We start from the raw sequence: 57,671 nt of genomic DNA on the forward strand, positions 1-57,671 counted from the left end.
TCTTTGTCATTCCAGCGCTATAAGCTACAAAACTATGGAAATTACTTCCTATTTGACAATGGTACAGCCTATAACATCAACTTGACACAGGAATTTAGCCGTAATTCTATCGATGCTCCTATCTATCCTACTTCGGGCTCTAACATCAAATTTTCGGTGCAATTGACCCCTCCATATTCATTGTTCAATAACATTGACTATAAAAATGGTTCGGCGCAAGAACGTTACCGTTGGACAGAATATCACAAATGGAAATTTGATTCGCAGTGGTATGCAAAAATTGTTGGTAAACTTGTTTTCAAAGCGCAAGCTCAATTTGGTTTCTTGGGTAAATATTCCAGCAAAACTGAAATTTCCACATTCGAGCGTTTCAAAGTTGGGGGCGATGGTATGCAAGGGTTTGATTACTTACAAGGTTCGGAAATCATCGCAATGCGTGGCTATGCAAATGGCGTAATCATTCCTGAAGGGACACAAAATGTGAATGTGGCAAGAAATTCAGGTAGCCCGATTTACACAAAATATCAAATGGAGTTGCGTCATCCGGTTATGTTAAATGACCAGGCCACTGTTTACGTCTTGGCATTTGCCGAAGCCGCAAACACATGGAATAAGTTCACCGAATACAACCCATTTAAAGTACGCCGCTCTGCGGGTGTAGGTGCTCGTATCTTCTTACCGATCTTTGGTATGTTGGGAATAGACTATGGACATGCATTCGATCCTATTCCTGGTTTGCCGAGCAGTACATGGAAACAAAACTTTACATTTAGTATCATGCAAAATATGGGCGGTTTCTAGTCCTTGCTAATTCCAAGTTATTTGGACATAAAGTTAAAAAGAGCTATCGCAAGAAATTGGGGATAGCTTTTTTGATTTAAAGTGTTCTCGTCAAAATCATTTCTTACGCTAGCACTAAAAGCAAAACATGCCAACATTAGAAGATTAATGGTTTGTTGATTGGCCAACAAGTTAAATAGTGTTAAACCTGATAAATATCTATTAGATTGCTTCTTTTTTCTTATTTTTGAGCGTTAAATTTACTTAGAACGATTTTACCGAATTAAACTTTTGGAATTATCAAAAGTCATAAGGTAAATTAGTGTTAAACAATTAAACGTATAGTCTATAAAAACTTACAGGAAATATGAAAAAATTATTGTTAGTTATAGCTTTTGTAGTCGTTAGTGCTACAGCGACATTTGCCCAACAAATTGCATATGCTGATTCAGAATATATCTTAAAGCATATTCCTGAATATACAACTGCGCAAAAGCAGCTGGATGATCTCTCTAAACAATGGCAAGAGGAAGTTGATCAGAAGTATGCGGAAATCGAAAAGCTCTATCAGGCGTATCAAAAAGATCAAGTATTACTCAATGAAGACATGCGCCGCCGTCGTGAGGATGAAATCGTAACAAGAGAAAAAGAAGTAAAGGACTATCAAAAACAAAAGTTTGGATTTGAAGGCGACCTCTTTAAAAGAAGGACACAATTAATGAAGCCTATTCAAGATCGTGTAGCAAAAGCTATCCAAGAAGTTGCTACTGCACAGGGTATAGATTTTGTGATGGATAAAGGTAATGAATCAACTTTTCTTTATGCTAATCCCAAATTGAATAAAAGTAATGATGTCATTACAAAATTAGGGTATAAACCTAACCCTAGTCTTGCAAACTAAGCTGGAGTTTATTATCATTGTGAACACAAATAATATTAATAGTAATTAATTAAAAAACTAAAAGATTGCCATAGTGATGGCTCATTAGATTAAAATGAAAAGCATGAAAAATTTATTAAAGGGTGCGGTTGCTTTAGTGGCAGTATTTTTCTCAACTCAATTTGCAAAAGCGCAACAAAAGATTGGTCATATCAATTTTGCAGAAATTATTCAATCTACATCTGAATTTAAAGCAGCTGAAGGGCAATTGAAAACATTGAGTGATGGTAAAACGAAAGAAATTCAAGATATGGTTACCATTTATCAAACAAAACAAAAAGATGCAAACGATAAATTGCGTAACAGAAGCGAAGCAAATAAAGATACAGTTGATCCAGAAATCAACAAGATAGGTCAAGAATTGCAAGATATTCAAGCTCGTATTCAAACAGCTCAACAAGCTGCTCAGGAAGACTTAAATAAAAAGGAGGAAGAATTAATTGCGCCAATCCATAGAAAAGTTGGCGAAGCTGTAAATGCTGTGTCTAAAGAAAAAGGTATGGCTTATGTATTTGATATTTCAAGTACAAATATTCCTTACTTCCAAGGTGGAGAAGATTTAACTGCTGCTGTAAAAACTAAATTAGGTATTTCAGCAACGGCAGCGCCTGCTGCTGCTCCAGCAAGAAAATAAGTTAGTATATAACTTAATACATAAAAGAAAGGGTCATCTGTATGGATGATCCTTTTTTTTATATTAACTCCATTTCAATAAATCAAACCCAATTTTATTCGTAATAGATCGTACAATTCCTCCAAAAAAGCTTTCCCTTGAGCCTAAAGAATGCGATAAACTAAAAATCTCATACTTGATTTTCTTGCATTTACCAGCTAAATTTTGGATATTGCTCTAGAAAAACAAACATATCTACCCTAATGAAAACTTCGTGGTCCCAAATTTGTTCTTTAACAGACAAATGAGAGGTGCCCAAGAATGCTTCTTCGTTAATTTGATTTTATTCGCATGAAAAAAAAGGTAATTGAGGATAATCCTAAAAAAGAAAGAAAGGTGACTTCCGGTCCTATTCGTGACAAGGAACGCACTAAGGCTCGAATGATCGCAGCTGTCGGAAAGGTAATTCAGAAAAAAGGATATCACGCATTGAATGGCCCTAATATTGCTTTGGAATGTGGGCTGAACAAAGCATTAATATGGAATTATTTTGGTGGTCTTGATCAGCTAGTGGAGGCTTACATGGCACAAAAAGACTTTTGGCAAATCGGAGATAAGGGAGTCTTAGAACAAATGGTGTCGAATCCGAGCTCCATAAGTATCTCGTCGCTAGAAGAATTACTTAAATCTCAGTTTAACACCTTTTTAAAGGATAAAACGAAACAAAAAGTCATTCATTGGGGATTAGGTGAGAAGACAAAAGCGTTAAAAAACATCGCTGAAAAAAGAGAAATGCTTGGCGAAGAATTGTTTAAACACATAGACGCGAGGTTCGAAAATTCGGAAAACGACCTCCGAGCGACATTTGCTATTCTGTTGAGTTCCATTAACTATATGAGCCTACAGGCGAAATCTACAGGCAGTACTTTTTTTGGTATCGATATCAATACCGAAGCAGGGAAACAAAGGATTGAAAAAACCGTGCGCAAAATTTTAGAGCAGACTTTCGCTGATGTCCACCGATAGACTAATGGGCTATAAATAAAGAAAACGTCCAAAGAGAATAATCATTTTTGGACGTTTTTCATTAGCACCCATTATCCTCATTTAAAATTTCAATAAAATATTGCGATATCTCCATTTTTGATTTATTTTTACTATGTTAGCATAACAAAATAATATAGTATATTTGTTTATAACCAAGATTCAAACATATGATAGGTCAACTGATATTTGCAGTTTGTTTCGCTGTAGCATTATTCCTTTTTAGCAAAAATGCTCGACAGATTTATCGGAATATCAAGCTGGGCCGTCCAGCGGATCGTTCGGATAATCCTGCAGAGCGTTGGAAGATGATGCTCCTTGTCGCCTTTGGACAAAAAAAAATGTTCAAGCGAATCTTTCCTGCAGTCTTGCATTTATTCGTATACCTCGGCTTTGTTATCATCAACATTGAAATGTTGGAAATTATCATAGACGGGCTATTCGGCACACATCGGATCTTTTCATTTTTAGGAAGCTTTTATAATTTTTTAATCGGAGCATTTGAATGGCTCGCACTCGGCGTGCTGCTATCGTGTATAATTTTCTTAATCCGGAGAAATATCGTTAAAGTAGCTCGTTTAAATAGCTTGGAATTGAAACATTGGCCCAAGGCGGATGCAAATATTATTTTAATCACAGAGATTCTTTTAATGTCGGCTTTTTTACTCATGAACGCTTCTGATCTTAAATTGCAGCTGTATGGCTATGCACATTTTACCTCAGTAGGTTCGTTTCCAATAAGCCATTATCTCCTTCCCTACCTTCCTGCTTCGACAGATACACTATTTTTGATAGAACGGTTTTGCTGGTGGTTTCATATTCTAGGCGTACTTGCCTTCTTGAATTACCTACCCTATTCTAAACATCTTCATATTATTCTAGCTTTTCCAAACACTTATTTTTCGAATCTGAATGCCAAAGGTAAGCTATCTAATATGCCTGCTGTCACCAATGAGGTAAAAGCGATGCTTGATCCTAATTTCAATCCGCCTTCCACAGATGCAAATGCACGTTTTGGGGCAAAAGATGTACAGGATTTGACCTGGAAGAATTTGTTGGATGCGTATACATGTACTGAATGTGGGCGTTGTACATCCTCTTGCCCTGCAAATATGACAGGGAAGCGGCTATCGCCACGAAAAATAATGATGGATACACGGGATCGACTAACTGAAGTCGGCGCTAATATCAGAACAAACGGGAGCTTTCAAGATGACGGGAAATCTTTAATTGATACGCATATCAGCCGAGAAGAATTATGGGCCTGTACGAGCTGCAATGCTTGTGTAGAACAGTGCCCCGTCAATATTAATCCCCTTGAAATTATAATTGAACTTCGTCGCTTTGCTATTATGGAAGAATCACAAGCTCCTTCGAGTATTAATAATATGTTTGGAAATATTGAGAATAACGGCGCACCATGGAAATATCCACAACTGGACCGCACTAATTGGACTCAACAAAAATAGTTTTATGGTGGACAATGAATTAAAAGTTCCGACAGTCGCAGAACTGTTGAATAAAGGAGAAACTCCGGATATACTATTTTGGGTTGGCTGTGCTGGCAGTTTTGATGAACGTGCACAAAAAATTACACGCGATATCTGCAAAATATTAGCACATGTTGGTTTAAAATATGCCATTTTAGGTACAGAAGAAACGTGTACCGGAGATCCAGCTAAAAGAAGTGGAAACGAATTTCTATTTCAAATGCAGGCCATGATGAACATCGAAGTACTAAATGGTTATGAAATTAAGAAAATAGTTACTGCCTGCCCCCACTGTTTCAATACATTGAAGAATGAATATCCCTCGCTAGGTGGAAACTATGAGGTCATTCATCATACACAATTGATCCAAAGTCTGATTGATGAAGGAAAATTGAAACCAGCTGACAACAATGTATTCAAAGGAAAGAAAATAACCTACCATGACCCGTGCTACCTTGGCCGTGCAAATGAAGTGTATGAAGCACCAAGAAAGGTATTGGAAAGCCTGGATGCCCAGTTGATTGAACTAAAACGCTGTAAGAGCAACGGGCTCTGTTGTGGAGCAGGGGGCGGTCAGATGTTTAAAGAACCAGAACCAGGAGTAAAAGACATTAATATAGAACGCATTGAAGAAGTCATTGATGCACGGCCTGATGTTCTTGCGGCAGCATGTCCTTTCTGTATGACGATGTTAAAAGATGGCGTAAAGATCAAAGAAAAAGAATCAGCGATTGAAGTCTTAGATATAGCAGAAATCACTGCACGAGCAAATCACTTGTAAATATATTGCCATAAGAATTAAAAGAGGCCCGATCATACGATCGGGCCTTTTGTGTAGGGAGAAGAATATCTCCTTTTCACGAGTAAATTAGGGGAATCCCAAAGCCGGTTAAAATATAGGGGATTCCCCCGAATCGAAGATCAGCGCTGTATTTTTGCTGACCAAACGACTCTAACATCTAGCCATAACAAAGATACACCCAATCGGTCGATCAATTGTTGTTCATTTCGTTAAAAATGTTGTTCAAAACTTGCCATTTATAAAAAAATGATCTGGATTAATAGCTATCCAACTTATTATTGGGCATTAAAGCTCTTTAATCTGGTCATAATTTCTATAGGGCTATCTGAAACAAAATTCAATTAGACCACATTTTTCGGATGTTTTATACCTAAGGAACGCCCGTTCTGAATGTGGGAACACAACAGCATACTTACTGTGCTGGATTAAGCAAAGCGCTTTTATACGACTTTTAAAGTTTGGTTTTAAGGTCTTTGAACTAAAAATGCCCGAATCAAGCGATCGGGCATTTTATCAAGGATAGAATCGATGCGCCTCTACAATGATTTACAAGGAGCTGTTCAGCATATAATTAACAAATGATTCAATCTAATCTGCTTTTTTCTAATAGGCTATTGAAAAAAAGATCTATTTTAGTAATGATTGTTGTCTAAGTATAGCTAAAAAACTAACGGATCAACTTTATTTTTCATAGGGTCTTACACAATATTAAAACACCCAAATTCCACTCAACTTTGAAATTACGCCTCATGATGATCACCTTATTCGCAAAAAATGATCTTCTATTTTAGAACAAAGAATTATAAATGTAAAAAAAACATTTAAAATAAGTAACACATTTAATATCTTTGATTTACCGTTCCTCTTATATAATTGCTAACCAGACAAGCTCATCAGATCTTGTTAAAAACACACGATAATTTCATTCGATATGATTTTAAAAAACAAATTTTTCCACAGCGTTCTTGCATGTTTATTTAGTTTGGCGCTTGACGCCCAAACAACACCCCGGTTAAATTATTTCGATTTAAGAGAGGTAAGGTTGTTGCCTGGTTTTTTTAAACATGCAGAAGATCTGGATATTAATTATTTATTGGAAATGGATCCAGACCGACTGCTGGCTCCCTTTTTGCGTGAAGCCAGTTTGCCACTGAAAAAAGAATCTTATACCAATTGGGAAAATACGGGATTAGATGGACATATCGGCGGGCACTATTTATCCGCTCTAGCATATATGTATGCTGCTACAGGAGATCGTCGTATCAAGGAACGCCTCGATTATATGCTCGACAACTTGAAACAATGCCAGGATGCAAACGGAAATGGGTATATTGGTGGTGTACCTGGGGGTCAAGTTATTTGGACGGAAGTTCAACAAGGCAAGATCAATGCAGGTAGCTTCAATCTGAATGGGAAATGGGTGCCACTATACAATATACACAAAACCTATGCGGGTCTACGGGATGCCTATGTTTTGACCGGAAATGAATCTGCTAAAAATATGCTTATTAAAATGACCGATTGGGCACTAAAGCTGATTAGTCAGCTTTCAGAAGCCCAAATACAGGATATGCTAAGGAGTGAACATGGTGGCCTAAATGAAACCTTCGCAGATGTCGCAGCTATTACCCAAAATAGCGCTTATCTCGAACTTGCCCGCAAGTTCAGCCATAAATCCATTCTCGATCCCCTTTTGCAGCGTGAAGACCATTTAACAGGACTTCATGCGAATACACAGATTCCAAAAGTTCTGGGTTTCAAACGTATTGCTGACCTTTCTCATGACGAAAAATCGGCGGAAGCCGTTAAGTATTTTTGGGACAACGTTGTTGAACAGCGCTCCATTTCCATTGGTGGAAATAGTGTGAGTGAACATTTTAATCCGACAGATGATTTTTCAAAGATGATCCACAGCATCGAGGGCCCCGAAACCTGTAATACATACAATATGTTACGCCTCACAAAAATGCTATACCAAACTGATCCGCAGGGCAAATATCTCGACTTTTATGAACGCGCTCTTTACAATCATATTCTATCGACACAACACCCCGAACATGGTGGATTAGTGTACTTCACACAGATCCGTCCGGGACATTATCGCGTTTATTCACAGACACAGACGAGTATGTGGTGCTGTGTTGGGTCAGGTATGGAAAATCACGCCAAATATGGTGAAATGATCTATGCCCATCGTAACAATGATTTATATGTCAATCTCTATATTCCTTCACGCCTAGACTGGAAGGAGCAAAATATGGAAGTTATTCAAGAAACAAAATTTCCGACAGAAGCAAACACAAACATACGAATCAATCCCAAAAAACCGACTTCATTCAGCCTGTTTATTCGTAAACCGGGCTGGTTAAACACTAATCCGAAGGTGTCTGTCAATGGTAAGCGCTACGAAAATTTCCAGTTGACGAATGAGCATATCGAAATCAAACGAACATGGCGAAAAGGTGATAGTGTTAGCGTAGAACTGCCTATGGAGATACATACTGAACAATTGCCCGATAAGAGTAACTATTACAGTATTTTATATGGACCTATTGTTTTGGGAGCTCGCACAGGACAGGAAAGCCTCACCGGACTGCAGGCAGATGATAGCCGAATGGGACACATCGCATCAGGAAAACAAATCCCTTTACGTGATCTTCCAGTCCTTAAGGCTGAGCCTAATAATATTCCAGCTCTTATAAAACCTATAGCATCCAAACCTTTGCATTTTACACTCTCGGATCTCTATATCGGAAAAGAAAGTCTTCAAATGGAACTCGAACCTTTTTTTGGTATTCATGATTCTCGTTATATGATCTATTGGCCTCAAGCTACAGCGAAAGAATTACAGGAATTACAGGATAAAATGAGTAGAGATGAAATAGAAAGTTTGGCTCTTAATGCCAAAACGGTCGATAAAGTAGTGGCTGGTGAACAGCAGCCAGAATCAGATCACTTTTTTCTCGAGGAAGGTAGCAATGCAGGAGCATTCGGCGATACGCGATGGAGAGATACAAAAAGCTGGTTTAGTTATACGATGAAAATAACACCAGAGACTAAACTGGTAGCAATCAAATTGCTGGCAGATAGCTCGCCACGGGTAACTGAAGTTATGATCAATGGTAAAACCATAAGTACATTGGAAGACAAGGATGAGAAGACACTTATTAAGACAATACGAATACCGCTTCCACAAGATGCTATAGATAAGACGAAAATAGAACTGAAAATTATGGCCGGGACAGCATCAACAAGTCACAAGATCTTAGAAGTCCGGACCCTTCTGCCGGATTAAAGGAAGCTTCCTAAAAGCTTCCTTTAATTAGCAGAGACGTGCTTGTGGCTATTTCCCTATTAAAACAGCAGCACCTTCGGGCTGTAATGTCAATTTGATTGTTTTAGCCTTAGAAAGTTGGATTTGTTTTTGTTCAGATGCACGCGCTGTATTGTCTTCGATCAGCTGTACCGTATCTGTGCTCAACATAGGTAATGTTACCGAAATAGTTTTTTCCTTACCCGCTGCGTTGATAGCAGCTACATACCATGTATCCGCCTTCCTCCGGGCAAGTACAACGTATTTACCGGGATAACCATCGATAAAAGTTGTCTCATCCCAGAGTGTTGGAACCTGCTTCATAAAATCAATTACATGGATTGGCATATCCTGTAAGTTATTCGGTGTCAAACCAAAATTTTGAACCGGATTCTGAAATAAGACAGCGGTTGCTATTTGGAAAGTTTCCGTTGTCTTGCGGATAGTACCGCCATTATTTTCGCGGTTATGGCGCTTGTTCAACAAAACCGGGCCAAAGTCCATGGCGGCAACTGAGTTGCGAATAAAAGGATGCAACGTCGCGTTAAAAGCTTCCATATCGTTTGCCTGTTGTGTAAAAATTAAGTTTTCAGAAGCTAATACGGCTTCGCTACCCGCAAAATTCGGGTACATTCGCTCCCACCCTCTAGGTAAAGTACATCCGTGAAATATAACGGTTAATCCATAATCATTAGCATCCGAAAGAATATCCTCGTATAGCTTAAGTGTTTCCTGTTTATCACCTCCAAAAAAGTCGACTTTAATGCCTTTAATACCGATTTGCTGCATCCATTGCATCTCCGCCTTACGTGCGATGGATGTATTCATTTTATTTTTAGGTGTTTGTGGCGCATCGTTCCAGTATCCATTTGAGTTGTACCATAAGCAAATACCGACTCCACGCTCTTTTCCATAAGCAACCAGTTGTTTAATTTTGGCAGGACCAATCTTTGTATCCCACCAATTGTCTATTAAAACAAATTCATAACCCATTGCGGATGAAAGATCTATAAACTTCTTTTGGTCTTCAAAATTTATACTACCGTCTTGCCATTCCAACCAGCTCCATGTTGCCCGTCCGAATTCGTATTGCTTCGAAGGCTTATACTGAGGCTCGACGACATCGAAGGGAATGGTGGTTTCGACAATGGGTTTTAAATTACTTCCAACAGTTAGCGTTCGCCAAGGTGTATAACCAGGTAATGAAATCGTAGGAGCCGCCCGTCCAATACCATTATTCTCCCCATCTGCTGGAAAAGCTATCTTATAAAGCCCATCCTTCGTACCCTCACTTAATTTAGATCCACAATACGCACTTGATACGCCAGTTTCTGAAACAAGTACCCATCCGCGATCTCCGACATGAAAGAGTGCTGGGAAAGTGAAGCCCACACCATATTTTGAAGGCAGTCCCAAACGCTGATCTGTTTGATACCCCTCTTCATAACTTGGTTTTGTCTTCATCCAACCGATCATTGGAGGAGCCTGAGCTGTCAAAAATGTCGTTGTAAATATTGGAAATTTAAATCCACTCTCTTCTTTTATCAAGGCAAAGTTGGCCGGCTCCCCCATCTGAGGAACATAGTATCTGAACGCAATATTGTTATTGCTTACTCTAAAAGTAACCTCTATCTGCTGCTTTGAAGGATTCTCTAAGCGGTAATGCAGCTCATTTGCCTGATACGTGACCTGACTGCGCTTTATTTTTAATTCGTTATAATTAGTGGAGATTTCTGACCTCTTTTCCGCTATTGGCCGCAGACTATCAATTAAATTAATCGTACTGCTTTGGAGTCCAAGCGGTGAAGCTTCCAACATAGTCTTTCCACCTAATTCAACTTCATAAAAGAGATTGCCATTTCTGAGATTCACTTTAACGGTTAAAGCGCCATCCGGACTAGATACCGATGTCTGTTGTGCTAAAGCAACTGTGCTGGTTAATGACACCACACACAATAAAATGTACCGCTTCATTGTTGATCGTCTAAAAAGGTGCCTATAAATATTATTAAACATAGATTTATTAAATTGTAGGTCTGTTATTATGCTAAAGATAAGCTTTTTATTTATAAATGTACAACCAACACTTATTATCGAATAGTTCCTTTTCATACTAACTTGTACCACTACGACCGACAAATCATTGTTATGGATAGAAATGTGGTAATAATGGCTTTTTCTTATCCTATGGCAAGTTATAAAAAACAAAAATGCATTATAATTGTAAAGAAGTAGTGACATTTATTTTTAATCCTAAAATGTGTTAACTTATGAATCTAATTATGAACATGATAGCAATTGCCAGTGTAGCAACGGCTTCCTTAGCGCCCCCAATAGCTGAACTCTCCTCATTGGTCATTCAGAACCATCAAAGCATTGCTTTTTTGCAAGAAAGACAGACATTAAAAGCTGAGTACGTCGGAACTGACTCGCTACTGCAATACTTTAATCAAACAAGTGCAGAACTTGAAAGACAAGTTGCTGGACTAAGCGAGGCCCAACTCCAGTTTAAGCCCACATCCGACAAATGGTCTATCAGCCAATGTCTTGAGCATATTATCCGCTCGGAACGGATGATATTTGACATGGCGAAGAAGGGCCTAAATCAAGATCCCCAACCTGAAAGAAGGAATGAAATCAAATTGACAGATGAAAATCTTAAGAATGCCCTCACGGACCGGAGCCAAAAATATCAAGCGCCCAAGGAACTTCAGCCCGAAGGGATTTATAAAAATGTAAGAACTGCACTCACTGATTTCAATGCAACTCGCCAACCCGTGCTTGATTATATTAAAAAGGCTGATGTAGAAGATCTCAGAAATCATGTCAGCGATTCTCCGACTGGTCCCATTGACGGTTACCAAGCTTTGATGTTTATTGCAGGACACTGTGCACGTCATACCAAACAGATCGCAGAAATAAAAGCAAATCCAAACTTTCCTAAAAAATAGAAAATGAAGAAACTGACTTATCAAATTAAGATTAACGCTCCTGTCGCACGTGTTTTTAAAACAATGCTCGATAAAGCAACCTATAAACAGTGGACAAGCGCATTCAATCCAAGCTCTGATTTCGAAGGTATTTGGGAGCAGGGCCAAAAAATTAATTTCATCGGAATCAATGAACATGGTGAGAAAGAAGGGATGATCGCGGAGATTGCAGAATATATTCCCAATACATTTGTATCGATCAGGCATTTGGGCATCTTGAATAAGGGTCAAGAAATATTATCGGGTCCTGCTGTCGAGGATTGGGCCGGCGCACTGGAAAATTATTCTTTTACCGCTATCGAAGGAAACACGGAATTGAAAGTAGAAGTAGATACGAACAACGACTTCATCGACTACTTTAATGAGGTTTGGCCGAATGCATTAAAACGCTTGAAAAATCTGAGTGAAATGGAATAAAATAGTATCGCTACTTATTTCCTTTCTATTTTTGTCTCGTTTACTTTTGTTTTTTAACCCTTATGTCAAATATATTGTAATACCGCAACGTGCTATAATCCTGAAGACTCATAAAGTCATAGGTAAGAGGATAATTAAAACTATTTTCCGTTTGCTTTATATAGAAAAGCATATCAATCAGTGCCGTTTCGATGGCTTTTGCTCCTGTTGGATATTGAATAAAGCTGCTCTTTCCGCCACCACGGTAGTAGAGCAGTAGCTTACTGCAATCAAGTACCTTAATATCTAATTCATCCAGTGGTTTGTTATCCAATATTTTATCTATAGCTGTATTTAAGCTTAACCGTGTTGAATCCGTTTCTCCCATCAGAATCGTATGCGTACCGTAAGTTACTGAGGAGAGTACGTAAGGAGAATAACCAGCCTTGGTAAAAACAGCCACTTCAGCGTCTGGATAAGCATCATGATATTCCGTATAATCGATAAATAGGGTGAGTTTATTGATATTGCTTACCCGCAGTGTACTATTTGTTTTGTTAATTGTCGTTGAGTCGCCCCTCTTTACCAGCGACAATATTTTTTTTACATCTTTTGAGTTACCGAGATATCCTTGTATTTGGGCATAATCTTCAAATGTACTGGAACTGAATATTATGCTGCTCACCTGTTTCGATTTTTCGAACTTATTTGCATAATTAAGAACATTATTATAACTAGGTTCAAAAAATCCCAAATCGACAGATGCGTCGTTATGAGATAAAAAATGGAATTTTACTTTTTTTCCCTTAGATTCCAGACTTTCCAAACGGGGACCTTCTATCGTATCCTTGAGGTCCCATATACCACCTAAGTAAATCTGCTCATCAATGTTGTCATCGGCAAAAAGTTCACTCATCTGTAACTGTACTTTCCGAATTTCGTACTTATCGTTTGGAAAAGTAGGTTCATTTTTCGTGGTATCTGTAGGTACCACCACAGGTGGTTCTACTTTCGGGTCGATGGGATCTTTGGTACAGCTGAGCCATACAAGTGAGCTGATAAGAAGCAAAAGATTTCTAGTAAGCATAATAGCGTTTTAATGGGCTAGTTCTACTATCGGTATTAAATAAACGACATGTATCTATTATCAGAAAAATTAAATTTAATAACCTAATATAACGTTTATTTTATACAAATCCAACATATACCCAAACATTATTAAATTGTTGTCAAAATAACAACCTCTTAAATTTTGGATATTGGATAAAGTACTGTGATGCTGTTAGCACAGCTGAACATTGAAAATATAGAAGATGTAACGGATTTTTACGCATAAAAAAAGCAGACAAACTCAATTTATAGAGTTGTCTGCTTAAGTGCCCAGGAGCAGATTCGAACTGCCACGCCCATACGAGCGCCACCCCCTCAAGATGGTGCGTCTACCAATTTCGCCACCTGGGCTTATGTTCACCTTTGATATCACAAAAATAAAGAATTTTAAGTCTTTTCCAAGTCGAAAATAGCTTTTTAAAGCATTATTTTACTAAATTCCTATTGATCAAGGTTCTAATTACACCGTCAACAAGCCCAACTCTCGGTACGATGATTTGTTTAAGACGCCCGTGCTTCATAATCGTCAGGAAAATTTCACTCGCGGGTATGATGACATCTGCACGGTCTTCGTTTAAACCCAATAACATTATACGTTCTTTTAGAGAAAATGACGATAAATGGTCATACACAGCTTTTAATTTGGCATAGGATAACGGCTTATCCAATTTTTCATTGGAAAGACGCGCAAGCTTATTAATATTACCGCCCGTACCAATGCCAATCACCTGCTTATACATATGTGTATTACTTCGCACCCATTCTTTCAATTCATCCCAGGTTTCGGCCTTGTCCTGATTATCCAGAATTCGAATTGTTCCTAAATTAAAAGACCTCGAGTTGACCAAAATACCGTTAGCAAACAACGACAATTCTGTACTACCACCGCCTACATCGATGTAAAGGTAAACTTTATCCTTTTCCATCTTATTATCCCAGTGGCTATTGTAAATAATCTCTGCTTCCTTTGCACCTTCTATAATATCGATGTTTATACCATTTTTTTTCACCTCAGCAACAATGTCAGCTCCATTCCTCGCATCACGCATAGCGGAAGTGGCGCAGGCTATATAATCTTCCACGTTATATACGTCCATCAGTTCACGGAATGCCTTCATTGTTTTTACCAAACTTTCTGCCTTACGTGGCGATATTTCCTGATGAATAAAAGCATCATCCCCCAAACGAAGCGGAACACGTAGCAGTGTAGTTTTCTTAAAATTATATTGGTCTTTTTGTCCTATAATGTCAGCTATCAAAAGTCGAACTGCATTGGAGCCTATATCTATTGCGGCGTATCTCACTTTATATAAAATTTCATTAAATTATGCTAAAATAAACACAGTAATTAAAAACTATGTTATACGAATGTTAAGTTATCATTAATTTAACAAACAACAAACGATTATTGGAAAGAGTTTACTCAGAAAAAGCCATAAAAAAAGAGTATCCACGTACATGAATACTCCTTTTTCATTTCTTTAGCCTATTGCTTAGTGATGATGTTCTTGAACTTTACCACCGGCTAACGTATAGATTTCTTCTACTTTTTTCAAAGATTCTTCCGAAACATGAATCACATCCTTATTCGTGTTATGCTCTTCATGCGATAATCTTGTATTAATTTCTCCTTGTTTTTCAACCACAAGTGCTAAAAATGCTTTATCATTGAATGCGGACGTACTATCTGAACCTATTGACGCTGGGATCTGAAATGCAGGAACACCGCGTTGTGCGTCGCCAACATGCAATTCCTTCGCTAGATTGTCTAATTCTGGTAACACGGCTGCGTATGCTTCTTTAATCTTAGCAGCTACATTTTTCACCTCAGCTGAAGTAGATTGCTTTGCTGCTACATCGGCAAGATTTACCAGGTAGTTTCCATTTTCGCCAACGAATTTAATCATTGCAAATGCATCACCATCTGCTAACGAAGCATTCGCATATTGACGCTGTCTATCTTCAGCAGTTTGTCCACAAGATGCAAATAATGTACTTGCACAAGCCGCAACAATAAATAACTTATTAATCTTCATATCAATTTTGTTAACTATACAAAAGTAGATAAAATATATGTTCTCCGAAACCCTATCATTGAAAAGAAAGAAAAATTACGCAACATTTCTTCCCGCATTCACTACCCCAAAGATTGTGCGTGCAATTAATTTCGAATAATCTTCACGTTGTGCGTCCGTCAGCTGATCCGAATTCAATGCACGTATAGCAAAATGCTGTATAACCAATAACGGCAGCACAATTCCTTCCCGCGCTAAAATAGACTCACGATCTACTGGATAATTCTCCATCAGTTTTGACGTTCCACTAAGTTTCAACAGGTATTCTTTGGTGATCTGATATTCGGCGTACAGTGATTTCCAAAAATCACCATAAATAGGATCGTCTTTCATGTAAGCGGTAATGTCAAAATTGGATTTTGTCATCGACATCATACAGTTATCGATCAATGTCTGGAAAAATCCCGAAGAAACATACAATTGCTGTACATCCTTCCAAAGGTTATTTTTTTCCGCCCATTGCAGTGCAGTTCCTACCCCATAAAATCCAGGAATATTTTGTTTCAGCTGGCTCCATGAGGTCACAAAACTAATCGCGCGCAGATCTTCCAACCGCAACTCACGTCCTGAATTACGTTTAACAGGTCTACTTGAAATATTGATCGATGATAACGCTTTCAATGGCGACATGGTTTCCAAATAAGGCAAAAATAATTCATTCGTGCGGAGATCCATAAACTTATGGTGACTTAGCTCAGCCAGTTTATCAATGATTTCCTGTTGATGTTTCGTTAATGTGTCGCCCACACGTTGTTTCAAGTCAGAAATAATTCCGGCATGTAACAATTGCTCGATATTAAATCGCGCTGTATCTAAAGAACCGTACTGACTACTGATGGTTTGTCCCTGAATCGTCAACTGAATATGATCATTTGCAATTTCTTTTCCCATAGATGCATAAAAACGTTGTGTTTTTCCTCCACCACGGGCTGGCGGGCCACCACGACCGTCAAAAAATACCAGATCTACTTCATACTCGCGTGATATCGCCGTAAGTTCGATTTTAGCACGATAAATCGACCAATTCGCCATCAGATACCCACCGTCTTTCGTGCTATCGGAATAGCCCAACATGATCGTCTGCTTATTTCCTCTTCGTTTTAAATGTGCTTTATACTCCTTATTACTGTACAAGGTTTTCATTACATCTGCGGCCCTAGTCAAGTCATCAACAGTTTCGAACAAAGGCACAAAATCTATCGTCAAAGCCTCTTTTTTCCATCCTGACCATAAAAATAGTTGACGGAGTCCCAAGATGTCACTGGCCTGTTGGCAATTACTAATGATAAAGCGTTGCGCTGCTCGCTCAGAACCCGAACGCTGGATATCTTTCAATAATTTTATCACTCCTGAAGTATCCTTCGTCAACGCATCAGCATCCTCTCCTACCGTCAAGTCAAGTTCTTTGAATTTTAACGCCTTTTGCTTATCACTTTCGCTCAGTGTTAGGTAATCCAATGGCATCCCGGTCTTCTCTTCGTTGTGCTGGATCAGATAATTGGTAGCCTCACGCAATATGCGGCTATCTTGTCGGATATCCAATGTAGTGAAAAAACAACCAAAAGTCATCACTTTGCGGAGTAAATCATCAACAATCTCAACGAAAAGACCATTGTGGTATTCCTCTAAAACATTTTTTATTGCTTTTAGATTAGCGATAATATTGTCGGTTTCGTCCACAGGATGATCAACTGGATTAAAGCTATTTTCGTAGAACAATGTTTGCAGATTCTCCATATATTCTTCAACTCCACGAAAGGTGATCCGGCGCCTAACAATACGAAAATCCCTATAATAACATCTAAATAAAATAGTACGTAATAGGGCTGCAACTTTCTTGGTACTCTCCACACTTACGTTTGGATTACCATCACGGTCTCCTCCCGGCCAAAAGCCCAATTCGATCAATTGCTTTACTTCCTCTGTCTCCACATTCAGTTCATCATCAATGAACGACTGAATCTCCGAAGCGACTTTATAAAACACATTTTCCAAAAACCAAGCTAAACTCGCAGCCTCATCTACTGGAGTGGGTTTATTTTTGTTAATGAATGGCGTCTTACCCAATTGCTGGAGCAACAAGTGAATACTGTGGATGTCATTGGTTTTGATTGCATCAATTAGGTCGTTTATAATCCCCAATACTGGTCCGGGATAAAACTGGGTAGGATGTGCAGTCAACACGAGACGCACAGAAAAATCCTTCAATTTAGAAACGATCTTACGGCGCATATCATCACTGCCTTCGGCATTCTTAATCAATGCTCCCAAAACGTTTTCATCATCGCCACGGCCGACCATCTGAAATGAAGAATCTTCGATCGCGTCAAATAAGACGACCTGACGCTCTATGTATTGAACAAATCGAAACAACAAATCGATACGTTGCTCTTCCGAAGAAAATTCCTCATGCTGATCGAAGAAACTTTTTATGATCTCATCAGGAGTTAAATGCTGATCGACACCCTTTTCACATTGCTTTGCAAAAAATGGCAATAAAGTTCCGGTATCTTTAACACGTTGAAAAGGCAATGTTAAAAACAAACTTTTGAAAAGCTCAAAGCGTGTCAATACCTCGTCCTGAAAGACGGCTTCATTTTTACTTTGCTTCATATTTAAATCTTTGAAAGTGGTCAAGAGAGTTTAGGTGACTCTTGAAATTCTGTAATATCTCTGAAATTACCCTATGCCTCCAAATATAATAATATTATATTTAAACAAATAAAAAAATATAAATTGATCAAAAAAACAATTATATAATTATAAACATACTAAAAAACACTACTGATATTGCTATCCTTAGCTCACCATAAACACTAAAAATTAAGCTTATTCATCTGCTACACGGATACAAATGAACCTGCAATTTACAGCACTTATGGAGTATTATCGAAGAACAATTGTTTTTAATATGAAACGCAATTTATCTAAGTTTGTACTATACATTATGAAACAGACACAAGAAATAAAAAGTTTTTTCTACAGCCAATATTTTGCTGATGGACTCCGAATCACTATCGGATGTATCGTGCCTGTCCTTATATTTGCTACTTTCGGACAGTTTACCAATGGAACAATCGTTTCCTTGGGTGCCCTTCTAGTGGGCCTTTCCGATACACCGGGAGCCCCCACCCACAGAAGGAAAGGGATGATTGCAGGAGCAATTTTAACTACGTTAACGTTTATTCTGACCAATTTAGTTAATCAAAATGTATATCTACTAGCAGTATTCATCGGCATGGCCTGCTTTATATTCGCCATGTTTGCGGTATTCAATAGCAGAGCTGCCAATGTCGGTCTCATGTGTATTCTGATGATGTTGATTCATGTACAGATTCACTACCCCATCGCCGAAGCCATCAACTATTTAGGCTTTTATACATTAGGAGGATTATGGTATATCGCCATCAGTCTTTCCATCACGCAGGTTCGCCCTTACCGGTTGGCTGAACAGGAACTATCGGAAACGATCCGTTATGTCGCAGATTATATCCGGTTGAAAGCTAATTTTTACGATGCCAAAATCGATAATGACAAAAATTACCTGAAGCTTATTGAAAAACAAGTTGAAGTCAATCAGCATCAGGAAAACTTACGGGATGTATTGTTTCAGAGTAAACGATCGATTAAAGATACCACTAAAGTAGGACGTTACCTAACACTCGTTTTCAACGATATCGTTGACCTCTTTGAGCAAAGTATGGCAGCGCATTATGATTATAACGCCATCAGTGAGCGCTTCGGCCCCACGGGAATCTTAGAGGATTTCAAAAATGTTATCTTAAAGTACACCAACGAACTTGACAATTTAGCGTATCAGCTCAATACAAATACTCAACCTAAACCATTATATGATTTCGACGCTGATCTCAGCCGTCTTCATGCTAAAATCGATCAGCTGGATAGAAGCCAGCAGTACAGCACGTTCGCTTTACGCAAAGTATTAATCAATTTGCGCGATCTCGTCCGCCGAATCAGAAATATATACGGCTACTCACATCTACAGCCGGATGATGTCAAACGAAAAGAAATTGATGATGCAAAACGCTTTGTCCAGAGCTCCGCGATCGATTTAAAAAAGTTTCGTGAAAACCTTACTTTAAAATCGACTATATTTCGACATGCCTGCCGGATGGCAATTGTCATGTCGATCACTTATTATGTGTTTGAAGTAACCAATATCACCAACAATGTATACTGGATCCTGCTCACGATTATGGTGATCTTAAAACCTGGCTTTGGACTCACAAAAGAGCGAAATATTCAACGGCTTATCGGAACCACAATAGGTGGGCTCATAGGAGCTCTTATCCTCTTAACCATTCATGACCCCACTGTGCTATTCGTACTGTTGGTATTCTTTTTTCTAACGGCATACAGCTTGTTCCGAGTCAATTATGTTATTGCCGTACTTTTTATGACACCATATGTATTAATTATGCTGAGCTTTGTCAGTGCCAATACCTTGGATGTCACAAAAGAACGAATATTGGATACTTTTATAGGCGGTATGATCGCGTTCCTATCCAGCTATGTTATTTTCCCTAATTGGGAAAGCATGCAAGTCAAAGAATCCATGCGTAAGCTACTGATCGCCAACTACAATTACATCGTTCAGGCGTTGAAAGAAATTGCAGGCCAAGCACCTTCTGTCACCGATTATAAATTGACCCGCAAGGCTGTCTATGTAGAAACGGCCAATATGGGTTCTACATTCCAACGGATGCTGACGGAACCAAAAAAACGTCAAAAATATACGAAGGAAGTCAATAAATTCGTCATATTCAATCATATTTTAGCTTCATTCTCGGTGACTCTAATGAACCATCTTGACGAAATGGACAATAATTATATCAATAAAGATCATGTTCGGGCAATTCGAAAAATCTTAAGCTCACTTGAACAATCCATTCAGCTCCTACATTCTGAGGATAGCGCAAAGGAATTCGTTCCTTTGACCATCGAGATTCCCAATGATCGATTTGCCCATGCAGACACCAGTTCAGTAGATGGACAGCTCCTGACCGAACAGTTAGAGTTTTTAGGTAAAATTGCTCAAGATCTACATAAAATTGTTCAGGATCTTCACGCCAAAAGCACAGCAATGTCAGAAAATGATCTGCAAAAGGCATTAAGCTGATTTATTCTATAAAATTATCGACATTTACATCATGAGTGATAGCATGACACAGTACGACCTGATTATAGTTGGCGGCGGGCCAATTGGCTTAGCTTGTGCCCTCGAAGCGAAAGAATCAAATTTAAATTATCTTATCCTTGAAAAAGGCTGTTTGGTTAATTCTCTTTATAATTATCCCCAGAATATGACTTTTTTCTCTTCATCCGAAAGATTAGAAATTGGAGATATTCCTTTTGTAACAACCAATCCTAAGCCCAAACGGATGGAGGCTTTGGAGTATTACAGACGTATACAGCAAAAGTTCGCCCTAGACACCCACCTCTTCGAAGAAGTACTTGATATCAAGCAGGAAGGATCCGGATTTTTAGTTACCAGCAGCAAAAGGATGTATTTGAGCAAAAAAATCATTATTGCAACCGGCTTTTATGACATTCCGATGTTGCTCAATATTCCGGGCGAAGAACTTCCCAAAGTCAGGCATTATTACGATGACCCGCATTATTATAGCAGTCAAAAAGTAATTGTTGTGGGGGCTAGTAATTCATCTATTGATGCTGCGCTGGAAACTTTTCGAAAAGGAGCTCAAGTTTCTTTGGTCATCCGTAGTAGCGCAATTAGCCATCGGGTAAAATACTGGGTAAGACCTGATATTGAAAATCGAATTGCTGCGGGGGAAATTGATGTCTATTATAATAGCTGCTTGACCGAAGTAACACCGACTTCTGCGCATATAAAAACCCCAAAGGGTACTATCGAACTCGAAAATGACTTTGTGCTGGCTTTAACGGGATATCGACCCAATTTTGATTTTTTGAAAAAGATCGGGATTGACATTCCATTAGAAGCGCCTTGTATTCCAAGTCATAATGAAAATACGATGGAAACAAATGTAGCGGGAATCTATCTAGCAGGTGTAGTTTGTGGTGGCTTAAATACTCACCTATGGTTTATCGAAAATTCACGAATCCATGCCAAACAGATTATCGGACACATTCTTCAATCAACACTCACTTAACCTGAAATCGTAAGCCATTTAAGAAGATTTTCATCATTTTCTTTTGCAAACTGAGGATATGATCGAATTCCTCTTTTGTGGGAAATAACATGTTTTTCATATCTTTCAGTATGCCCATACGCATCCCGAACAGCGAGTATAAAAGAATTCTCGCCGTTTCATTGATATCTTCAACCTGTATTTCTCCAGCATCGATACCGATCTTCAGAATCTTCTCAATAATTTCAACTTCCCGAAGATAAGACTCCTTAAACACCTGCTCCAATTCATCGGGGAGTTCTTTCACCATCTTCATGGTATATTCAAACAAATTATAATATTGATTGATAATTTTGACACGCATATCAATGGAGTACATCATGATTTCCTCGAAATCGCCACCTTTCCCTATGACATCCTCCAGATCCTCGATCATTTTATCAATTACATATTCGAAGACAGCAGAATATAAGCTATTTTTGTCTGGAAAATAGTAATACAGCAATGCTTTTGAAAAATTGAGATCTTTGGCTATTTCCGACATCGTTGTCTTAGCCATTCCGAAGTGTGCAAAGCGCCTTGTCGCAGCCTCTAGAATTTTGATTCTTTTTACATCAGCATTACCCATTAAACTTATATTTTTTATCGTTAAATAAACGGTTTATACTATCTTTACCGATTATCATGCTAAAGATAGCTGATTTATTTGAATTTCTGAAAATTAAAGTCAATATGGAGTTAAACGTTCAATCGAATATTTCTTTAAAACCTTTCAATACGTTTGGAATAGAGGAAAAGGCAAATTTCCTCATTGAAGTGAATGATAATGAAACATTGACCGAAATTTTTAAAAACAACATTTTTAAAGACAATTTTTTTGTTTTGGGAGCTGGAAGCAATGTTTTGTTCACCAAAGCTTTCGAGGGATATATCATCCACATGACAAGCAAAGGCATACAGTCAAGAACTGATGGCAACGATGTCTATGTAACAGCGCAAGCGGGAGAAATCTGGAACGACTTCGTCTGGTATTGCATTGAGCATAATTACGCTGGCGTCGAAAACATGGCGCTGATTCCTGGAACTGTAGGCGCCTCTCCTGTTCAAAATATAGGTGCTTATGGAACAGAATTAATGTATATCTTCCACGAATGTCAGGCTTTTGATACACGTACAGGTAGCTTTATACTATTCCAGAAAGAAGATTGCTGCTTTTCATACAGGGATAGTATCTTTAAAACAGCACATAAGGGCCGGTTTATTATTACTCAAGTAACCTATAAACTCAGCCTAACCCCTCATCTCAATACGAGTTATGGCGCAATAGAAGCGGAGCTTGATAAAGAAAACATAACCAATCCAAGTATTGCCGATATTGCAACCGTTGTCTCTAAAATACGTGTGGAAAAGCTGCCCGACCCGAGTACAGTCGGAAATGCAGGAAGTTTTTTTAAAAATCCCATAGTAACTGAATCATTCTTCGCCACGCTCCAAAAGGAATACCCAACTATTCCGCACTATCCCATGCCCAATAATGAAACAAAATTAGCTGCAGGATGGTTAATAGAACAATGCGGTTGGAAAGGAAAAACGTATGGACAAGCGGGTGTATGGAAAAATCAGGCACTTGTACTAATAAATAGACAAAACGCTAGTGGACAGGAAATTTACCAGCTGTCGGAACATATTATAAGCGACGTAGCCGATAAATTTGGGGTTACGCTAGAGCGTGAGGTTAATTTGTTATAAAACCCCTAATTAATTTGTGTTAACCTTTCACAAGTTAAAGTGGATAAGAAAAGCGCTCCCACGGGCTATAGAATCACTTTTAGCTAATTTTATTTACTTAAAGTTAGTCTTAAAACAGTCTTATCAGCCTTAAAATAACCTTAAATTTATATTACCAAATCCTATTTTATCATTTTTGGCGCATTATTTGCCTCATACTTAATGAACCTGATTTTATAAACTTACTGTTTTGTAAAAAGAACAGTTATAATTCATTAAGCTATGACTAAGAATGAATTTGACACCATGGTGATTGAGCAATCTGACTCATTAAAACTGTACGCCAGAAATTTTACCAGTGATTACGAAGATGCAAACGATCTCGTTCAGGATACAATTCTGAAGGCTGTAACCTATTTTAAAAATTTTAGAGAAGGTACAAATTTAAAAGGTTGGCTCTATACCATCATGAAAAACACGTTTATTAATAATTATAGACGTATTGTAAAAACAAACTCCTTCATCACAAAAGATGAGGATATTTCTAATGCAAACCTCCTCTTGTCTGCTTCCGCCAATCAAGGAGAAAGTAAATTTGTGATGCAGGACATTCACGAAGCATTATCAAGTCTTTCCGAAGAGTATTACATCCCCTTCACACTTTACTTTGAAGGCTTTAAATATCATGAGATATCTGAGCACCTGAATATCCCCATCGGAACAGTAAAGACACGAATACATGTAGCCAGAAAATTAATGAAAAAATCGCTATCGGCGTATAAAGTAGCCTAGTTTTTATATCTTCGCCAACTTAACATGACTAATGGCAGAGGGATTATTAGAATATAGCAAAAGTCAATTAGCTTTACGGAACGGTTGCGACAAACCGCAGATCTGGATTGCCTACCGTGGATACATTTATGATGTCGGCGAAAGTAGACTGTGGAAAAATGGAATGCATTACGAGCACTGGGCTGGGCAAGATCTAACTGAGGAGCTTCAAGACGCTCCTCATTCAGAAACTGTATTTTTAAAATTTCAAATTATTGGAAAATTGAAAGATAAGTGATTATAAATTAAATTGAGATAGGGCTACAAACGCGTTCAATCGCTTTTGTATGTCCTCTTGAGTGAGACTAACCAAGCGATCTGTTCCGAATCTCTCTACACAAAATGAAGCCAGCGCAGAACCGAAAATCAAGGCGTTCTTCATATTTGTAAAGTTTACGCTTTTTACTTTCGCTAGATATCCAATAAAACCTCCTGCAAAGGAATCACCTGCACCGGTTGGATCGAAAACATCTGCTAAGGGAAGTGCCGGGGCAGAAAAAATCTGATTCTCACCGAAAAGAAGTGCACCGTGCTCACCCTTTTTAATAATTAAATAGCGTGGCCCCATTTTCAAAATAACTTTTGCTGCCTTAACAAGGGAATACTCGCCAGATAGTTGTCTGGCTTCTGAATCATTTATAGCTAAGACATCAACCTTCAGAAGAACCTTTCTTAAGTCATCCATGGCAACATTCATCCAGTAGTTCATAGTATCCAGAACAACCAGCTTCGGCTTATGTTTTAAGCGCCCCAAGGTTGTCAACTGTATTTGAGGAGTAAGGTTACCTAACAGCAGATATTCACAATCTTGGTAGCCCTCTGGAATAATTGGGTCAAATTCAGCCAATACATTTAAGTCTGTAGCTAAAGTATCGCGGCTATTCATGTCATTATGATATCTGCCCGACCAGTAAAAAGTTTTCCCACCATTTATCACCTGAATGCCCGTTACATCTATACCCCGGTTCTTGATAATATTAAGATGGTCGTTTCCAAAATCTTCTCCAACAACGCTGACCAACTTGATTTGATCACACAGATAGGATGCCGCCAGGCTCGCGAATGTGCCGGCACCACCTAGAATTTTGTCAGTTTTACCGAACGGCGTCTCTATAGTATCGAAAGCCACCGTACCAATAATTACTAAACTCATAGTTTTTTTATAAGCATGGTAAACAAAAAAACCGGCATAAAGCCGGTTTAAATATTGCTCCTGAAGCTGGGCTCGAACCAGCGACCCTCTGATTAACAGTCAGATGCTCTAACCTGCTGAGCTATTCAGGAATTTAATCCCGAGAAATTTCTTTCCCATTGAGTGTACAAAAATAGTACATTTTAATTTGTTATGCAAATAAAATTATTGCATTGCTGCTCCTGAAGCTGGGCTCGAACCAGCGACCCTCTGATTAACAGTCAGATGCTCTAACCGGCTGAGCTATTCAGGAATGAAAAATTGAATAGTATAGATAACTCCGGTTATGTAAGTTACTAAATTGCTCCTGAAGCTGGGCTCGAACCAGCGACCCTCTGATTAACAGTCAGATGCTCTAACCTGCTGAGCTATTCAGGAGTGTTTTTCAATTTTTCCGGAGACCCTATTGCGTTTCCGTGATGCAATTATCGGAAGATTATTAGAATACTACAAATTTTTTGAGCACATTTTTTACAACTTCCTAAATTCCAATTAGAATAATTTATTTTTATTTTTCAAACAGCTCCACAAAATCCCCTTTTCAGCACTTAAACCAACATTATCCTTCTTTTACCTTCAATCGCCATCAGCGGATGAACGACCAGTATCGGCAATTGCGTACGATTAAAGCAACACACCTTTCAAAATTAGCGTTGCCACACTAAAATAAATCAGCAAACCTGTTACATCGACTAATGTCGATACAAAGGGCGCTGAAGAACTCGCTGGGTCGGCCCCAAGTCGTTTCATCACAAAAGGCAACATAGACCCCATCAACGACCCCCAAAGGACCACACCAACCAAGGACAAAGAGATAACTAATGCAACCAACACCCAATACTCACCATAGCTATGCGCAAAAGACTGCCAGGCCATAATCCGCACAAAACCTAATGTACCCAAAATAAGTCCCAGGAGCAAGCCCGATATAATCTCCCTACGCATCACCCGCCACCAGTCGCCTAGCGTAACTTCCCCCAAAGCCATCGCCTGGATAATCAATGTCGACGCCTGCGAACCACTATTCCCACCACTGGAAATAATAACTGGCATCAATGCAAATAACATAATCGCACTTGCCATTTGCTCTTCAAAATGTTCAATCACTGTAGCTGTCAAAAGTTGCCCAAGAAAAAGTACAATAAGCCAACCGGCTCTCTTCTTCACCAGGTTCTTAATCGATACATCCAAATAGGGCTCATCTAACGCCTCGGTTCCCCCGATGCGCTGCATATCTTCGGTATACTCCTCGTTGGCAACCCAAAGAATATCATCAACAGTAACAATACCCAACATCACTCCATGTTCATCAACAACAGGCAAGGCCACCCGATTATTCATCCGGAAGATATTGATTGCTTCCTCCTGCGGGTCATAAGCATTAAGCGATATTAGGCGATGATCAATCAATTCCCCAACCACTGTATCGGGTTCCGCCATCAATACGTCTTTGATCCGTATATCATCAACGAGCTTCCCATTCCCATCAATTACATACAACACATCTATAGTCTCCGAATCCCTTCCATAACGCCTGATATGACCCAGTATTCGCTCGATACTCCAATGTTCCTTTACGGTAATATAATCAGGCGTCATTAAGCGACCCACACTATCTTCAGGATATCCAAGTAAAGCCAATGCTTCAACACGATCTTTGGGTGGTAAAAGTAAAATTAAATGCTTTATATCGTCCTTCATTTCGGAAAAAAAAGAAGTCCGATCATCGGGTGGTAATTCGTTAATTAGCGCACTAATTTTTGCTTTAGAAAGCTTCTTAAAAATCCTGTTTTGAGTAGGGAAATCCAGAATCCGAAAAACGTTAACTGCGCGATTCAAATTTAATGATTCAATAAATAACGGACCATGTTCAGGCAACTCATCAATCAGCTCCTCTACTTCTGAAATATTTAATTCATTCAAAAATTCTTCCAGCCCAACAAGATCTCCACTTGCTATTAATTGCTCTATTTGATTCACCTGCATTTCCAGTTCTTCCATATCTCCTATCGATTTAAAAAGCCTACATCTACACAAAAATTATATGTTACAAAAATCGCTTTTTTAAAGTAAATTCTGAATAAAAAAATAAATAATAAAAACCTGCTGTTGTTCGCAGTAATTGGGATAAATATCCCGCGCAACGTTCAATGGCCAAATCAAAAACAAGACATTTTGTCATTAGTAAAAAAACTAAGGGAAACCGTTCTCGCCAACAACTTCAATAGACCTCTACAAAAGAAAGACGATGAAATTTATCGTCTAATTACCGATCCATTTTTTTATCGAATAAAATAAATCACGCGACACCCAACTCGCCAGCACACTCCCAAAGCAACACCCCATAGACGTCTGATTTTTCCACAAAAAAACAGACAAATTTTCTCGGCGCAGTCTTAGAATCGCTAATTATTTAAGTATATTCGTCGTATGGTTTAACCTGTTCAATATAGTGCTTTTTTTTCAGAACAGCCGAATATCATCAGGTTGTTTTACAGAAAAAAAATAGTAAAAAGAAGTAAATCATAAAAATCATAAAAGCCTATTATTCAAATATAAATAAATTTGAAACAGAAGTTAAAGTTCATATAAATAGGAACAATAAAACTAAAAAAAATAGCAAATACTCGATATACAAAAATTAATGAAACATAAAAACATAATTATCAGCATATTATCATTATTATCATTAATAATATATTCACAAAAAAGTTCTGCTCAATTTTTTGAAGACAGCCAAGCGCCCTTAAGCCAAAAATGGTATCAGATCGAAACGAAGAATTTTCAACTCATTTTCCCTGAGGAAATGAAGAGCAAAGCCCCTACCCTAGCTGAGCAGGTTAGCCGATCGCTACGTACGACTGCTAGAAATTACAAAGTATCGCCGCGGAAAATTCCATTCATTATCCATAACACGAATCTACAAACGAATGGTTTTGTACAGCTGTCTCCACGTAAATCTGAACTATACAGCACCGCCGGCGCAGAACCCGACAACCAGACCTGGCTACCCAATTTGATCCTTCACGAGTCAAGACACGTAAGTCAATTTGACAAATTGACAGGAAAACTACGCGCGCCATTTTTTGAACAATTAGCCCTTGCCTACTACGGACTGACCGTTCCTTCCTGGTATTTTGAAGGCGATGCAACCCTTACAGAAACCATATATTCGGAGGGAGGGAGAGGAAGATTACCCGCTTTTGAAATGCCCATTAAAGCGAACTTTCAATCGAATCACCACTACAGTTTCAATAAATATTTACTGGGTTCCTATAAAGACATTGTTCCAAGTTACTACACAATCGGCTATCTGATGACCTCCACTTTAAAGTCGGAATTACCTTCGAATTATGAAGCCGATCTCTTTTCGGAGCTGAACAAAAAACCATTATATCCCTATAATATCAATCGTGTTTTAAAGAAAAAAATAGGTGGAAATAGTGCTTATTTATACCACAAAACAATAGCAAATTTAGAGACCATATGGAATAAGAAAACAAGCGACTATCAATACCAGAAATACAAAGAAATAGACAAGAAAAACGACAGCTATTACAACAGCAATTTATTACCAAAACACAAGAACGGTCTGATCTATTTCATTAAGCAGAACCCACAAAAGACCAACGCAATTTACACGTATGATGTGGCAACAAAAACAGAAAATAGGCTCGCTAAAACTGGCATACAGTTAACACCACATTTTGACGTAAACAGCAATTACATCGTATGGGACGAGCTCAATAAAGATCCGCGTTTCAACAAAAGAACATACAGCGTTATCAATGTCATGGATCTCAAAACAGGGAAAATTAGCCAGCTCAGCAAACAGACGAGATATTATTCCCCCATTTTAAGCCCATTAGACGAAACAATTGCCTGCGTCGAGGTAGATTTATCCAACGACAGCTATCTGACGCTTATAAACCTTAAAAACAACAGCATCATCAAACGGATTAAAATAGGCAATTCCGAACAGCTCCAACACCCTGCTTTCAACCCCCAAGGCGATAAAATAATAGCTATACGATTATCCGAATCCGGAACCGCATTGTGTGAAATTGATCTGAAAAATGACAAAATCACCAACCTAACGCCATGGGGTAATCAACAATACGAAAGACCACAATACCTATCAGGTATGAGAATCATCACAAAAGCCAACTTCAACGGTATCGATAATATTTACAGTATCGACCTCTTATCTGGAAAAAAACAGCTTTTGACAAAGGCACAATTTGGCGCATTCAATCCTTTTTACGATAAGAATACAAGGCAATTATTCTTCAACGACTACCAGTACAACGGCTACAAGATCGCCCAGACATCCATCGATACCACATTTGATATCGACCCAGAAACGGATTACTTTTCGCATTATTACGCCACGGCATTGACCAGAGACAGCGTGAAAAATATCGCTGCAGTCTCTGTAGATACTAGTCAGCACTACCAAATTGTTCCCTATCGTGGACTGGGTAGAACGTTCAATTTTCATAGTTTTTCGCTAAGTAGCAGCAATTTTGAAAGCTTCGACAATTTTAAACCCGGAGTCTTCTGGTTATCAAACAACATCTTAAACACCACACAAATTGCTCTGGGGTATGAATATGACACCGACATTCGAAAAGGAGTATACTCGGCAGAACTTACCTACAACAAGTACTTTCCAAAATTCTCGCTACGCTATGAAAACAGAGGGCAAATTGCAGCAGCAAGCATCCCTAACAAACCTGACAGTAGCATCCGTTTCGACTGGCGCGAGCATTATATATCTTCACAGATCTCCATCCCGCTCTCCTTTTATAAAAGAGACTACGTCTACTCCACTGGATTCAACCTGGCGACAGCCTATCTACGGCGCTATGACCTTAGCCGAACAGACGTCAAGAACTTTAATTACGAGACTGCATTTCCCTTGACCTATCAGCTTTACCTCAATCGAAATGCGCGAATGGCCAATATGGACCTCTACCCAAGATGGGGACAAAATTTTAGTGTCACCTACCGACATACGCCTTTTGAAAACAATGCAAAAGGTGAAATTTTATCAGCAAGAACAGTATTCTATCTACCTGGATTTATGAGCAATCACGGTTTTCAAATTAGATTGAGCGCCCAAACAGGATCAGGAATTTATCAATACATCAACGATATCCCTCTTGTGAGTGGATTTAGCTACTACAAATATGAAAAAATAAAAAACACGGTGTTGGTCAACTATCGTTTCCCTATAGCTTATCCCGACCTTGGATTAGGATCTTTAGCCTATATTAAACGTGTAAAAGGAGGAATATTTGCCGATTATCAAAATATACACAAACACAGGGAGATCTCACCAAAAAGCTTTGGAGCCTATCTGTCGCTTGATTTCAATGCTTTCAGATACCCACTTCCAGATTTCGAATTCGTCGTTAAGGGTACCTATATCAATGACAACTCGACAACACAACGTATAGTTCCAACATTCAGTCTAAGCTACAGTTACTAAGGGTGGATCGCCCAATTAAAATTGAGCGCCAACGCATAATGATCTGACAACGGCAGCCCTTTCGCATTCGTGAATAAATTGTTTTCTATATTATAGTCCCGGGCAGCAAGACTGAGGTCACTGCTGCTCCTGTAAAGAATCTTATCAATGGATTCGCTCTGATTACATATAGACAACATATGCTGAGGTTTGAACTCGTGGCGGGCCTCTGGCACTAACCCCCCATTTTCGAGTTCAACCCAGCTATCAACCAAAGCCGTTGAATCCATAAAATCATGCAGATTATCATCACAAAAGCTATAATGTGCATTAAAATCACCCATTACAATAAGTGGCTTACCGCTCGAATGCTCTCCAATATAATCACGTAGCTGATTGAGATTATCCCGGCGTGCACTTGAAGCTTTTCTGCTATTTTGTGCATTTGCATGAACATTATACACATCTAACCAGACTTCAGGAACGATTTCTATCTGAACTAAGGTGAAGCCCTTTGGTGTCAGAAAATCGGCTCCTGTACGTTTCTTCCAGGGCACACGGACAACATCGGTCATCGGAAAATGAGACAGGGTATTGAGACCATCACCAAAGGGAACACGTCCCTTGGTTCTTGTGCGATATGGATGTGAATTACCGCCCCAATATAGACTTCTATTATAATTGAAATCCTCCTGCACATTAACAATGTCAAAAGGATTGATCTTCTTTCCAATTTCAGCAATACTTCTGCTTCTTCCTGTAATTGCCGACGAAATAATCCCGGGCAATCCCGCTACATTATACGTAAGCACTGAAAAAAAACCTGAATTTATTTTTTCTCTATTCTTATTTGCGTCCATCGATATCTGCATATATAACCTTGTCTGATAAATTTAGCAATTACAATAAAAACTCACGAGTACTGTACAGACAATTAACGGATAATTGATACAATCTGACATTACATCCATAGTTTAGCACAAGCGATAGCGCGATGCATAAAATAAAAAAAGGGACAACCCAATGCTGTCCCTTTTCCAAAAAATTTAATTTATATTAATCTTCGAGTGCCTTTACACCAGGAAGCACCTTTCCTTCCATGTATTCCAAAAGCGCACCACCGCCTGTACTGACATAACTTACATCTTCAGTCATACCAAATTTACTTACCGCAGCAGCAGAATCACCACCTCCTATTAAAGAGAATGCCCCATTCTTCGTTGCATCCACAACAGCATCAGCTACAGCTTTGGTACCCTTTGCAAAGGTATCAAATTCAAAAACACCCATTGGACCGTTCCAAAGAACCGTTTTAGAATTTTTGATGATCGCAGCGAAATTTGCTGCAGACTCCTGACCAATATCCAGACCTTGCAAATCTGCAGGAATTTGATCATTTGGTCCATCATACACATTGGCATCGTTGGAAAATGCATCTGCAATCTGAGCATCCGTAGGAATAACCAAGTTTACACCTTTTTCCTTCGCTTTTTTCACCAACTCATTCGCTAAATCAAGTTTATCGATTTCAACCAATGATTGACCAATTTCACCCCCTCTAGCTTTGATGAACGTATAAGCCATACCTCCACCAATTAAAAGGTTGTCAACTTTATCCAATAAGGCCTCAATTAACTGAATTTTATCAGAAACTTTTGCTCCACCCATGATAGCCGTAAATGGTCTAACCGGATTGTTTAATACTTTTTCTGCATTTCCGACCTCAGCTGCCATCAGGTAACCACTATATTTCGATCCTGGAAAAAATTGCGCAACAATTGCTGTCGAAGCATGCGCTCTATGGGCTGTACCGAAAGCATCGTTCACATAGATATCGCCTAATTTTGACAACTTCTCAGCAAATTCAACATCTCCCTTTTCTTCTTCTTTATAGAAGCGAAGGTTTTCTAGCAATAAAACCTGACCAGCCTGTAAAGCTGCCGCTTTTTCTACGGCCTCTGTACCGATACAATCATTGGCAAAGTGAACATCAGTACCTAAAACCTGTGAAAGATGTGCAACAATATGTTTTAATGAATACTTATCAGTAGGACCATCTTTTGGCCTTCCTAAATGGGACATCAATATCACGCTTCCACCATCTTTCAAAATCTTCTTTATCGTTGGAGCCGCTCCCTGGATACGATTATCATCCGTAATATTGAAATTTTCATCCAAAGGCACGTTGAAATCCACACGTACCAAGGCCTTTTTACCTGCAAAATTTAAATCGTCTACTGTTTTCATTCTGTAACTTTATTGATTTGGGATTAGGTCGTTTTGTTAAACGAACAGCTAAATATAAAAAAAAGCATTTGCTTTCATCAGAAATAATTATTTATTCATGGCAATTCCTACCTTGGATCGGACTTCTCAGCACGCAATGTAAGAACTACCCGCATCATTATAAATTATAATCACCTACAACCATACTACGATTGACCTTCCTTTAAGTATCAATTACTAGTGAATCTCAACGCTATACGGCAATCTCGCCTGTACCCCCGTCTGTGCTGTAGCTTTTTTCATAACATCAAAATAGCGATAGTACTCGCCCATTTGCTCTTTCGCAAGCCAAACTTGGACTTTTTCTTTTGAATTATTTAATATCGAGGTAAAAGGATCTTCTTTCTCCGGATACTGCGACACTTTATAGTTACTCAAATTGGCCTTTTTTGCGGCAGCCTGAATAGCGGCATCCAAGTTACCGAGGCGGTCAACCAATTTATTGTTCACCCCCTGCGCGCCAGTCCAAACTCTTCCCTGTCCAATGCTATCCACATCAGCAATGGATAATTTACGGCCGTCTGCAACAACTTTAGTAAATGTACCATATACTTTATCCACTTCCCGCTGGATGATATCCCTTTCTTCTGCTGTCAACGGCCGATCGAAAGAAGTCATCAAATCAGCAAACTTACCCGTCTTTACACCATCATAATGCACTCCAATTTTATTGTTCATCAGATTTTGGAAATTAGGAATCACACCAAATACACCAATAGATCCTGTAATTGTAGTTGGTTCAGCAAATATCGAATCTGCTGCCGCCGAGATATAATACCCACCTGATGCAGCTAAATCTCCCATCGACACGATTACAGGTTTCACTTTCTTGGTCAAAATAACCTCCCGCCAGATAATATCCGACGCTAAAGCAGATCCACCTGGTGAATTCACACGCAAAACAACAGCTTTAACAGCATCATCTTCTCTTAATTTCCGTAGTTCGCGGGAGAATTTATCACCACCGATTTGACCTGGTCCTGTCCCCTCCCCGTCAACAATTTCTCCGGCAGCATAAAGAACCGCGACTTCAGATCCGCTCGCATCATCTTTTAACTTTTTATTATAATCCAATAGGGAAACAAACGATATCTCATCCTTTTCCGAAATTTTCAGACGTTTTCTCAAATCCGATAAAAGTTCGTCTTTATACAACTTGGCATCTGCAAGCTTATATCTTACCGCGTCGTCCGCATCCCGGACACGATAGTCATTCGCAATAGCGCGTAATGAATCGGCAGCAATATTTCTGCTCGCTGCTATTTCATTAATAAAGGTACTGTATATACTTCCCAAATATGATGTTACCTGCAAGCGATTGGGATCGCTCATTTTATTTAAAAAGAAAGGTTCAACAGCGCTTTTAAATGTACCCACCTTCACAATTTGCATCTCTACCCCAACCTTATCCAAAAGATCTTTATAGAACATCGTAGAACTTGCCAACCCTTTAAAATCGATTGTACCTTGTGGATTAACATACACCTTATCAGCGATGCTTGCCACATAATAAGCCTTTTGGTCGTAGCCGGCATTATAAGCAACAACAAATTTACCCGTCTTCTTAAAGGCCAAAAGTTCGTCCCTTACTTCCTTTAAACTCGCAAAGCCAACACCGACATGGCTAGCATCTAAATAAATCCCTTTAATATTGCCATCGGTAGCTGCATACTTGATCCTCGCCAAAATATCGTCTAGACCAATATTTTTAGTGGAATAACCTGGAAGATTGAGACTACCCAAAGGATTAGCTTCACTCCTCTCGGTGATGTCATAATCAAAGGAAAGGTATAAAACTGAATTGCTTTTCACAACAATTTCCTGATCAGAGGATGCCGAACTGATAATCGCTCCAATAATTCCCATCAGAACAATAAATAACACAACAAAAGAAATTACAATCCCTGTAATTGTTGCCAGTACATACTTAAAAAATGATTTCATATTTTGTAATTATAACCGATTAATAACAACTCTACTAATCGAACGCGCTATTTTCCATTAAAGGTAATGCAATATTCTTTATTGACACAGTCTTTTATTTCATCTATAACATATTTTCTTCCCAAAGTGAGCTGACTCGCGAACAGAAATTTACATAATCGGATGGAATTAATAGACAAATTTCATCATTAAATTCCTCAAAAGCTTATTTTAGCAGTATGAATAAGATATATATCCTATTGGGCACCAATCTAGGGGATCGTTTCCAGCAGCTTAATTTAGCGAGAAAGCAGCTTGAGAAACATGTTGGAGAGATAATTGAAGCATCATCAATTTATGAAACTGCCGCCTGGGGAGTTAAAGACCAACCAGCTTTTTTAAATCAGGTCATCTTGGTGGCGTCCGCATTACCGCCCTTAGACTGCTTAAAACTGACACAGCATATCGAACAGGAATTGGGACGTGTACGTAAAGAAAAGTGGGGAGAAAGAGTTATTGACATCGACCTACTCTACTTCAAACCAAGAAATCATCGACCTACCATCACTTCAGATTCCACACCCCTACATTGCCCAACGTAGGTTCACACTCGAACCGTTGGCGGAAATAGCCCCCGACTATGTTCACCCTGTTTACAAAAAAAATAATGTATATTTATTGGATAAATGCAAAGACGATTTACCTGTAAAGAAAACAAGCAACGATGAACCATCTCGACATTGAACTGATCAGCCTAAACATGTTCGACAATCAAGAATTAATTAAACAATTTGTATCAATGTACCTTATTCAAACACCTGTCGATCTCGATAAGCTCCGCCAGGCATTAGCTGAAGGTAACCTGCAGAAAATTGGCGATGCCGCCCATCATATCAAACCGACAATGGACTATATAGGTGCTTTTCATCTGAAAGAAAAATTTGAAGAATTGGAGAACCACGCAAAAAACAAGGAATCTTTAGAGATACTGCGGGCAACTTTCGGTATCATCGATATCGAGATGAAGGAACTCCTTTTTGAATTGGAACAATATGAAAAAACGATCTAAGCCAGATCGTTTTTTTTATTGAAATGCAATGCAGATAAGATGAAATACAAAATGAGAATAACGGGAAGAGCCATAAATTGACCAATCGTAAAAAAAATCACAGTCAAGATCAGAAATATAAAACGATATTTATTTGCTTTCCATTCCATTGAACTAAATTTCATCGAAAACAGCCTAATTTCACTTACCAACAGATAACTTGTTAAAAGGACACTACCCATTAAAATCAACGGATTTAAAACAAGCTGTGGATAGGTCTCAGCGATATAAGGAAGTGAAAGCACATAAAATGTATTCATAGGTGTATTCAAACCAATGAAATCCGAAGTTTGGCGCTCATCCAGGTTGAACTTTGCTAAACGTAAAGCCGAGAAAACTGTAATAATAAATCCCAAATAAGGATATAAAGAGCCATCAGGAAATACCTTTGACGCTAAAGTAAACATGATTGTTCCAGGTAAAAAGCCAAAACTAACCATATCGGCCAACGAGTCAAGTTCCTTCCCAATCGACGATTTAACATGGAGAAGACGCGCTACCATTCCGTCAAAAAAATCAAATATCCCCGACGCAAACACACAGATGGTAACGATTTTAATATTACCTTGTAATGCCATTAATACAGCGATACACCCACTAAATAAATTTAGACAAGTCAGCAGATTCGGGATATGTTTTTTCATGTACAGGATCTATTTTATAAAAAAAGCCATCATTTGATTAAAAATGATGGCTAAAATATCAAAATTTGATGGGATTACCCATTCATACTGATCAAAAATTCTTCATTTGATTTAGTTCCACGCAATTGACCTTGTAAAAATTCCATGGCCTCTGTAGAATTCATATCCGATAAGTGGTTACGAAGTACCCAGATACGTTGTAATGTTTCTTTGTCAGTCAATAGATCATCACGGCGTGTACTCGATGCCGTGATATCGATTGCAGGGAAAATTCGTTTGTTTGCCAACTTACGATCCAACTGCAATTCCATATTACCTGTACCTTTGAATTCCTCAAAAATAACTTCATCCATTTTAGAACCTGTATCTGTCAATGCTGTTGCTAAGATCGTCAATGAACCACCATTTTCAATATTCCGGGCAGCACCAAAGAAACGTTTTGGCTTGTGTAAAGCATTAGCATCCACACCACCTGACAAAATTTTACCTGATGCAGGCGCCACGGTGTTATATGCACGTGCCAATCTTGTAATCGAGTCTAACAAGATAACGACATCATGTCCACATTCTACCATACGTTTTGCTTTTTCAAGCACGATATTCGCTATTTTTACATGACGGTCAGCCGGCTCATCAAATGTCGAAGAAACAACTTCTGCGCGTACGCTTCTTGCCATATCAGTAACCTCCTCAGGACGCTCATCGATTAATAAGATAATCAAATAAACTTCTGGATGATTTTTTGCAATAGCATTTGCAACCTCTTTCAACAAGTTTGTTTTACCCGTTTTCGGTTGAGCAACGATTAATCCACGTTGACCTTTACCTATAGGCGTAAATAAATCCATGATACGTGTGGAGTAATTTCCAACGCCCATATCTAAATTTAAACGCTCATCAGGGAATAATGGTGTCAAATAATCAAATGGCACACGATCACGTACCTCTGCAGGATTTTGTCCATTGATAGCCTCTACTCTGACCAAAGGAAAATATTTTTCGCCCTCTTTGGGTGGACGGATACAACCACGAACAGTATCCCCCGTTTTCAGACCAAATAATTTGATTTGAGATTGTGATACATAAATATCATCAGGGGATGTCAAATAATTATAGTCTGAAGAACGTAAGAAGCCATAACCATCAGGCATGATTTCCAATACCCCCTCATTAACAATTACATTATCGAAATCTGTACTTGAAGAATTGCTTTCTGTTTTAGGAGTTTGAATGGTTTTTTCAGGTTGGGCGCCTTTTTCTGCTGCTACTGTATCCTCGGCTGCAACGGGGGTTTCTTCATGCTCAGAAACTTCACGTTTCCTTACCGTTACAGGTTCCGCAGTTTTAATGGTCCGCACACGTTTACGTGTACGTTCAGCATGTTCCTGACTATCTTCCTCTACTTTTGATACCTTTTCAGCTGAAGCTGGAGCGGCTTCCTCTTCTGCGCCAGTATTACTAATTCTTTCGATTAATTCTTGTTTACGCAATTTATCAGCATCTGCGATACCGATCAACTTAGCAATCTCGCGCAATTCTGATACGAGTTTAGCGTTTAATTCGTTAATATCCATTAATGTGTTGTGTATGATTTTTGGATTTTCTTTTTGAGCTTTATTCTGAATTCTGATTACACTTAAGCCAGTTTCCAAGATTAAGTGAGATGAAGAACTTAATGATTTCTTTTAAATCCGAAGCGGATTAAATATTGAGAACCTTGACAAAGAAAAAAACAAATTTTGTTATTTCAAAATATTTCAAAAAAAATATTTACTATTGTAGCTAGTAAAACGATTTAACAACATTTTTAGATTGAATTTATATTTTTTTTCATAAGTTCGTACCTTTCAAAATTTAAGTTTTTAGATCCCTTATATGGAACAGCAACAAACTAAAACCAATTACCCCGCGCTTTACACACTAATTATTGTGTTTTTCTTCTGGGGGTTCATTGCGGCAGGGAACAGTGTTTTTATACCGTTCTGCAAAAATTACTTTCATTTAGATCAGTTTCAATCCCAGCTGATTGACTTTGCTTTTTATACGGCCTATTACATCGGCGCATTACTACTATTTATTTTCAGTTCAATTGGTGGAAAAGACCTGGTTGGAAAATGGGGATATAAAAAGAGTATCGTTTATGGTTTACTTTTCTCAGCTTTAGGTGCTGCCGCCATGATCGTCGCTGTCGAAGTGAACCTCTATGTTGGTATGTTGTTGGGTCTCTTCGTCGTTGCACTGGGTTTTTCATTACAACAGACCGCGGCAAATCCATTTGCAGTTTTATTGGGTGATCCAAAAACCGGAGCGTCGCGCGTCAACCTTGGTGGAGGTATCAACTCTTTCGGTACGACAATAGGCCCACTTGTTATCGGATTTTCATTATTCGGAACTTTTGAACCTATTTCTGACTCCGAAATTGCCAACCTTCCTTTAAATAAAGTAGTCTATCTTTATATAGGCGTTGGCCTGCTGTTTATTTTAGCTGCAGCGCTATTTAATTTCAGTAAAAAAGTTCCTGCTGGGATTAGCGACGAGCCGATGGAAAAAGCGAACAAAGCTTTACGTACATTGATTATTATGACTGTTTTGCTATTCGGTATGTTCACACCCGTTTTTTTAAGCTATAAAAGTGATTTAGCACTAGAAGTAGAGCAATTACACAAACAAGTTTCGAGCTTAACGGATCCCGCCCAGATCGATCAACTCAAATCACAGATTAAAGAAATTGCCAAACCTCTTGAAACACAGCGTATGCTCTGGTTAGCAGGCGCATTGGTTGTTGTCATTGGCGGTTTGTTGTTCTCTAATAAAAGTGCCCAAAAGAATCCAGAAGGTTGGGGTGCGATGAAATACCCTCAATTGGCTTTAGGTATGCTTGCTTTGTTTATCTATGTCGGCATCGAAGTAGCCATTGGTAGTAACCTAGGCGAATTATTAACCCTAAAAGAATTTGGTCATCTGCAATCATCACAAATTACACCTTATGTATCCATGTACTGGGGGAGTATGATGATCGGACGATGGGCAGGCGCAATAACTGCGTTTAACTTAACTAAAACCACCAAAAATGGCTTATTGGTAATAGTTCCACTCGTTGCCTTCTCTATTATTATTGGAGTTAATACACTCGCTGGATTTGAAATGTCACACCTCTATTATTATGTTGTTTGTATTATTCTTCAAATTGTAGCATTCTACCTAAGTAAAGAGAAACCTGCTCGCACGTTAATTATTTTCGGATTATTCGGAATTATTGCCATGTTGGTTGGCTTGTTCTCATCGGGTACAATCGCTATCTATGCTTTCTTATCAGGAGGTCTCGCATGTTCAATAATGTGGTCGTCCATTTTCAGTTTATCCATTGTTGGTTTGGGTAAATACACCGCTCAAGGTTCGGCGTTCCTTGTTATGATGATTCTTGGGGGAGGTGTTCTTCCTCCGATCCAAGGAAAATTAGCAGATATTATCGGTATTCACAATTCATATATTCTACCATTGGTGGGATTCTGTTATGTTGTTTTCTTTGCGATCTTTGTGAAGGGAATATTAACAAAACAAGGAATCAACATTGACGAAATAGAGGCTGAAGGAGGACATTAACACCCCTCACTAATTGTAAATAGTACACTATTTAAACAATTTTATTACACAGCTCAAAAACAGGCTTAGCGGTATTGCTAAGCCTGTTTTTTTATCTACTGACTAAATGACAAAAATTTATTTTTTGAAAAATCAACGGATAAATTATGATATTTAAAATTAAAAAATGTATTTTCGGGGAATTGATTAATGATTGATTACTCATTTTATAACGATAAAACACAATTAAAACTACTCAATAATGATAATCATTGCTGACGGGGGATCAACAAAAACAAACTGGTGTTTGTTAGACGATTCGAATAAAAAAATCTACTTCAATACAGAAGGATATAATCCTTATTTTGTTGATAGTGAATACATTGTAAACTCCCTAAAAAAAGGACTACCGCAAGATTTGCCTTTTGAAAAAATCTCGGAAGTAAACTATTATGGTGCCGGAGTTCACAACAAGGAAAAAGCACAAATTGTAGTTGATGCCTTGAAAGAAGTATTTACAACAGCTAAGGTTGAAGTCGGACATGATCTTCTTGCTGCAGCGAGAGCATTATTAGGAACTCAAGCTGGGTTTGCTGCGATACTGGGAACAGGAACAAACTCCTGTCTTTATGATGGCAAAGAAATCACGCTAAACATCGACTCTGGAGCCTATATTTTAGGTGATGAGGGTTCTGGCAGCTATATCGGCAAAAAATTATTAGCGGATTATGTTCGTAATTTAATGCCTAAAGATGTGAAGGAAGTATTCTATAACACCTATAAAATGACAAAAGACGAAATTATGGATGCGGTTTATACCAAGCCTATGCCTAATCGTTTTTGTGCTAGTTTTAGCAAATTTGTTTATGACAATAATGTCAATATCGAATATACACGTAATATCGTCGATGAAGCTTTTGAAGCTTTTTTCAGAAACCTTGTCAGTAAATACCCGAATTATCAGAGCTATACTTTTAACTGTATAGGTTCAGTAGGCTATAATTTCAGAAATGTATTGGCTGAAAAAGCTGAACAATATGGAATGAAAGTAGGCAAAATATTACGCTCCCCGATTGACGACTTGGTACAATTTCACATTGATAGAGCGGCAGCTATGGCCAAATAAAAGAATAACAATCTTTAACATAGTTAAAAGGTATCCAATTTGTATTGGATACCTTTTTTAGTACAGCACACCACAGTTTCCAACTCCCTAACTACGCCAAAAGCTCGTACTTGCTGCCAATATTAATTTCCAATCAACTATTTAAATCTTTTTACAAAATACTTTAACGATTTAATAACAGCAATTTCATCGGCACAAAATAAATGTATCTTTCTTTTGTAAAAGAAGATAATAGATTTATCGAATAAAATTAGTGTGGTTCAATTCAGCTTGAGTCATCTTTCCAAACAGGGATAAAAAAAAATTATTTGCAAATGAAAAGAAGCCTTGATATACTTGTAATCTCAGATTTACACCTTGGTACCTACGGCAGTAGAGCAAAAGAGCTTTTACTTTACTTGGAATCAGTATCTCCAAAAATATTGATAATGAATGGCGATATCGTAGACATTTGGCAATTTAAAAAAAGCTACTTTCCGCAGGAGCATCTCAAAGTTATCAAAAAAATTATTGACATGAGCTCTTCAGGTACAGAAGTGCATTACATCACAGGTAACCACGACGAAATGTTACGCAAGTTTACAGACCTAAAATTAGGTAATATCAAGCTGAGCAACAAACTACTTCTATCCCTCAATAACCAAAAAGTGTGGATCTTTCATGGGGATGTTTTTGACGCTTCCATTCATCATTCTAAATGGTTGGCAAAACTGGGTGGATGGGGTTATGATAAACTTATACAACTCAATAATATTATTAATTACTGTCTTGACAAAATGGGTAAGGAGAAATTCTCGCTATCAAAAAAAATTAAAAACTCTGTTAAAAAAGCGGTCAAATATATATCGGATTTTGAACATACAGCAACCGAGTTAGCCATAGAAAAAAACTACGATTTCGTCATCTGTGGACACATACATCAACCTCAAATCAAAGAAGTCATTACCCGAAAAGGAACCTGTACATATATGAATTCTGGTGATTGGATTGAAAATCTCAGTAGTTTGGAATATAAAAATGGTGAATGGAAACTGTTCTATTTTGAAGAAAACAAAGAACAAATCCTTAAAAACAAAATCATCGACATTCCCCTATTCAGTTTGGAAGATCTTAAAAAAATTGTTATATCTTCATAGATACAAAGAAGTAAAATCTGAAAAGGCTGCTTGATAAACAAAAAGCCGAGGCAACTCGGCTTTTTTAACTTAAAGCTCAACTCTCGTACCGATTTCAGGTAATGACAGTGATATATCCGCATTTTGGAATTTATCCAATGCTTGTTGTTTATCGATAGTGATTGGCGGAAAAGAGTCGTAATGGATTCCGATTACCCGGGCGCAGTTCACAAATTCAGCTGCTTTGACTGCATCATCCACGTCCATGGTATAATGCCCTCCTATCGGTAAAAAGGCCCAATCGAGGTTCATTTCAGCCAATAGTTTCATTTCCATAGTTAAAGCCGTATCCCCTGCAAAATAAATTCGTTTGCCTTTTATATTGAAAACAAAACCCACAGGAAATCCTCCATATCGGCCGTCAGGTGTACTATTGGTATGCGCAGCATAAACCATCTTTACCGAACCAAAAGGCAGCTGCACAGTTCCACCCAAGTTAAACTCGATAACTTTATCATCAGGGACTCCCTGTCTGCGGACCCAGTCTGCGGTTTCAACAATCGCTAAAACAGTAGCATTACTATTTTTTTGGATCGTAGCCATATCGGCTACGTGATCCTGGTGCCCATGGCTCAAAAAGATATAGTCTGGTTTAATCGCATTGATATCAATTTCCTTTGCCAGTGGATTATAGGTGACAAATGGATCCATAAGCACCTTTATCCCGTCAAAATCAAACTCCACACAAGATTGTCCGTAATATGTCGCTTTCATGATGATCACCTTATTTATTAAATAATCCGCCCAGTCCACCCAACATATCCTTGCTCGCAGCCTGCATTTCAGCCTGACTGATATTCTCAGCTTGGACAAGAGCCTTATTCAAAGCAACCACGAGTAATTCTTCCAGTTCTTCCTTATCCGCGTTTGATAAAAATACAGGATCGATAATCACCTCTTTTATCTCTTTATTTGCCGTCGCTGTTACACGGATTAATCCACCTTCCACCTCACCGGAAACAGAAATTGAATCCAGTCTTTTCTTGATCTCCTCTGCCTTTTGCTGGGCCTCAAATAATTTGTCAAACATATTTATAGCATTTATTTTATGCCAATTTACAAAAATATGTGCATACCTACTATTGCTAATTCACTTTCTCCGATACTCCCCTTTCCTTCTGAAATTGGCCGTTCTTATTTGCAAGAAAGAACATTCAGTTCGCTTTCATTGCTCTTGGTGTGTACGAAGTCATGAAGGTTTTGTATTTTTGTAGTATGCAAAGCAATCAAGAAAAACTTGTCGCCCATATTTTGGACCAGCTGAACCTAAATTCAGCAGCTATTTCAGTAGAAACTTACAACAAATTACTTTCAGGTCAGCCTCAAATCGTGGACATCGATGATATGATCAGCTATGTCAAAGGCATAGGCAATGATCTTGATGCTAGTGATAAAAGCGCTGAATTCATCGAAAAAATTGAAGATGAAACGAATATCCTCATCCATAAACTTAAGTTTATCTCAGCGATTGACAGGCCTAAAGTCTTGGTTTTAGATCAAATCGAACCGCTTGAAATTAACCGTTCAGCTTATCTACATGAAGCCATAAAGATTGCAGGTGGTATTCCAGTGACGACTGAAAGTGAAGCCGACAAAATCATTGTCATTGGTCATGGTGAACAAACGTTTATCCAGCTACCTAAATTGTTGAATACGCCAGCTATCACTTCGTCCAAAGCTATCGAGCTCGATCAGGTCTTTATTATGACCGATCAACAGTTTGCACAGATTCCAGGATACAATTATTTAAAGGAACTCGAAGCATTAGCGGAAATTCTTCAGCCCAAATATTTTGTATACGGTCATGAAGGAAATGATTGGTTACAATTTCAACTAAACTGATAAATCTGAAATATAGGCCAAAAAAAACAGCTCCTATACTTTCAGAGCTGTTTTTTTATTGTTTTAATATTCTAGTTATATCTTCTGCAATATTTTAGTTAAATCTTCTGCGCAGGACATCGTATAATTTTTCAACGGTATTCGGTTTATCCGCCCACTTATTTTTAATCGCATAATTTGTTTGTAAAAACGCATCCGCCTCCGCATAGCTCGTAAATCGATTTAATAATTCAATTGCTTCGCTATATGCCAAGCTATAGCCATTAAACAAATCTTTAATAAACAAAAGTTTATCATTTAAGCTTATACCTGTTTTAATATCCGTGAGTTTATCATTACTTCCAGATTGATTTACCTGATAGACTCGGTTTTGCACTCCCGCTTGTTTCTGCTGAGAAATAATTTCATTTAAAGTTAATGGTCTAGCAGGAACTTCCTCAACAACAGTATTGATTTCTTCCTGAATAAAAACTTCCTTGGGCTGTTCAATAATGATTTCTTTCGGCTCTTCAACCACTTCTTTAACAAAGACATTCGCTTCTTCTATCTGTGAGGTTGCTCCCTTTTCGACCTGATAAGGCGGCTCAACTACCCGAGATCCTGTTATGCGAGAATCTACAAATCCATCGGCAACAGGGTTAGATTCCTCCGATTTCAATGGTTCTCTTTCGTAAGTTACTGGTCTCTCGCTCTCCTCTACCAAATTTTCGTCCTTGATGGATTTGAGATCTTCAACCTGCTCGGTTTCCTGAACTACTTTTGCAGGCTGCTCAGCGACAAATTGCTGCGCCGCTGTTCTAATGGTAGAAGGCGGTGTAAAATAATCGTTGAATGCAATCTTCTTACTTTCCAATGCGGCTGAATTTAACGTATGCGGCGATTGATTTTCGCGAAGGACAGTCGTTGTCTTGAGTAGAGTTATATAGGCTGCCACAGCCTGTGCCTTAGCCTCCAATAGGACTAATTCATTCATTTCGGACAAGCCGTCTTGTTCTGACAAGGTCAGATACTTTCCATTTAAATCCTGTAATAAATCACCTATCTTATTAAAAATTTCCTCTTGAGTACCCATAATTATATTTGAAATCACCAATTAATCGTTTATCATACCTATACCCTCAACTAACTTAAAAGTGGAAAACTCAAACCTTTGATTTATAAATATTTGGATTTACATACACTTTTTTGCTACCCAAATTTAATATTTAATTCTGATATTAGCAGCGTCAAAAACAGAATATAGTAGTAGGTTATTATACAAATATCGCCTTATTTGAAGACCATACGACAAAATTAAATTAATCAAATGCTTTTTTCCGAACATAATTTGGCTTTGCGCCCCGCTCAATATGGTAGCATTGAAATTATCTGCGGTTCCATGTTTTCAGGCAAAACAGAAGAATTGATTCGCAGACTAAAACGAGCGCAATATGCACGTCTGAATGTTGAAATATTTAAACCATCCGTTGACAAGCGATACGACGATAAATTAGTCGTTTCACACGATAGTAACAGCATACCCTCTACGCCAGTTGATCATTCTTCCGCTATCCTACTCTTAAGTTCATCAACTAAAGTGGTCGGAATCGATGAGGCACAGTTTTTTGATGACGGTTTGACAGAGGTATGTGTCAAATTGGCAAATAGTGGTGTGAGAGTAATTGTCGCGGGACTCGATATGGATTATCAAGGAAAACCATTTGGGCCAATTCCCCATCTTATGTCGGTAGCCGAACATGTGACAAAAGTGCACGCGGTGTGCATGCAATGCGGGGCTCCGGCAAATTATTCTTATCGCCTGACCAATGAGACAGCAACAGTACTTTTAGGTGAAAAAGAAGCCTACGAACCTCGGTGCAGACATTGTTATTTTAATTTGACTAATTGATCCAAAGAAGCACTCGATAAATATCTGCCAAAAAATACACAAATAAAGTTTGGCATAAAATTTGAAATATTCTTTACAAATAGAAGATTAACGCTTTAAATAGCGACAAAATACTTTTCATAATTTAGGTTTATAATTGGTTAGTTAGCAGCTCCTTGCCCATCAAGGAGCTGCACTTTTTTATATCCATACGTAATAGTTAGGGCTGAACGCTATAGTTTATGACCTTACGTCCAATATTCCCAGTTTGGTCCATCCCTTCAACAATCACTTTATAATTTCCATTTCCGTCGGCATTATAAAATTGAATCGCAGCTTCCCCTGTTTCTGTTATGGAGACTTTCGGATTCCAGTAAATAGTGGTTCTCAAATCATTCACAGCTTTTCTCTCTGGAGTATCATATTTAGGAACGTAGAATTTTCTTTCTTTGATGTAGCCCAGCGGATACATATCGATAACGTTTGATTTAGGTAACATACTTTCAATCTCACTCAACGACATCCGTGGTTTCTTAGCTTCTACTTTCTTCGTATAGATGGAAACAACACCATTGTTCTGATACATTCTGGAAACTGTCCCCAATTCATCGCGCAAGAAAATTTCTATACCTTCGATATCAGCGACATTGATACTATTCAGCCCCGGTTCATCAATAGCCATACCATTCAGAAAGAATTGGACAGGTGTACGCCCACCCGCATTGTAATCGCGGGAAACATAATATTTCAATGTCTGCGGATCATAAGTAATACCCGTCAACACCGTTTGGAGACACATCGTCAACACATTGCACCCTGTCAAACGATCGGGTTCAATACGATGCTCGGGCATCGATAATCCCGAAATAGAAGGAAAATCTTTATTTGTGATTACTTTTTTCACTACGGCTGTCACTTCGACTTCATCCAGCAAGATGGATTTTCGATATTCTTTTCGGCTATTGGCCAGATAAGGCGCAAAAGCCTGATCTATATTGGGTATAAAATAGCTCTTATACCCATTGTTCTTATCAATCTCAGGATAAAAGCTCTGATCCATATTGATAACCAAACTCCTGTAATTGTCATTGGATCGGGCATTTACCGTTACTTTGGATGAATCTGGAAAGACCAGATCCTTAAATGTGAATCGTCCATTTTGATCCGTATACACATCCTTTTTAATGTTACGGGAAGGCACCGATAAAAGCAAGCCTCCATTTGGATAAGGACGCCCTGTGTTCATCCGAAGGGTGCCAGACAACTCTATACCTTGCTCAGGGAGAAAACTAATCTGCGGTAATTTCTCCGAAATAAGCGTTGGATAATCAAATCGACGATAACCCTGTGTCATTAATAATGCATCAAGCGCTTTGTCACGATTAGGATTTTTTTCATCGAAATAGGCGTTTGGATTCTCCACATTCCCTTTCAGGTCGGAAGTTAGTAAAAAGTTACTCACGATAGAAAGATCCGCCTGATCATCATAAGGAACTTTAGCTTCATCGATTACAGATACCGAGTAGCTTCCAGGAAATTTCTGTCCATTGTTGTCCACCGCAAGTTTAAGGCTCACTAAGTCCTTGGCCTTATAACTTTGCTTATCACTTGTGACTTTGATATTTAAAAGCTTTTCGCTTTGAACAAATGCCAGGCGCTCGCTGATAGGTTTTCCCTCTGGGCTCAATAAAGTTACTTGGACAATACCGTTTGGTAAACGTTCTTTCGGAATATTAACCAACGCTGAGGAAGATTTTAGATTCACTTGAGCCCCATAACAAAGGTGTCCATTGGACTGAACCAAAACATAATAAGATTGACTTTGGTTTTTTGAGAAATTTTCTTCACTGGTCACCACCGCGAACTCCGCATTCGTGGCATCCTGCTTCACAAAAACGACGTTTGCTTTATCCGTAACGACAGCCGGCAATTGGTATGTGCGTTCTTGGCCGTTGTCAAACTTTATCACAGCTTGATACTTTTCTCCAGCAAGGGGTAGCAGCGAAAAATAACCCATTCCAGTTCCAAAGTCCTGAATCTCTGCTACGGACTTGCCCTTTGAATCCAAAATATTCCCTTTAACCTTTAGCCCTTTTCCATCAGATCCAACGGCTTTAAATGCGACCTTTTTAGCTAGGCCTGCGATCAGATCCCCTCCTTCAGGAAAGAACTGTACGTCGGCATCCCATAAGGCATTTTTGAGTAAGAAAGAACTAGATAGAGGCTTTTCATTTTTGTTTTCCTGAATACTAATTTTCAGTTGTCCCTTTTCTAAATTCGACTTTTCCTTCGCCGATAGATTTATAGTTACTTTCCCCAATCCGTCAGTCTCACCTTTACCCTTATCATACGTTTCCCACCCTGATACAAACTCCCAATTAATTTTTGAATTGATCATCGGTTTTCCCGTTCGATCGCGAAACTGTACAACAGCCTGCGTCTTATTGCCACCGATATTATTTTGAAATTCAATATTCGTAATCAATTTCTTATTGATTACGTCACCAATGGGAATTACTTTATTAAAGAAGTAAGCATTATCGAAATTAGCCATCCATTTCGTATACCCTCTAAACCGATAATTGTCCTGAACCATAAATTGAGGATCAAGCACAATCTGCCCATTTCCTACCCCTTTATCCAATGGAATCCGAAGAGTCTGGATAAGGGAATCACGGCTATTCAGCACCTCCACGTACGCTATTTTACTTGGCTCATATTCGGGCAAATTGCGGGATAAATAGGTGGAAAACCAAAGGGTGTCCCCTACTGCATAATACGGCTTATCGAAATGTAAATGTACCTTCTCAACCGGATACACTTGAAAATATTTCTGAACTCGTTCTACGATCGTATTGATAGGCAACGTAGGTGTAGTCTGGGCATAAGTCGTCCCCATTCCTAACAGTCCTATCGATAAAGTCAATAGTTTTATGTGCTTCATTGAAAGTCTTAGAATAAAAAATGAATAGCTAAATATATTCAATTTTGAGCAAAGACCAACTCCATTGGGGTATATTTAACATTTATTGTACCTATTCATCGGGTTAATACCGACTCCCTATAGGATAACTTAAAGTAAGGGAGCCAATAGTCTGCAGATAGAATCGACACCTCTTTTCCAACGGCTTCGCTGCATCCAACTTCGAATTGTAATCAGATCTGAAAATTCAATATCAGCCAAAAACTGTGCATTCAGACGGTCACAGAGTGCTCTATCCGAGATAATTCCTGAAATTTCGAAATTGATATAAAAACTCCTGATATCCAGGTTTGTCGTTCCAATATACGCCAACTTCCCATCAATGCAGACCGTTTTAGCATGGAGAAACCCTTTTTTATAAAGGTAAACATTCACTCCCCTTTCCAGTAGCGGTTTGATAAATGAAAAAGAAGCATGTTGTACGAAATACGAATCAGACTGAGCCGGCAACATCAAATCCACACGAACACCCGACGAAACCGCCAACATTAAAGCAGTTGTCAATTGATCGCTTGGAATAAAATAAGGAGTACACAACTGTACATACTCTTTAGCTTCATTTATACCAGCAATAATTGCTTCCATATTGAATGGTGCTGGCGATCCAGGATCACTCGCTGTAAACCCTACTCCGCTGGCATCTTCATTGGTTAATGGAAATCGATTTAAATAACCCCGCCCAAGTTCAAAAGACTCCGCTTCTGTCTGATTCCAGCTATTCCAAAACTGGATCTGTAATGTATTTACTGCTGCACCGATTACCATCATCGCCGTATCCCTCCAGTAAACCTCATTCTTTCCGTTATTGATATATCGATCCGAAATATTGATCCCACCGACAAAGCCGATCTTACCATCTATAACCACGATCTTACGGTGATTTCTGTAGTTACTATTTGCCAAAGAACTAAAAGTAACGGGTAAAAAGGCTTGAAATTCAAAATCAGGTTTATTCCGGCGCAAATATTTAATCACATCCGGCGCACCAAAACTGTCTAATATTAGACGCACAGTGACACCATTTTTTGCTTTCTCTTCTAAAATATGTAAAATTTCACAGCCTATTTCATCCATTTCCCAAATGTAATATTCCATATGGATAGAATGCTCGGCTGCTTTAAGCCGGTCGATAAGTACTGGAAATTTTTCTTCGCCATTGATAAATAGCGTCACCTCGTTATTCAGGGAAAAGGTAGATATTTTTTGGTTTTTGAGGTATCGATACACCATAGCCAAACTTCCAATGCGTTCATTTAACGTATCGATATGTTCCTCCATAATTTCAGACTCCTTACGCCAAGCGTCCAATAGTTTTTTGGACTGCTCACGGTATATCCGTTTCATTCTTTTGACTTTCTTAAATTTTTGTCCAAAGAAATAGTAACTAAGTAAACCAATGCCGGGCAAGAACACAATCACCATAATCCAGGCAATAGTCTTGGATGGATTACGGTTTTCGATCAATATGGTCCCAATTACACCAATATAAAGAATCAGTAAAGGGATCCAATAATATTGTAATATTATTTGTAAGATATGATGAAGTACCTCCATTTTGTATGCTAAGGGTTTGACCAAATATAATATTTAGTACCGACATATTGTTGTCGTTAAACACAGTTTATTGCACCTTCAACATGAATAAATGGACTTAAATAGGGAATATCTAAATTGGCACCACGAAGTACAAACCATATTCCCAACAAGAAATATAGAAAAGGTACCCATTTTGAAAATCCAATTTTGAAAGATTTGGAAAAATTTCCAAGAAAAGAAAATAAAAACAACAACGGTATAGTTCCCAAACCAAAACATACCATAAAGAAAAAACTTTGGAGTTGACTATCCGCATTGATGGAAGACATAAGTGCCATATAGACCATGCCACAGGGTAATAATCCATTCAACACACCGGCTATAAAGCTACCACCTGGCTTATACAACCACTTCGACAACAACCGTACAATAGGCTGCACAGCTTTGGTCTGCCAGCTCGCGATCGTTTTGTTGTGCTTACCGACTAGCTGAAATAAAGCAATTCCTATCAGTATAATTCCTGTAACCCAGCTCAAGGTGCGCTGCCAGCCTTGAATTTGTGCGAATGTCCCTATCGTACCGAGTAAAAGCCCCAAACAACCATAGGTCAGTACCCTACCGGATTGATATAATACTTTATTTAGGAAAACTTTCCAGCCCAAGCCCTGCCTCCCTTCTATGGCGAAAATCAATGGGCCACACATTACCGCACAGTGTATACTGCCAAACAATCCCATGAAAAAAGCAAAATAAGTATAGCTCATTTCCTTATACTAAAATAAAATATGCTCTTCAAACAGAAAATCTTTACCCATACTTTTCCAATCAATATAAAGGTTCCACATTCCTTTATCGAACGTGGAGATCGGAAGGGTATATAGATTACTTGTTGTCTGAAACGGTAATTCTTTATCCAATCGATTATCAGAAGGCTTTCGAAAAACCAATTTCCCTTTATTTTCTTTAGAGACAAAATGAATGTATAAGGTGTCTTTCCTGATTTCGACAGTCGGAGATTCCTTCATAGTCAATACATTCTGCTTTTTATCATACGCTTGGTCATAATTCAGGCCCTGTTCGTAGTAATCATCTTCCTCCAGACTATCCGAGTCATGGCTCACCATATAGACACCTGCTCCGACTATGCACAACATAAATACCGCCAAGGTTAAAAAAATTTTTGTACCCCAATTCATTGTTTTTCATTTTAATTCATACCCGGAGGCGCTATGAAAGTGGTTTTTAAACTTTCCACTTTTTTATCACCCGAATAGATCGCTAATTTTACATTACTTTTATAAGTCTCCACGTCCTTATTCGCGATAATGAGAAAAAAACTCATTGTCGCATGCCCATCTTTATCCAATTTTTGGATAGGGTTAACCAGCTGAATCTTTAAACGCGGATCATCGCAGACCAGTTTGAAAGGCATTTCTCTGCCAGACTTATTGATCAATTCCAAAGAATACAAGTTGCTTATTGTCTTATCCTCACGAAGCTGGTAGGTACTGCCCTTTGCGCGGAGTAACCTTCCATCCACCTGAGAACGGTTGAACAATAGAAAACAAAAGACAGTCATTAGGGCGACCAGCACGATAGAATAAGCTATTGTTCTCGTATTGTTTTTTTTCTTGAGCGTGCCCTCGATCTCGCCCATTGGATAAAAGCCAATTAACTTTTTAGGCTTTCCGATTTTGTCCATGACAGCATCACATGCGTCGATACATGCCGTACAACTTACGCATTCCAATTGCAAGCCTTTTCGAATATCAATTCCTGTCGGACATACATGGACGCAGAGCTTGCAGTCCACACAATCGCCCTGAGGTGCCATGACATCCTTTTGATGTTTTCCTCTAGGTTCTCCACGTCTATGATCATAAGCTACGGTAATACTCTGATCGTCCAAGAGTACCCCTTGCAATCGGCCGTATGGGCAGATTGCTATACATACAATTTCTCTAACATACGCAAAGACGCCATAGAAAACCAATGTAAATATTGTAATCGAGATAAGACCACCGATATGTTGATCCAGCGGATCAGTGATAATCTTTAACAAGGCATCTACACCGATAATATAAGATAAAAAGATATTGGAGATGAAAAAGGATATGATCAGAAAAATGCTATGTTTCAAAAATTTCTTAAACTGCTTTTGATCCGTATTCGGACCTGCATCCAATTTTTTTTGTTGTTGCCAATCACCTTCAATCCAATACTCGATCCTTCTAAATATCAATTCCATAAAAATGGTCTGGGGGCAAGTCCACCCACACCATACCCGTCCGAAGACAACAGTAAACAAAACCACACATACCATCACGATCAACATGCCGAACACGAATATGTAAAGATCTTGGGGATAGAAAAGATTTCCTAATATGGAGAATTTCCGGTCAATAATGTTAAACATTAAAAATGGTTCGCCATTTATTTTGATAAAAGGAGCGACAAATAAGAACAGTAGCAGTGAATATCCAACCCACTGTCTCTTTTTGTAAAGTTCTCCCTGCGGTTTCTTGGCATAAATCCATTGTCTCTTTTTTGACTTAGATCCACCGTTATTGGCATTATTCAATACTACTGTACTCATTGTTATTTCGATTTATTACTCTGCTTTTTTTTCTGTCTCAGCTTGATCTGTTTTACCTTCCTCCGCTGATTGCTCTCCACTTGCTGCCTGCCCACCACCATAGCTTACCTCTTCACCTTGCGGCGCTTTTGGATTAGCAGGGTTAGTATCCCTTAATGTGACAATATAACTGGCCACCTGTGCAATTTGAGCAGGACTTAAAGTTTGTTCCCAAGGCACCATTCCTTTATCAGGAACACCATATTTAATGGTTTTGAAGATATCTTTAATCTCGCCACCATGAAGCCAAAACTTATCAGTCAAGTTCGGTCCGATGCCCCCCTCGCCGCTACCACCGTGACAAGCGACACAGTTTGCGGTAAAGATCGCTTTTCCATCAGCTGCCATTTCCGGCTGAAACTCCACGGTACTTTCATCTACGTTACTCGCTGAAGCAGTGAGATAAGCCTGACGTTCTTTCTCAGCAATGACCATCTCGTGTTCATACTCCTGATCTTGGTTCATTCCTATACCAGAGACCTGATAAACGAATAAGTAAACAAGACCAAAAAAGATTGTTCCGTAAAAGAGGAAATTAAACCAGATTGGAATCGGATTATCCAATTCGCGAATACCGTCATACTCATGGTCTATAACAATATCCTTCTCTTCTGAAATCGGTCTGATCCCCATGATCTTGTTCCATGACCTTTTCATCCAGCCTTTGTTTGCTGCCTTTTTGAGTTTTTCCTCGTTGGCCAATTCAGGCATGGTAATCTTAATAATGGATTTCATCGCACGATTGACCATCAGTGCCGAAGCGAGGAGAGCCAACATCACAACGATCAATACGATAATTAAGATATCTGTGTATAAATTATCTGTACCAAATCCTATCGTAGATTGAACAACTTCTGCGGTAGCTGGTGCAGTATCCAATAATAAACTCATATATTATAGACTTTCAGGTGAATGATTCAGTTCCTTTTCTGTTTCGTCTTCTTCCAAAGGCAATTCCTTCATATAAGTAACATAGTCTTTTTTCATCCGGAACAACATTATTGCTACTGAAATGAAGAAAATCAAGAAGATCCAAAGTGATGCGATTAAATAAAGCTCACTACCGTTTAGATTTGTTATTTGCTTAAACATCGCTTTATTGATTTGCGTTAATAGTATTATCAGCTACCTTCGGCGCTGCCTTTATATCTGTTCCAAGTCGCTGCAAGTATGCAATTACGGCTACAATCTCACGATCAGCTAACACATTCACTTGATTTTGTTTCAGATCATCAGCAATTTTTTGCGCTTGCTTAGTAAGATCCTGTTCAGCCTGTTCAATTTCAGCATCGGTATATGGAATACCCAATTTGCGCAATGCTTTCATTTTATCCTGCAGAATAGAATTGTCCAATTTCTGATCGATCAGCCATGGATAAGTTGGCATGATACTTCCAGGAGAAGTAATTGTTGGATCCATCAAGTGGTCAAAGTGCCATTTGTTCGGATATTTCCCTCCGATCCGGTGCAGATCCGGTCCAGTCCGCTTCGAGCCCCATAAAAATGGTGTATCGTAAACAAACTCACCAGCTTTACTATATTCACCATACCGCGCTGTTTCTGACCTAAACGGACGGATCGTCTGTGTATGACAATTAACACAGCCTTCCCTAACATACAGATCCCGTCCTTGCAATTCCAATGCTGTATAAGGTTTTACACTCGCAATCGTTGGAACGTTTTTAGAAATTGTAAAAGTCGGCACCATCTCCACCATACCCCCGATGAGGATGGCAATTAGCGCTAACACCATAAATAAAATTGGCTTACGTTCAAGGCGACGGTGTTGCGACTGTTCGTTTACCTGAACCGGCAATAATGCAGGTGCTTCCGCTGGTTCATTGGCCAGAAGCTTTCCGCCTTTCATCGTTTTGATCAAGTTGAACGTCATCAAGAACACACCAGACAGATAAAGAGCCCCACCTAACGCACGCATCATGTGCATCGGCAGAATTTCTAATGTCGTCGCAAGGAAGTTTGGATATTTCAAAACGCCCTCTGGTGTGAATTCTTTCCACATTAAACCTTGCACTACAGCAGCCCAATACATTGGGATTGCATAGAACAAAATACCCAGTGTACCAATCCAAAAGTGAGTTGATGCCAGCTTTTTAGAGTATAGTTCCGTTTTATAAATACGAGGTATCAACCAGTACAAAATTCCAAAAGTCATAAATCCGTTCCATCCCAATGCCCCCACGTGCACGTGTGCTACAATCCAATCGGTAAAGTGAGCAATTGCATTAACTTGTTTCAAGGACAACATAGGCCCCTCGAAAGTTGCCATCCCATAACAGGTAAGTGCCACCACCATGAATTTTAACATCGGTTCTGTCCGCACCTTATCCCATGCACCCCGTAAAGTGAGCAGACCATTGATCATACCACCCCAACTTGGAGCAATCAACATAATTGAAAACACGACTCCTAAAGACTGTACCCAACCCGGTAGTGCCGTATATAACAAATGGTGAGGACCTGCCCAGATATAGATAAAGATTAAAGACCAAAAGTGAAGAATACTTAATTTATACGAGTAAACCGGACGGTTGGCCATTTTAGGAAGAAAATAATACATCATTCCCAGATAGGGAGTCGTCAAGAAAAAGGCTACTGCATTGTGTCCATACCACCATTGTACAAGGGCATCCTGTACACCTTTATACACATAGTAACTTTTCCAGCCCGCTACAGGCAATTGAATGGAGTTAACAATGTGCAAAACAGCGACTGTAACAAACGTGGCAATATAGAACCAAACTGCGACATACATATGGCGTTCGCGTCGTTTGATAATAGTGCCGAACATATTGATACCAAATACAACCCAAATTAGGGTAATAGCGATATCAATTGGCCATTCCATTTCGGCATACTCATGGCTTGAAGTAAGCCCCAGTGGAAGTGTAATAGCCGAGGCAACAATAATCAATTGCCAACCCCAAAAATGGAGCTTACTCAAAGCATCACTGAACATTCTTGCTTTAAGCACCCGCTGCAAGGAGTAGTATACTCCCATAAAAATACCATTACCTACGAAAGCAAAAATAACCGCATTGGTATGTACAGGACGTACACGGCCAAATGTTGTAAATTGCAATCCAAAGTTCATCTGAGGCCAAACAAGCTGAGTCGCCACAAGCAATCCTATGGTCATACCAACTATCCCCCAAATAATGGTAGCGATTCCGAAATTTCTGACAATCTTATTGTCGTAATTAAATTGCTCTAACTGCATTACTTAAATTGTTGATTCTGCTTCAAAAGTAAGCAGCATTTTATGACAATCTAATGATGCACAATGCGTACAAAAGTGATGTGCATCACTTTTAGCTTAATCTCGGCTTTTGCTTCGTTTCTACAATTTACAACTGAATGTAAGTAAGTTATCAAAAATAAAAGTGGTGAACCTGTGTTCCTATAATTAATCGTGAAGTCAAAAGTGATGCTAATCACTTTTCTAACCTTGCAGCTAGATCTTTTAATATAAGTCAACCTATTATTACGGCCAAAAAAGGTTGTTGTTTCCTTAAGACAATAAAAAGGAGGGGTATCAAATTTATGGTGGCTTAAATTGACTGCTGCCGGCCAGCCTACAATCATTGATAACGATCCATAGTAGCGTAGCCATTATCGTGATTCCAAAGTAAACACTATTGACGAAAGCGATGATGAAACGGTTCTTGTATATAGGCAATAATTGATGGAAACAGCAAGATACAAAAAAGACGGATACATGGATGGTGGTAGGCCATATCGGTAAAGCCTCCAAATTTACTCATTACAAGAAATAGCAATGACAATAGAATATAGAAAGAGTATCGCCACTGGTCCAGAATCAGGTAAGGATGGGAAAGGAACATGGCAGATGGATACCCTCCGATGGACCGGCCTCACCGACGGTCGGCGGCAGCATACAAACGAAAGAAGCCCTTGACTGTTTCCAGCAAGGGCTTCCGTGTAAAAAAAGGCACCGACCTACTCTCCCACCTGTTACGGCAATACCATCGGCTCTGGCGGGCTTGACTGCTCTGTTCGGAATGGGAAGAGGTA

At 38.7% G+C, this 57,671-nt stretch carries 47 protein-coding genes, 4 tRNA genes and 1 rRNA gene (2 of these 52 only partly in view); 23 read left to right on the forward strand and 29 right to left on the reverse strand.

The annotated features are described in order from the left end of the window. The 7 genes from bamA to QE382_RS17480 form a co-directional block, all read left to right on the forward strand. Nucleotides 1–801, forward strand: the 3' end of a protein-coding gene (gene bamA / locus QE382_RS17450) for an outer membrane protein assembly factor BamA (protein WP_307187050.1). 1,764 nt of this gene lie to the left of the window's left edge; only the last 801 of its 2,565 coding nucleotides appear in the window; its start codon lies off the left edge, out of view; its stop codon occupies nt 799–801. A gap of 346 nt (nt 802–1,147) precedes the next feature. Next, nucleotides 1,148–1,681, forward strand: a complete 534-nt coding sequence (locus tag QE382_RS17455; RefSeq protein WP_307187051.1) for an OmpH/Skp family outer membrane protein — start codon at nt 1,148–1,150, stop codon at nt 1,679–1,681. A gap of 103 nt (nt 1,682–1,784) precedes the next feature. Continuing rightward, on the forward strand, nt 1,785–2,354 hold the full coding sequence (locus tag QE382_RS17460) for an OmpH/Skp family outer membrane protein (RefSeq protein WP_307187052.1): 570 nt from the start codon (nt 1,785–1,787) through the stop codon (nt 2,352–2,354). A gap of 330 nt (nt 2,355–2,684) precedes the next feature. Beyond that, on the forward strand, nt 2,685–3,359 hold the full coding sequence (locus QE382_RS17465) for a TetR/AcrR family transcriptional regulator (RefSeq protein WP_307187053.1): 675 nt from the start codon (nt 2,685–2,687) through the stop codon (nt 3,357–3,359). 188 nt (nt 3,360–3,547) lie between these two features. Next, complete coding sequence (locus QE382_RS17470) at nt 3,548–4,846, forward strand: 4Fe-4S dicluster domain-containing protein (RefSeq protein WP_307187054.1); 1,299 nt, start codon at nt 3,548–3,550, stop codon at nt 4,844–4,846. 4 nt (nt 4,847–4,850) lie between these two features. Beyond that, nucleotides 4,851–5,648: a (Fe-S)-binding protein gene (locus tag QE382_RS17475; protein ID WP_307187055.1), complete on the forward strand. Its 798-nt coding sequence runs from the start codon at nt 4,851–4,853 to the stop codon at nt 5,646–5,648. Between the two features lie 952 nt (nt 5,649–6,600). Continuing rightward, the gene (locus QE382_RS17480; protein WP_307187056.1) at nt 6,601–8,964 is read left to right on the forward strand and encodes a glycoside hydrolase family 127 protein; all 2,364 of its coding nucleotides are present in this window, start codon (nt 6,601–6,603) and stop codon (nt 8,962–8,964) included. A 48-nt stretch (nt 8,965–9,012) separates the two neighbouring features. Here the strand turns inward: QE382_RS17480 and QE382_RS17485 are convergent, their stop codons facing one another. Next, nucleotides 9,013–10,956 (reverse strand): glycoside hydrolase family 97 protein, encoded by a 1,944-nt coding sequence (locus QE382_RS17485; RefSeq protein ID WP_307187057.1) that lies wholly within the window; start codon nt 10,954–10,956, stop codon nt 9,013–9,015. A gap of 308 nt (nt 10,957–11,264) precedes the next feature. Between QE382_RS17485 and QE382_RS17490 the strand changes: the two genes are divergently transcribed. Together QE382_RS17490 and QE382_RS17495 are read left to right on the forward strand one after the other, a co-directional pair. Then, nucleotides 11,265–11,933 (forward strand): DinB family protein, encoded by a 669-nt coding sequence (locus QE382_RS17490; protein WP_307187058.1) that lies wholly within the window; start codon nt 11,265–11,267, stop codon nt 11,931–11,933. 3 nt (nt 11,934–11,936) lie between these two features. After that, nucleotides 11,937–12,389, forward strand: coding sequence for an SRPBCC family protein (locus QE382_RS17495; RefSeq protein ID WP_307187059.1), 453 nt, complete (start codon nt 11,937–11,939; stop codon nt 12,387–12,389). Nucleotides 12,390–12,429: 40 nt separating this feature from the next. Here the strand turns inward: QE382_RS17495 and QE382_RS17500 are convergent, their stop codons facing one another. The 5 genes from QE382_RS17500 to QE382_RS17520 all read right to left on the reverse strand — a co-directional run bounded on the left by QE382_RS17500 (nt 12,430) and on the right by QE382_RS17520 (nt 18,166). Continuing rightward, entirely contained in the window at nt 12,430–13,455 is a 1,026-nt protein-coding gene (locus QE382_RS17500) for a hypothetical protein (protein ID WP_307187060.1), read from the reverse strand. Between the two features lie 290 nt (nt 13,456–13,745). Then, nucleotides 13,746–13,829, reverse strand: a tRNA-Leu gene (locus QE382_RS17505). Nucleotides 13,830–13,903: 74 nt separating this feature from the next. After that, nucleotides 13,904–14,782 carry a Ppx/GppA phosphatase family protein gene (locus QE382_RS17510; protein ID WP_307187061.1) on the reverse strand — a complete coding sequence of 293 codons (879 nt, stop codon included), beginning with the start codon at nt 14,780–14,782 and terminating at the stop codon, nt 13,904–13,906. Nucleotides 14,783–14,971: 189 nt separating this feature from the next. Continuing rightward, a complete protein-coding gene (locus tag QE382_RS17515; RefSeq protein WP_307187062.1) occupies nt 14,972–15,514 on the reverse strand; it encodes a hypothetical protein in 543 nt (180 codons plus the stop codon). Nucleotides 15,515–15,589: 75 nt separating this feature from the next. Next, nucleotides 15,590–18,166 carry a phosphoenolpyruvate carboxylase gene (locus QE382_RS17520; protein WP_307187063.1) on the reverse strand — a complete coding sequence of 859 codons (2,577 nt, stop codon included), beginning with the start codon at nt 18,164–18,166 and terminating at the stop codon, nt 15,590–15,592. Nucleotides 18,167–18,500: 334 nt separating this feature from the next. On the opposite strand from QE382_RS17520, the gene QE382_RS17525 reads away from it, so the two are divergent. Both QE382_RS17525 and QE382_RS17530 read left to right on the forward strand, forming a co-directional pair. Further along, nucleotides 18,501–20,693 (forward strand): FUSC family protein, encoded by a 2,193-nt coding sequence (locus QE382_RS17525; RefSeq protein WP_307187064.1) that lies wholly within the window; start codon nt 18,501–18,503, stop codon nt 20,691–20,693. Between the two features lie 31 nt (nt 20,694–20,724). Next, the gene (locus QE382_RS17530; protein ID WP_307187065.1) at nt 20,725–21,708 is read left to right on the forward strand and encodes a YpdA family putative bacillithiol disulfide reductase; all 984 of its coding nucleotides are present in this window, start codon (nt 20,725–20,727) and stop codon (nt 21,706–21,708) included. Here the strand turns inward: QE382_RS17530 and QE382_RS17535 are convergent. Then, on the reverse strand, nt 21,701–22,315 hold the full coding sequence (locus QE382_RS17535) for a TetR/AcrR family transcriptional regulator (RefSeq protein WP_307187066.1): 615 nt from the start codon (nt 22,313–22,315) through the stop codon (nt 21,701–21,703). The genes QE382_RS17530 and QE382_RS17535 overlap by 8 nt on opposite strands. 56 nt (nt 22,316–22,371) lie before the next feature. Between QE382_RS17535 and murB the strand changes: the two genes are divergently transcribed. The 3 genes from murB to QE382_RS17550 all read left to right on the forward strand — a co-directional run bounded on the left by murB (nt 22,372) and on the right by QE382_RS17550 (nt 24,484). Further along, nucleotides 22,372–23,436 carry a UDP-N-acetylmuramate dehydrogenase gene (murB, locus tag QE382_RS17540; protein ID WP_307187067.1) on the forward strand — a complete coding sequence of 355 codons (1,065 nt, stop codon included), beginning with the start codon at nt 22,372–22,374 and terminating at the stop codon, nt 23,434–23,436. A gap of 261 nt (nt 23,437–23,697) precedes the next feature. Then, entirely contained in the window at nt 23,698–24,207 is a 510-nt protein-coding gene (locus QE382_RS17545; RefSeq protein WP_307187068.1) for an RNA polymerase sigma factor, read from the forward strand. Between the two features lie 31 nt (nt 24,208–24,238). Further along, on the forward strand, nt 24,239–24,484 hold the full coding sequence (locus QE382_RS17550) for a cytochrome b5 domain-containing protein (protein ID WP_307187069.1): 246 nt from the start codon (nt 24,239–24,241) through the stop codon (nt 24,482–24,484). On the opposite strand, the gene QE382_RS17555 is transcribed toward QE382_RS17550, so the two are convergent. The 5 genes from QE382_RS17555 to mgtE form a co-directional block, all read right to left on the reverse strand. After that, entirely contained in the window at nt 24,485–25,399 is a 915-nt protein-coding gene (locus QE382_RS17555; RefSeq protein WP_307187070.1) for a PfkB family carbohydrate kinase, read from the reverse strand. A 57-nt stretch (nt 25,400–25,456) separates the two neighbouring features. After that, nucleotides 25,457–25,530, reverse strand: a tRNA-Asn gene (locus QE382_RS17560). An 87-nt stretch (nt 25,531–25,617) separates the two neighbouring features. Then, nucleotides 25,618–25,691, reverse strand: a tRNA-Asn gene (locus QE382_RS17565). Between the two features lie 51 nt (nt 25,692–25,742). Continuing rightward, a tRNA-Asn gene (locus tag QE382_RS17570) sits at nt 25,743–25,816 on the reverse strand. Nucleotides 25,817–26,062: 246 nt separating this feature from the next. Next, on the reverse strand, nt 26,063–27,439 hold the full coding sequence (mgtE, locus tag QE382_RS17575; RefSeq protein WP_307187071.1) for a magnesium transporter: 1,377 nt from the start codon (nt 27,437–27,439) through the stop codon (nt 26,063–26,065). 805 nt (nt 27,440–28,244) lie between these two features. Between mgtE and QE382_RS17580 the strand changes: the two genes are divergently transcribed. Further along, entirely contained in the window at nt 28,245–30,932 is a 2,688-nt protein-coding gene (locus tag QE382_RS17580) for a TolB-like translocation protein (RefSeq protein ID WP_307187072.1), read from the forward strand. On the opposite strand, the gene QE382_RS17585 is transcribed toward QE382_RS17580, so the two are convergent. The 3 genes from QE382_RS17585 to sppA form a co-directional block, all read right to left on the reverse strand. Then, on the reverse strand, nt 30,929–31,771 hold the full coding sequence (locus QE382_RS17585) for an endonuclease/exonuclease/phosphatase family protein (protein ID WP_307187073.1): 843 nt from the start codon (nt 31,769–31,771) through the stop codon (nt 30,929–30,931). The genes QE382_RS17580 and QE382_RS17585 overlap by 4 nt on opposite strands. A 196-nt stretch (nt 31,772–31,967) precedes the next feature. Continuing rightward, the gene (locus QE382_RS17590) at nt 31,968–33,158 is read right to left on the reverse strand and encodes a phosphoglycerate kinase (RefSeq protein WP_307187074.1); all 1,191 of its coding nucleotides are present in this window, start codon (nt 33,156–33,158) and stop codon (nt 31,968–31,970) included. A gap of 216 nt (nt 33,159–33,374) precedes the next feature. After that, entirely contained in the window at nt 33,375–35,141 is a 1,767-nt protein-coding gene (gene sppA, locus QE382_RS17595) for a signal peptide peptidase SppA (RefSeq protein ID WP_307187075.1), read from the reverse strand. 218 nt (nt 35,142–35,359) lie between these two features. Between sppA and folK the strand changes: the two genes are divergently transcribed. Beyond that, complete coding sequence (gene folK / locus QE382_RS17600; RefSeq protein ID WP_307187076.1) at nt 35,360–35,722, forward strand: 2-amino-4-hydroxy-6-hydroxymethyldihydropteridine diphosphokinase; 363 nt, start codon at nt 35,360–35,362, stop codon at nt 35,720–35,722. A 122-nt stretch (nt 35,723–35,844) separates the two neighbouring features. After that, nucleotides 35,845–36,189, forward strand: a complete 345-nt coding sequence (locus tag QE382_RS17605; protein ID WP_307187077.1) for an Hpt domain-containing protein — start codon at nt 35,845–35,847, stop codon at nt 36,187–36,189. On the opposite strand, the gene pssA is transcribed toward QE382_RS17605, so the two are convergent. Together pssA and rho are read right to left on the reverse strand one after the other, a co-directional pair. Beyond that, nucleotides 36,186–36,872, reverse strand: a complete 687-nt coding sequence (gene pssA / locus QE382_RS17610) for a CDP-diacylglycerol--serine O-phosphatidyltransferase (RefSeq protein WP_307187078.1) — start codon at nt 36,870–36,872, stop codon at nt 36,186–36,188. The genes QE382_RS17605 and pssA overlap by 4 nt on opposite strands. Nucleotides 36,873–36,946: 74 nt before the next feature. After that, the gene (gene rho / locus QE382_RS17615; RefSeq protein WP_307187079.1) at nt 36,947–38,446 is read right to left on the reverse strand and encodes a transcription termination factor Rho; all 1,500 of its coding nucleotides are present in this window, start codon (nt 38,444–38,446) and stop codon (nt 36,947–36,949) included. Between the two features lie 301 nt (nt 38,447–38,747). On the opposite strand from rho, the gene QE382_RS17620 reads away from it, so the two are divergent. The 3 genes from QE382_RS17620 to QE382_RS17630 all read left to right on the forward strand — a co-directional run bounded on the left by QE382_RS17620 (nt 38,748) and on the right by QE382_RS17630 (nt 42,716). Next, nucleotides 38,748–40,475, forward strand: coding sequence for an MFS transporter (locus tag QE382_RS17620; protein ID WP_307187080.1), 1,728 nt, complete (start codon nt 38,748–38,750; stop codon nt 40,473–40,475). A 241-nt stretch (nt 40,476–40,716) separates the two neighbouring features. Next, on the forward strand, nt 40,717–41,580 hold the full coding sequence (locus QE382_RS17625) for an N-acetylglucosamine kinase (RefSeq protein WP_307187081.1): 864 nt from the start codon (nt 40,717–40,719) through the stop codon (nt 41,578–41,580). 314 nt (nt 41,581–41,894) lie between these two features. Next, nucleotides 41,895–42,716: a UDP-2,3-diacylglucosamine diphosphatase gene (locus QE382_RS17630; protein ID WP_307187082.1), complete on the forward strand. Its 822-nt coding sequence runs from the start codon at nt 41,895–41,897 to the stop codon at nt 42,714–42,716. Nucleotides 42,717–42,785: 69 nt separating this feature from the next. Here QE382_RS17630 and QE382_RS17635 read toward each other — a convergent pair whose 3' ends face one another. Together QE382_RS17635 and QE382_RS17640 are read right to left on the reverse strand one after the other, a co-directional pair. Then, nucleotides 42,786–43,469: a metal-dependent hydrolase gene (locus QE382_RS17635; protein ID WP_307187083.1), complete on the reverse strand. Its 684-nt coding sequence runs from the start codon at nt 43,467–43,469 to the stop codon at nt 42,786–42,788. Nucleotides 43,470–43,479: 10 nt separating this feature from the next. Then, complete coding sequence (locus QE382_RS17640; protein ID WP_307187084.1) at nt 43,480–43,785, reverse strand: YbaB/EbfC family nucleoid-associated protein; 306 nt, start codon at nt 43,783–43,785, stop codon at nt 43,480–43,482. Between the two features lie 185 nt (nt 43,786–43,970). Between QE382_RS17640 and QE382_RS17645 the strand changes: the two genes are divergently transcribed. Further along, nucleotides 43,971–44,597 (forward strand): substrate-binding domain-containing protein, encoded by a 627-nt coding sequence (locus QE382_RS17645; RefSeq protein ID WP_307187085.1) that lies wholly within the window; start codon nt 43,971–43,973, stop codon nt 44,595–44,597. A 94-nt stretch (nt 44,598–44,691) separates the two neighbouring features. On the opposite strand, the gene QE382_RS17650 is transcribed toward QE382_RS17645, so the two are convergent. Then, nucleotides 44,692–45,669, reverse strand: a complete 978-nt coding sequence (locus tag QE382_RS17650; RefSeq protein WP_307187086.1) for a DUF8457 domain-containing protein — start codon at nt 45,667–45,669, stop codon at nt 44,692–44,694. Nucleotides 45,670–45,903: 234 nt separating this feature from the next. On the opposite strand from QE382_RS17650, the gene QE382_RS17655 reads away from it, so the two are divergent. Continuing rightward, complete coding sequence (locus QE382_RS17655) at nt 45,904–46,485, forward strand: thymidine kinase (RefSeq protein ID WP_307187087.1); 582 nt, start codon at nt 45,904–45,906, stop codon at nt 46,483–46,485. A 199-nt stretch (nt 46,486–46,684) separates the two neighbouring features. On the opposite strand, the gene QE382_RS17660 is transcribed toward QE382_RS17655, so the two are convergent. The 8 genes from QE382_RS17660 to ccoN form a co-directional block, all read right to left on the reverse strand. Then, a complete protein-coding gene (locus QE382_RS17660) occupies nt 46,685–49,408 on the reverse strand; it encodes a carboxypeptidase-like regulatory domain-containing protein (RefSeq protein ID WP_307187088.1) in 2,724 nt (907 codons plus the stop codon). Between the two features lie 129 nt (nt 49,409–49,537). Next, the gene (gene cls / locus QE382_RS17665; protein WP_307187089.1) at nt 49,538–51,001 is read right to left on the reverse strand and encodes a cardiolipin synthase; all 1,464 of its coding nucleotides are present in this window, start codon (nt 50,999–51,001) and stop codon (nt 49,538–49,540) included. 56 nt (nt 51,002–51,057) lie between these two features. Further along, the gene (locus tag QE382_RS17670) at nt 51,058–51,747 is read right to left on the reverse strand and encodes a sulfite exporter TauE/SafE family protein (protein ID WP_307187090.1); all 690 of its coding nucleotides are present in this window, start codon (nt 51,745–51,747) and stop codon (nt 51,058–51,060) included. 9 nt (nt 51,748–51,756) lie between these two features. Further along, nucleotides 51,757–52,179, reverse strand: a complete 423-nt coding sequence (locus tag QE382_RS17675; RefSeq protein WP_294348945.1) for a FixH family protein — start codon at nt 52,177–52,179, stop codon at nt 51,757–51,759. An 11-nt stretch (nt 52,180–52,190) separates the two neighbouring features. After that, nucleotides 52,191–53,579: a cytochrome c oxidase accessory protein CcoG gene (gene ccoG, locus QE382_RS17680; RefSeq protein ID WP_307187091.1), complete on the reverse strand. Its 1,389-nt coding sequence runs from the start codon at nt 53,577–53,579 to the stop codon at nt 52,191–52,193. Nucleotides 53,580–53,594: 15 nt separating this feature from the next. Further along, nucleotides 53,595–54,509 (reverse strand): cbb3-type cytochrome c oxidase N-terminal domain-containing protein, encoded by a 915-nt coding sequence (locus QE382_RS17685; RefSeq protein ID WP_294348941.1) that lies wholly within the window; start codon nt 54,507–54,509, stop codon nt 53,595–53,597. A 3-nt stretch (nt 54,510–54,512) separates the two neighbouring features. Beyond that, nucleotides 54,513–54,710: a hypothetical protein gene (locus tag QE382_RS17690; RefSeq protein ID WP_209582232.1), complete on the reverse strand. Its 198-nt coding sequence runs from the start codon at nt 54,708–54,710 to the stop codon at nt 54,513–54,515. Nucleotides 54,711–54,714: 4 nt separating this feature from the next. After that, entirely contained in the window at nt 54,715–56,856 is a 2,142-nt protein-coding gene (gene ccoN, locus QE382_RS17695) for a cytochrome-c oxidase, cbb3-type subunit I (RefSeq protein ID WP_307187092.1), read from the reverse strand. A gap of 558 nt (nt 56,857–57,414) precedes the next feature. On the opposite strand from ccoN, the gene QE382_RS17700 reads away from it, so the two are divergent. After that, the gene (locus tag QE382_RS17700) at nt 57,415–57,555 is read left to right on the forward strand and encodes a hypothetical protein (protein ID WP_307187093.1); all 141 of its coding nucleotides are present in this window, start codon (nt 57,415–57,417) and stop codon (nt 57,553–57,555) included. 28 nt (nt 57,556–57,583) lie between these two features. On the opposite strand, the gene rrf is transcribed toward QE382_RS17700, so the two are convergent. Continuing rightward, a 5S ribosomal RNA gene (gene rrf / locus QE382_RS17705) occupies nt 57,584–57,671 on the reverse strand (it continues 24 nt past the right edge of the window).

Origin of the sequence: Sphingobacterium zeae, assembly GCF_030818895.1 — a bacterium.
Classification (GTDB): domain Bacteria; phylum Bacteroidota; class Bacteroidia; order Sphingobacteriales; family Sphingobacteriaceae; genus Sphingobacterium; species Sphingobacterium zeae.

Bases quoted from the DNA above. Each gene is read 5' to 3' on its own strand.
- QE382_RS17455 (WP_307187051.1), top strand. From the start codon at position 1,148: ATGAAAAAATTATTGTTAGTTATAGCTTTTGTAGTCGTTAGTGCTACA.
- QE382_RS17460 (WP_307187052.1), top strand. From the start codon at position 1,785: ATGAAAAATTTATTAAAGGGTGCGGTTGCTTTAGTGGCAGTATTTTTC.
- QE382_RS17465 (WP_307187053.1), top strand. From the start codon at position 2,685: ATGAAAAAAAAGGTAATTGAGGATAATCCTAAAAAAGAAAGAAAGGTG.
- QE382_RS17470 (WP_307187054.1), top strand. From the start codon at position 3,548: ATGATAGGTCAACTGATATTTGCAGTTTGTTTCGCTGTAGCATTATTC.
- QE382_RS17475 (WP_307187055.1), top strand. From the start codon at position 4,851: ATGGTGGACAATGAATTAAAAGTTCCGACAGTCGCAGAACTGTTGAAT.
- QE382_RS17480 (WP_307187056.1), top strand. From the start codon at position 6,601: ATGATTTTAAAAAACAAATTTTTCCACAGCGTTCTTGCATGTTTATTT.
- QE382_RS17485 (WP_307187057.1), bottom strand. From the start codon at position 10,956: ATGAAGCGGTACATTTTATTGTGTGTGGTGTCATTAACCAGCACAGTT.
- QE382_RS17490 (WP_307187058.1), top strand. From the start codon at position 11,265: ATGAACATGATAGCAATTGCCAGTGTAGCAACGGCTTCCTTAGCGCCC.
- QE382_RS17495 (WP_307187059.1), top strand. From the start codon at position 11,937: ATGAAGAAACTGACTTATCAAATTAAGATTAACGCTCCTGTCGCACGT.
- QE382_RS17500 (WP_307187060.1), bottom strand. From the start codon at position 13,455: ATGCTTACTAGAAATCTTTTGCTTCTTATCAGCTCACTTGTATGGCTC.
- QE382_RS17515 (WP_307187062.1), bottom strand. From the start codon at position 15,514: ATGAAGATTAATAAGTTATTTATTGTTGCGGCTTGTGCAAGTACATTA.
- QE382_RS17520 (WP_307187063.1), bottom strand. From the start codon at position 18,166: ATGAAGCAAAGTAAAAATGAAGCCGTCTTTCAGGACGAGGTATTGACA.
- QE382_RS17525 (WP_307187064.1), top strand. From the start codon at position 18,501: ATGAAACAGACACAAGAAATAAAAAGTTTTTTCTACAGCCAATATTTT.
- QE382_RS17530 (WP_307187065.1), top strand. From the start codon at position 20,725: ATGAGTGATAGCATGACACAGTACGACCTGATTATAGTTGGCGGCGGG.
- QE382_RS17535 (WP_307187066.1), bottom strand. From the start codon at position 22,315: ATGGGTAATGCTGATGTAAAAAGAATCAAAATTCTAGAGGCTGCGACA.
- murB (WP_307187067.1), top strand. From the start codon at position 22,372: ATGCTAAAGATAGCTGATTTATTTGAATTTCTGAAAATTAAAGTCAAT.
- QE382_RS17545 (WP_307187068.1), top strand. From the start codon at position 23,698: ATGACTAAGAATGAATTTGACACCATGGTGATTGAGCAATCTGACTCA.
- QE382_RS17550 (WP_307187069.1), top strand. From the start codon at position 24,239: ATGGCAGAGGGATTATTAGAATATAGCAAAAGTCAATTAGCTTTACGG.
- QE382_RS17555 (WP_307187070.1), bottom strand. From the start codon at position 25,399: ATGAGTTTAGTAATTATTGGTACGGTGGCTTTCGATACTATAGAGACG.
- mgtE (WP_307187071.1), bottom strand. From the start codon at position 27,439: ATGGAAGAACTGGAAATGCAGGTGAATCAAATAGAGCAATTAATAGCA.
- QE382_RS17580 (WP_307187072.1), top strand. From the start codon at position 28,245: ATGAAGAGCAAAGCCCCTACCCTAGCTGAGCAGGTTAGCCGATCGCTA.
- QE382_RS17585 (WP_307187073.1), bottom strand. From the start codon at position 31,771: ATGGACGCAAATAAGAATAGAGAAAAAATAAATTCAGGTTTTTTTTCA.
- QE382_RS17590 (WP_307187074.1), bottom strand. From the start codon at position 33,158: ATGAAAACAGTAGACGATTTAAATTTTGCAGGTAAAAAGGCCTTGGTA.
- sppA (WP_307187075.1), bottom strand. From the start codon at position 35,141: ATGAAATCATTTTTTAAGTATGTACTGGCAACAATTACAGGGATTGTA.
- folK (WP_307187076.1), top strand. From the start codon at position 35,360: ATGAATAAGATATATATCCTATTGGGCACCAATCTAGGGGATCGTTTC.
- QE382_RS17605 (WP_307187077.1), top strand. From the start codon at position 35,845: ATGAACCATCTCGACATTGAACTGATCAGCCTAAACATGTTCGACAAT.
- pssA (WP_307187078.1), bottom strand. From the start codon at position 36,872: ATGAAAAAACATATCCCGAATCTGCTGACTTGTCTAAATTTATTTAGT.
- rho (WP_307187079.1), bottom strand. From the start codon at position 38,446: ATGGATATTAACGAATTAAACGCTAAACTCGTATCAGAATTGCGCGAG.
- QE382_RS17620 (WP_307187080.1), top strand. From the start codon at position 38,748: ATGGAACAGCAACAAACTAAAACCAATTACCCCGCGCTTTACACACTA.
- QE382_RS17625 (WP_307187081.1), top strand. From the start codon at position 40,717: ATGATAATCATTGCTGACGGGGGATCAACAAAAACAAACTGGTGTTTG.
- QE382_RS17630 (WP_307187082.1), top strand. From the start codon at position 41,895: ATGAAAAGAAGCCTTGATATACTTGTAATCTCAGATTTACACCTTGGT.
- QE382_RS17635 (WP_307187083.1), bottom strand. From the start codon at position 43,469: ATGAAAGCGACATATTACGGACAATCTTGTGTGGAGTTTGATTTTGAC.
- QE382_RS17640 (WP_307187084.1), bottom strand. From the start codon at position 43,785: ATGTTTGACAAATTATTTGAGGCCCAGCAAAAGGCAGAGGAGATCAAG.
- QE382_RS17645 (WP_307187085.1), top strand. From the start codon at position 43,971: ATGCAAAGCAATCAAGAAAAACTTGTCGCCCATATTTTGGACCAGCTG.
- QE382_RS17650 (WP_307187086.1), bottom strand. From the start codon at position 45,669: ATGGGTACTCAAGAGGAAATTTTTAATAAGATAGGTGATTTATTACAG.
- QE382_RS17655 (WP_307187087.1), top strand. From the start codon at position 45,904: ATGCTTTTTTCCGAACATAATTTGGCTTTGCGCCCCGCTCAATATGGT.
- QE382_RS17660 (WP_307187088.1), bottom strand. From the start codon at position 49,408: ATGAAGCACATAAAACTATTGACTTTATCGATAGGACTGTTAGGAATG.
- cls (WP_307187089.1), bottom strand. From the start codon at position 51,001: ATGGAGGTACTTCATCATATCTTACAAATAATATTACAATATTATTGG.
- QE382_RS17670 (WP_307187090.1), bottom strand. From the start codon at position 51,747: ATGAGCTATACTTATTTTGCTTTTTTCATGGGATTGTTTGGCAGTATA.
- QE382_RS17675 (WP_294348945.1), bottom strand. From the start codon at position 52,179: ATGAATTGGGGTACAAAAATTTTTTTAACCTTGGCGGTATTTATGTTG.
- ccoG (WP_307187091.1), bottom strand. From the start codon at position 53,579: ATGAGTACAGTAGTATTGAATAATGCCAATAACGGTGGATCTAAGTCA.
- QE382_RS17685 (WP_294348941.1), bottom strand. From the start codon at position 54,509: ATGAGTTTATTATTGGATACTGCACCAGCTACCGCAGAAGTTGTTCAA.
- QE382_RS17690 (WP_209582232.1), bottom strand. From the start codon at position 54,710: ATGTTTAAGCAAATAACAAATCTAAACGGTAGTGAGCTTTATTTAATC.
- ccoN (WP_307187092.1), bottom strand. From the start codon at position 56,856: ATGCAGTTAGAGCAATTTAATTACGACAATAAGATTGTCAGAAATTTC.
- QE382_RS17700 (WP_307187093.1), top strand. From the start codon at position 57,415: ATGACAATAGAATATAGAAAGAGTATCGCCACTGGTCCAGAATCAGGT.